The sequence below is a fragment of the Paraburkholderia sp. ZP32-5 genome, from assembly GCF_021390495.1.
Lineage (GTDB): Bacteria > Pseudomonadota > Gammaproteobacteria > Burkholderiales > Burkholderiaceae > Paraburkholderia.
Window position 1 is genome coordinate 3,047,878 of the sequence record NZ_JAJEJP010000002.1, and the last position, 57,671, is coordinate 3,105,548.

Annotated in this window: 47 protein-coding genes and 1 pseudogene (2 of these 48 only partly in view); 14 read left to right on the forward strand and 34 right to left on the reverse strand. The window is 63.3% G+C overall.

What is annotated here, in order from left to right:
• The 10 genes from L0U82_RS32325 to L0U82_RS32370 form a co-directional block, all read right to left on the reverse strand.
• Positions 1-1,958 carry the 5' portion of a bifunctional acetate--CoA ligase family protein/GNAT family N-acetyltransferase gene (locus tag L0U82_RS32325; RefSeq protein ID WP_233837330.1) on the reverse strand. The gene continues 619 nt to the left of window position 1, outside the view, so the window shows 1,958 of its 2,577 coding nt (coding positions 1-1,958); the start codon lies at positions 1,956-1,958; the stop codon falls past the left edge of the window.
• Between the two features lie 176 nt (positions 1,959-2,134).
• Positions 2,135-4,198: a methylmalonyl-CoA mutase gene (gene scpA, locus L0U82_RS32330; protein WP_233837331.1), complete on the reverse strand. Its 2,064-nt coding sequence runs from the start codon at positions 4,196-4,198 to the stop codon at positions 2,135-2,137.
• Positions 4,191-5,075 (reverse strand): Pnap_2097 family protein, encoded by an 885-nt coding sequence (locus L0U82_RS32335; protein ID WP_233837332.1) that lies wholly within the window; start codon positions 5,073-5,075, stop codon positions 4,191-4,193. Before L0U82_RS32335 ends, scpA begins: the two co-directional genes overlap by 8 nt.
• Positions 5,059-6,342: an MSMEG_0569 family flavin-dependent oxidoreductase gene (locus tag L0U82_RS32340; protein WP_233837333.1), complete on the reverse strand. Its 1,284-nt coding sequence runs from the start codon at positions 6,340-6,342 to the stop codon at positions 5,059-5,061. Before L0U82_RS32340 ends, L0U82_RS32335 begins: the two co-directional genes overlap by 17 nt.
• A 19-nt stretch (positions 6,343-6,361) precedes the next feature.
• Positions 6,362-6,643, reverse strand: coding sequence for an MSMEG_0570 family nitrogen starvation response protein (locus tag L0U82_RS32345; protein WP_233837335.1), 282 nt, complete (start codon positions 6,641-6,643; stop codon positions 6,362-6,364).
• A 20-nt stretch (positions 6,644-6,663) separates the two neighbouring features.
• Positions 6,664-7,677, reverse strand: coding sequence for a sll0787 family AIR synthase-like protein (locus tag L0U82_RS32350; protein WP_233837336.1), 1,014 nt, complete (start codon positions 7,675-7,677; stop codon positions 6,664-6,666).
• Positions 7,674-8,210, reverse strand: a complete 537-nt coding sequence (locus tag L0U82_RS32355; RefSeq protein ID WP_233837337.1) for an MSMEG_0567/Sll0786 family nitrogen starvation N-acetyltransferase — start codon at positions 8,208-8,210, stop codon at positions 7,674-7,676. The genes L0U82_RS32350 and L0U82_RS32355 overlap by 4 nt, the downstream gene beginning before the upstream one ends.
• Entirely contained in the window at positions 8,207-9,328 is a 1,122-nt protein-coding gene (locus L0U82_RS32360) for an MSMEG_0568 family radical SAM protein (RefSeq protein WP_233837338.1), read from the reverse strand. Before L0U82_RS32360 ends, L0U82_RS32355 begins: the two co-directional genes overlap by 4 nt.
• On the reverse strand, positions 9,279-10,304 hold the full coding sequence (locus L0U82_RS32365; RefSeq protein ID WP_233837339.1) for a Nit6803 family nitrilase: 1,026 nt from the start codon (positions 10,302-10,304) through the stop codon (positions 9,279-9,281). Before L0U82_RS32365 ends, L0U82_RS32360 begins: the two co-directional genes overlap by 50 nt.
• A gap of 14 nt (positions 10,305-10,318) precedes the next feature.
• The gene (locus L0U82_RS32370; RefSeq protein ID WP_233837340.1) at positions 10,319-10,801 is read right to left on the reverse strand and encodes an MSMEG_0572/Sll0783 family nitrogen starvation response protein; all 483 of its coding nucleotides are present in this window, start codon (positions 10,799-10,801) and stop codon (positions 10,319-10,321) included.
• Between the two features lie 366 nt (positions 10,802-11,167).
• Between L0U82_RS32370 and L0U82_RS32375 the strand changes: the two genes are divergently transcribed.
• Entirely contained in the window at positions 11,168-12,559 is a 1,392-nt protein-coding gene (locus L0U82_RS32375; protein WP_233837341.1) for an aminotransferase-like domain-containing protein, read from the forward strand.
• Between the two features lie 42 nt (positions 12,560-12,601).
• Here L0U82_RS32375 and prfC read toward each other — a convergent pair.
• Together prfC and L0U82_RS32380 are read right to left on the reverse strand one after the other, a co-directional pair.
• Positions 12,602-12,776, reverse strand: a pseudogene (gene prfC, locus L0U82_RS40030) (peptide chain release factor 3); the annotation flags it as partial.
• 197 nt (positions 12,777-12,973) lie between these two features.
• Entirely contained in the window at positions 12,974-13,672 is a 699-nt protein-coding gene (locus tag L0U82_RS32380) for a fimbrial protein (protein WP_326489784.1), read from the reverse strand.
• Positions 13,673-13,856: 184 nt separating this feature from the next.
• Here L0U82_RS32380 and L0U82_RS32385 point away from each other — a divergent pair, with 184 nt between their 5' ends.
• Positions 13,857-14,189, forward strand: a complete 333-nt coding sequence (locus L0U82_RS32385; RefSeq protein WP_233837599.1) for a hypothetical protein — start codon at positions 13,857-13,859, stop codon at positions 14,187-14,189.
• Positions 14,190-14,212: 23 nt separating this feature from the next.
• On the opposite strand, the gene L0U82_RS32390 is transcribed toward L0U82_RS32385, so the two are convergent.
• The 8 genes from L0U82_RS32390 to L0U82_RS32425 all read right to left on the reverse strand — a co-directional run bounded on the left by L0U82_RS32390 (position 14,213) and on the right by L0U82_RS32425 (position 24,865).
• Positions 14,213-16,927 (reverse strand): fimbria/pilus outer membrane usher protein, encoded by a 2,715-nt coding sequence (locus tag L0U82_RS32390; protein ID WP_233837342.1) that lies wholly within the window; start codon positions 16,925-16,927, stop codon positions 14,213-14,215.
• 131 nt (positions 16,928-17,058) lie between these two features.
• On the reverse strand, positions 17,059-17,802 hold the full coding sequence (locus tag L0U82_RS32395) for a fimbrial chaperone (RefSeq protein WP_233837343.1): 744 nt from the start codon (positions 17,800-17,802) through the stop codon (positions 17,059-17,061).
• Between the two features lie 81 nt (positions 17,803-17,883).
• Positions 17,884-18,435, reverse strand: coding sequence for a fimbrial protein (locus tag L0U82_RS32400; protein WP_233837345.1), 552 nt, complete (start codon positions 18,433-18,435; stop codon positions 17,884-17,886).
• Between the two features lie 521 nt (positions 18,436-18,956).
• Positions 18,957-19,976, reverse strand: a complete 1,020-nt coding sequence (locus L0U82_RS32405; protein ID WP_233837346.1) for a fimbrial protein — start codon at positions 19,974-19,976, stop codon at positions 18,957-18,959.
• Positions 19,977-20,412: 436 nt separating this feature from the next.
• Positions 20,413-22,014 (reverse strand): peptide chain release factor 3, encoded by a 1,602-nt coding sequence (locus tag L0U82_RS32410; RefSeq protein WP_233837347.1) that lies wholly within the window; start codon positions 22,012-22,014, stop codon positions 20,413-20,415.
• Positions 22,015-22,827: 813 nt separating this feature from the next.
• The gene (locus tag L0U82_RS32415) at positions 22,828-23,127 is read right to left on the reverse strand and encodes an H-NS histone family protein (protein ID WP_233837348.1); all 300 of its coding nucleotides are present in this window, start codon (positions 23,125-23,127) and stop codon (positions 22,828-22,830) included.
• A gap of 168 nt (positions 23,128-23,295) precedes the next feature.
• Complete coding sequence (locus L0U82_RS32420) at positions 23,296-24,495, reverse strand: serine hydrolase domain-containing protein (RefSeq protein ID WP_233837349.1); 1,200 nt, start codon at positions 24,493-24,495, stop codon at positions 23,296-23,298.
• A 166-nt stretch (positions 24,496-24,661) separates the two neighbouring features.
• Complete coding sequence (locus tag L0U82_RS32425) at positions 24,662-24,865, reverse strand: hypothetical protein (protein ID WP_233837350.1); 204 nt, start codon at positions 24,863-24,865, stop codon at positions 24,662-24,664.
• Between the two features lie 18 nt (positions 24,866-24,883).
• Between L0U82_RS32425 and L0U82_RS32430 the strand changes: the two genes are divergently transcribed.
• The gene (locus tag L0U82_RS32430) at positions 24,884-25,042 is read left to right on the forward strand and encodes a hypothetical protein (RefSeq protein ID WP_233837351.1); all 159 of its coding nucleotides are present in this window, start codon (positions 24,884-24,886) and stop codon (positions 25,040-25,042) included.
• A 385-nt stretch (positions 25,043-25,427) separates the two neighbouring features.
• Here L0U82_RS32430 and L0U82_RS32435 read toward each other — a convergent pair whose 3' ends face one another.
• Positions 25,428-25,694 (reverse strand): hypothetical protein, encoded by a 267-nt coding sequence (locus L0U82_RS32435; protein WP_233837352.1) that lies wholly within the window; start codon positions 25,692-25,694, stop codon positions 25,428-25,430.
• A 121-nt stretch (positions 25,695-25,815) separates the two neighbouring features.
• Positions 25,816-27,312 (reverse strand): sigma-54 interaction domain-containing protein, encoded by a 1,497-nt coding sequence (locus L0U82_RS32440; protein ID WP_233837353.1) that lies wholly within the window; start codon positions 27,310-27,312, stop codon positions 25,816-25,818.
• A gap of 332 nt (positions 27,313-27,644) precedes the next feature.
• On the opposite strand from L0U82_RS32440, the gene L0U82_RS32445 reads away from it, so the two are divergent.
• The 4 genes from L0U82_RS32445 to L0U82_RS32460 all read left to right on the forward strand — a co-directional run bounded on the left by L0U82_RS32445 (position 27,645) and on the right by L0U82_RS32460 (position 33,133).
• Positions 27,645-29,045 (forward strand): GntP family permease, encoded by a 1,401-nt coding sequence (locus L0U82_RS32445; protein ID WP_233837354.1) that lies wholly within the window; start codon positions 27,645-27,647, stop codon positions 29,043-29,045.
• 614 nt (positions 29,046-29,659) lie between these two features.
• Positions 29,660-29,911, forward strand: coding sequence for a hypothetical protein (locus L0U82_RS32450; RefSeq protein WP_233837355.1), 252 nt, complete (start codon positions 29,660-29,662; stop codon positions 29,909-29,911).
• Positions 29,912-30,291: 380 nt separating this feature from the next.
• On the forward strand, positions 30,292-31,284 hold the full coding sequence (locus tag L0U82_RS32455; protein ID WP_233837356.1) for a DedA family protein/thiosulfate sulfurtransferase GlpE: 993 nt from the start codon (positions 30,292-30,294) through the stop codon (positions 31,282-31,284).
• A 118-nt stretch (positions 31,285-31,402) separates the two neighbouring features.
• The gene (locus L0U82_RS32460; protein WP_233837357.1) at positions 31,403-33,133 is read left to right on the forward strand and encodes an FAD-dependent oxidoreductase; all 1,731 of its coding nucleotides are present in this window, start codon (positions 31,403-31,405) and stop codon (positions 33,131-33,133) included.
• Between the two features lie 132 nt (positions 33,134-33,265).
• Here L0U82_RS32460 and L0U82_RS32465 read toward each other — a convergent pair whose 3' ends face one another.
• From L0U82_RS32465 to L0U82_RS32475, 3 genes are all read right to left on the reverse strand, one after another.
• Positions 33,266-33,523, reverse strand: coding sequence for a hypothetical protein (locus L0U82_RS32465; protein WP_233837358.1), 258 nt, complete (start codon positions 33,521-33,523; stop codon positions 33,266-33,268).
• Positions 33,524-33,630: 107 nt separating this feature from the next.
• Positions 33,631-35,814 carry a hypothetical protein gene (locus tag L0U82_RS32470; RefSeq protein ID WP_233837359.1) on the reverse strand — a complete coding sequence of 728 codons (2,184 nt, stop codon included), beginning with the start codon at positions 35,812-35,814 and terminating at the stop codon, positions 33,631-33,633.
• A 372-nt stretch (positions 35,815-36,186) separates the two neighbouring features.
• Positions 36,187-37,089 carry a DMT family transporter gene (locus tag L0U82_RS32475; protein ID WP_233837360.1) on the reverse strand — a complete coding sequence of 301 codons (903 nt, stop codon included), beginning with the start codon at positions 37,087-37,089 and terminating at the stop codon, positions 36,187-36,189.
• Positions 37,090-37,286: 197 nt separating this feature from the next.
• On the opposite strand from L0U82_RS32475, the gene L0U82_RS32480 reads away from it, so the two are divergent.
• Positions 37,287-38,204, forward strand: coding sequence for an AraC family transcriptional regulator (locus tag L0U82_RS32480; protein ID WP_326489769.1), 918 nt, complete (start codon positions 37,287-37,289; stop codon positions 38,202-38,204).
• 49 nt (positions 38,205-38,253) lie between these two features.
• Here the strand turns inward: L0U82_RS32480 and L0U82_RS32485 are convergent, their stop codons facing one another.
• From L0U82_RS32485 to L0U82_RS32495, 3 genes are all read right to left on the reverse strand, one after another.
• Positions 38,254-41,307 carry an FAD-binding and (Fe-S)-binding domain-containing protein gene (locus L0U82_RS32485; protein ID WP_233837361.1) on the reverse strand — a complete coding sequence of 1,018 codons (3,054 nt, stop codon included), beginning with the start codon at positions 41,305-41,307 and terminating at the stop codon, positions 38,254-38,256.
• Positions 41,308-41,320: 13 nt separating this feature from the next.
• Positions 41,321-42,607, reverse strand: a complete 1,287-nt coding sequence (locus L0U82_RS32490; protein ID WP_233837362.1) for an MFS transporter — start codon at positions 42,605-42,607, stop codon at positions 41,321-41,323.
• Between the two features lie 206 nt (positions 42,608-42,813).
• A complete protein-coding gene (locus L0U82_RS32495; RefSeq protein ID WP_233837363.1) occupies positions 42,814-44,034 on the reverse strand; it encodes a pyridoxal-phosphate-dependent aminotransferase family protein in 1,221 nt (406 codons plus the stop codon).
• Between the two features lie 173 nt (positions 44,035-44,207).
• Between L0U82_RS32495 and L0U82_RS32500 the strand changes: the two genes are divergently transcribed.
• A complete protein-coding gene (locus L0U82_RS32500; RefSeq protein WP_233837364.1) occupies positions 44,208-44,945 on the forward strand; it encodes a GntR family transcriptional regulator in 738 nt (245 codons plus the stop codon).
• Between the two features lie 405 nt (positions 44,946-45,350).
• Here the strand turns inward: L0U82_RS32500 and L0U82_RS32505 are convergent, their stop codons facing one another.
• The 5 genes from L0U82_RS32505 to L0U82_RS32525 all read right to left on the reverse strand — a co-directional run bounded on the left by L0U82_RS32505 (position 45,351) and on the right by L0U82_RS32525 (position 50,831).
• On the reverse strand, positions 45,351-46,676 hold the full coding sequence (locus L0U82_RS32505) for an MFS transporter (RefSeq protein ID WP_233837365.1): 1,326 nt from the start codon (positions 46,674-46,676) through the stop codon (positions 45,351-45,353).
• Positions 46,677-46,757: 81 nt separating this feature from the next.
• A complete protein-coding gene (locus L0U82_RS32510) occupies positions 46,758-47,723 on the reverse strand; it encodes a hydroxymethylglutaryl-CoA lyase (RefSeq protein ID WP_233837366.1) in 966 nt (321 codons plus the stop codon).
• Positions 47,720-48,913, reverse strand: coding sequence for a CaiB/BaiF CoA transferase family protein (locus L0U82_RS32515; protein ID WP_233837367.1), 1,194 nt, complete (start codon positions 48,911-48,913; stop codon positions 47,720-47,722). Before L0U82_RS32515 ends, L0U82_RS32510 begins: the two co-directional genes overlap by 4 nt.
• Before the next feature lie 205 nt (positions 48,914-49,118).
• On the reverse strand, positions 49,119-50,084 hold the full coding sequence (locus L0U82_RS32520) for a LysR family transcriptional regulator (RefSeq protein ID WP_233837368.1): 966 nt from the start codon (positions 50,082-50,084) through the stop codon (positions 49,119-49,121).
• Between the two features lie 108 nt (positions 50,085-50,192).
• Positions 50,193-50,831: an HD domain-containing protein gene (locus tag L0U82_RS32525; protein WP_233837370.1), complete on the reverse strand. Its 639-nt coding sequence runs from the start codon at positions 50,829-50,831 to the stop codon at positions 50,193-50,195.
• 263 nt (positions 50,832-51,094) lie between these two features.
• Between L0U82_RS32525 and L0U82_RS32530 the strand changes: the two genes are divergently transcribed.
• From L0U82_RS32530 to L0U82_RS32550, 5 genes are all read left to right on the forward strand, one after another.
• On the forward strand, positions 51,095-52,057 hold the full coding sequence (locus L0U82_RS32530; RefSeq protein ID WP_233837372.1) for a GlxA family transcriptional regulator: 963 nt from the start codon (positions 51,095-51,097) through the stop codon (positions 52,055-52,057).
• 107 nt (positions 52,058-52,164) lie between these two features.
• A complete protein-coding gene (locus L0U82_RS32535; RefSeq protein WP_233837374.1) occupies positions 52,165-52,923 on the forward strand; it encodes an SDR family oxidoreductase in 759 nt (252 codons plus the stop codon).
• A 1,040-nt stretch (positions 52,924-53,963) separates the two neighbouring features.
• Positions 53,964-54,347: a BON domain-containing protein gene (locus L0U82_RS32540; protein ID WP_233837376.1), complete on the forward strand. Its 384-nt coding sequence runs from the start codon at positions 53,964-53,966 to the stop codon at positions 54,345-54,347.
• 779 nt (positions 54,348-55,126) lie between these two features.
• Positions 55,127-55,267 (forward strand): hypothetical protein, encoded by a 141-nt coding sequence (locus L0U82_RS32545; protein WP_233837377.1) that lies wholly within the window; start codon positions 55,127-55,129, stop codon positions 55,265-55,267.
• Positions 55,268-55,321: 54 nt separating this feature from the next.
• Complete coding sequence (locus L0U82_RS32550) at positions 55,322-56,968, forward strand: NRAMP family divalent metal transporter (protein WP_233837378.1); 1,647 nt, start codon at positions 55,322-55,324, stop codon at positions 56,966-56,968.
• 162 nt (positions 56,969-57,130) lie between these two features.
• On the opposite strand, the gene L0U82_RS32555 is transcribed toward L0U82_RS32550, so the two are convergent.
• Positions 57,131-57,671 carry the 3' portion of an HAD family hydrolase gene (locus L0U82_RS32555; RefSeq protein ID WP_233837379.1) on the reverse strand. 128 nt of this gene lie beyond the right edge of the window, so 541 of the gene's 669 nt are visible here — the last part of the coding sequence; its start codon lies beyond the right edge, outside the window; its stop codon occupies positions 57,131-57,133.

Genomic DNA, 57,671 nt, shown 5'->3' on the forward strand with positions numbered 1-57,671 from the left:
AGCACCGGGTCGACCACCATCACGTGATCTACATAGACCCTGAGCGTCAACGCGAGCCCGACGATTTCGCGTACGTCGCAAACCGCTTGCGACAACGCCGTCAACGCAGCGAGGGTCGGCTCCGGCGCAACGAGCCGCGCATACTGCGAACGCGTGACGATATCGCGCGCGAGCATCGGATTGAGCGGCGGCAGGCCGTAGACGCTCAACGCCGCGGACACGCCGTCGACCGGTGGCACCGTGAAGCGGAACACTGGGCCGAAGTTGTCATCGTCGTGCAGTTCGATGGCAAGGTCGACGATGGGTTTTGCGGTTGGCGCGCTGGCGGTGGGCGCGTTTGTCAGCTCATTTGTCAGCTCATTTGTCAGCTCATTTGCCAGCGCATTGGCTGCCGCATCTCCCGATGCACGATCTGCCATGCCATTCGCCGCTGCGCTCACCGCCCCGCTCTCGCTGCCGGCCACGCGATGCGCTGTCTCTTCCCCGTCGACTTCTTCCGCGCTTAATCCGAAGCGCGCCAGAAACCGCGCCGCCGCCGCGCCAATCAATGTGTGTTCGCCAACCGCCAGCGCTTCGCGAACCTGAGCTTGAGCCGCATCGATCGATTCAGGAACCTGCGCGGGCAAGCCCTCCGGTGTTTGCATCAGCAGCTCACGGCCCAACCGGTAATCGACCAGACGCGCGAACGCCCGCGCGAGCCGCTGCGGCGTCGTGTGCACCGGAATGCCTTGCGCGTGCAGCGCGTCGCGCATCGCCGCATCGACGCCGCCGAAGAAGCACGCGAGCAAGCCGCGATACGCGAAGCGCTGATGCGCGATCAGCGCCCGCGCAACCTCATCGACCGGCGCGCCATGCGTCGACGCGTGGACCACAAAGGCCGTGCCCGTCTCGCGATGCCCGGCGAGCAGTTCCAGCGCGGTGCCGAAATCCTCGGCGCGCGCGGTATCGCCGAGCAGCAAAGGATTGCCGCAAGTCGCATACGGCAGCGCCTGTTGCAGCGCCTCGGACGCCTCGGCGGGCCACGGCGCGAGCACGCCGCCGGCAGCGGCAAACGCGTCGCGCGCGAGCGTCGCGAGGCCGCGGTCGCTGGTGATCAGCGTCGCCGTGCCGCCGGCCGCCACACGCCCGACGCCGAGCGTTTCGATTTCATCGAGCAGATCGTCGAGCGCATCGACGCGCACCAGGCCGGCGCGCCGGAACGCGGCGGTATAGAGCCCATCGGCGGGATCGTCGCGGCCGGAGCGCAGCGCCAGCACCGGCTTGTTGCGCGCCGCCGCGCGCGCGGCCGACATGAACTTGCGCGCGGCCCGCACGCTATCCAGTTCGAGCAGGATCGCGCGCGTGCCCGGATCGCTCGCGAGGTAATCGAGCACGTCGCCGGCATCGACGTCGGCCTCATCGCCGAGCGCCACCGCATGCGAAAAGCCGAGCCCGCGCGCCCGCGCCCAGCCGAGCACCGCATTGGTCAGCGCATTCGACTGCGACACCCACGCGACGCCGCCCGCCTTGACCGTGCACGACGGCGCGCCGAGATGCGCGCCGAGCGCCGGCGACACCACACCCATGCTGCCCGGCCCGACGATGCGCAGCAGGTGCGGGCGCGCCGCCGATAGCGCGTGCCGCAGCGCCAACCGGTCGTCGTCATCGCGCACCTCGCCGACGATGATCGCCGCGCGCGTACCCATGCCGCCGAGCCTATGGATCAACGCGGGCCACGTCGCGGGCGGCGTGCAGATCACGGCGACGGTAGGCGCTTGCGGCAGATCGCCGGCGTCATGGATCACCGCGTGGCCGCCGAGCGTGTCGTATTTCGGATTGACCGGCCACAGCGGGCCAGCGAAGCCGCCGTCGAGCACGCGCGCCCAGACCATCGCACCGGTGCTGCCCGGACGTTCGGACGCGCCGATCACAGCGACGGATTTGGGTCGGAACAGGGCGTCGAGATTGCGGACGGTCACGGGCGCTCCTTGCGGCGGGCGAGGCGGGGGCCTCGTAGCGAGGCGCGTGGTTCAGTCAGCATAGGCGAAGTCCGGGACCGGCGCGGCACCTTATTGCGATGCGTGTCCCCATACGGCCGGCGCCGGCTACTGACGAATCTTTGTAATTGGCGTGCCCCCGCCGGGGCGCGCTGATCTCACCCGGTCAATGCCTTTGCTTTGTCCAGCACCCGCAGCAGTTCAAGCACGATCCTGTCGACAGGTGTGTCCGCGACAAAGATGGCCGCCACGCCGCACGCCCTCAGCGCGGCATGGTGCGCGAACGGCACGATGCCACCGAGCACGACCGGCGTTTCGCTGCCTCGCTCGCGTAGCGCATCGATCAGCGATGAAACCAAGCTCAGATGCGCGCCCGCGAGCGATGACACGCCGACGAGATCCGGCTCATCCGCCGCGATCCAGGCCGCGGCTTCGCGAGCTGTCGCGAACAGCGGTCCGAGCGTGACCTCGAATCCCGCATCGCCGAGCGCGGCCGCGATCACCCGCGCGCCGCGATCGTGGCCGTCCTGCCCGAGTTTCACGAGCGCCATCCGCGGCTTGCGCCCGCGCGCCGCGCTCCAGCCCGACACCGCGGTCCGCACGGCCTGCCACGCCGCATCGCCGTCACGGGCCTCGGCGTAGACCTGCGCCTCAACTCGCAAGGGCTGCCGCCAGCGCGGCCACACGGATTCGAGCGCCGCCGTGCATTCGCCGACGGTGGCACGCGCGCTTATCGCGTCGATCGTCGCCGCCAGCAGATTGCCGCTGCCGGCGCGTGCGCAATCCGACAGCGCGGCGAGCGCGGTACGCACACGCTCGCTGTCGCGTGCCGCCTTCAGACGACGCAGACGATCCGCCTGTTGTGCGCGCACCAGTCCGCCATCGATGTCGAGCCACTCGCTTTGCTCCGGCTGCGATTCGTGCCAGCGGTTTGCCCCCACCACCAGCCGCTCTCCCGCATCGGTCCGCGCCTGCATCTGCGCGGCGCCACGATGCACGCGCGCGTCGATCCAGCCGCTTTCAAGCGCCGCGATGACACCGCCTTGAGCGTCGATGTCGGCGAGCGTCGCTTCGACCGCCGCGACCGTTTGCGCGGTGAGCGCCTCGATCAGATACGAGCCGCCCCACGGATCGACGACGTCGCACAATCCCATCTCGTGCTGCAGGATCAACTGCGTGTCGCGCGCGAGCGTCGCGGCAGCCTCGCCGGGCAGCGACAGCGCCTCATCCCACGCGTTCGTATGCAGCGACTGCGTGCCGCCGAACACGGCGGCCATCGCCTCCACCGTCGTGCGCACCACGTTGTTGTGCACGCGTCGCGCGCTCAGCGTCGATCCCGCTGTCTGGCAATGCATGCGCAGTTGCAGCGCGCGCGGCGAGCACGCGCCCAGCGATTGCGCAAGCCGCGCCCACAGCACACGCGCGGCGCGCAGCTTCGCGATCTCGCCGAAGAAGTCACGGCCCACCGCGAAGAAGAAACTCAATTGCGCGCACACACGCTCGACGTCGGCGCCGTCGTCGACGAGACGGCTCACGTATTCGCGCGCATTCGCCAGCGTCAGCGCGAGTTCGAGCACACCGTCCGCTCCGGCCTCCTGCAAGTGATAACCGGACACCGACATCGCATTGAAATGCGGCATGTGTTCGAGCACGTAACGCACGACGTCGGTCGCGATGCGCAGCGACGGCTCCGGCGCGAAGATGTACGTATTGCGCGCCATGAACTCCTTCAGGATGTCGTTCTGGATCGTGCCGCGCAGTTGCGCCGCTTCGACACCGGCTTCCTGTGCCGCGACGATGTACGACGCGAGCACCGGCAGCACCGCGCCGCTCATCGTCATCGAAACGGAGACTTCGTCGAGCGCGATGCCATCGAACAGGCGCTTCATATCCTCGACGGAATCGATCGCGACACCCGCCATCCCGACATCGGCTGCCACGTCCGCGCAGTCGGAATCGTAGCCACGATGCGTCGGCAAATCGAAGGCCACGGACAGGCCTTTCGCGCCCTGCTCCAGCGCCTGCCGATACGCGCGATTCGACGCGGCCGCGTCGGCGCTGCCCGAGTATTGCCGGATGGTCCAAGGCCGCTGCGTGTACATCGTCGCGTGGATGCCGCGCTGATACGGAAACTCGCCGGGGCGCGCGTCGAGCCATGGCACATCCGCGAGATCGTTCTGCGTGTAAAGCGCGTTGCGCGGCAACGCGACTGCGTCATTCATGGGTCCACCGTTTATGAGTGACGATTTCGGCGATGCACGCGCCATCGGCCACGCGCGCGACCGTGCACCAGTGCGACAGGCCGTCGTGGTCCGCGCGGCGCGCGCCGAACGTGAGGGTCAGTTTGTCGCCGACGTTGGCGTTGCCGAAAAACGCCATCTCGCGCTCGACGAGCGCTGGCGGCGCGCTGTGCTGTGCCGAGCGCCAATGCCATTCGGCCCGCTCGACCATCGACTGGAAGCTCGCGAAATAGAGCAGATGCGCGCCGTTGAAATCGAGCGACGGGCAAGGCAGATAGTCGACCACATGCCGCGCCGCGTGCACCGCGCGATCGAGCGGGCCGTGGCGCGTCCATTCGCCGGAGCGAAAGCGCTTCGCCTGCGCGACCAGCTCGCTGGCCGCGTCGGGCGTCGCGCTCACGGGTGTGCCGGCGAACATCGCGCGGCACACGGAGCGATTGTCGCCGGCCTGCTCGCGCCGCACGAACGTCGATACCATCTCGACACGCGCAATCGCGCTTTCGGTCGTGAACACGCGGAACTGTCCGAAATGGCGCGCACCCGCAATGCGCCTGACGTCCGTCTCGATCGCGAAGCGCTGGTTCTCGCTAACGTCTTCGAGGCGCGCCTCGCGCACGCGGATCGCCATGAACGCCGCGTAGGACTTGCGGCCTTCATCGTCGTAGAAGTCGGGCAGCGCGCAGTCCGACTGCGCCGCCAGCGCGCTCCAGTGCAACTGCCCGCAGGTGCGCAGCAGCCATTGTTCCGACAGCCCCGCGAACGCGAGTTCCGGCATGCCCGCCACGTAATGCGTGCGCGTCGGCTGCGGCGCGCGCGGAGATGATCGCGCGCCCGCGGCGGACTCACGCCGCGCGCGCATCGGGCCTCGCCTGCGCGACGATGCGGCCCGCCAGGTACTCGGCGTCGCGAGCGACGCCCGAGAAGCGGCCCGAGCCCCACGTGTTCAGCCACGGCAGCCCGACGAAATAAAGGCCGTCGTACGACGTGACGCCGCGCGCGTGTCCCGGATAGCCACGGCCGTTGAAGACCGGCAGATCGATCCAGCTGAAGTCGGGTCGAAAACCGATGCACCACACAATGCTGCCGATTCCGCTCGACGCGAGGTCGAGTTCGCCACGCTCCGCCTGTGGCTCCCATACCGGCCGATACGATTCCCCGGCAGGCGCCTCGATGCCCTGCTGCGCGATAAATCTGTCGATCGACGCGTTGATGCGGTTATAGGTGGCATCGGCGTCATCGAGGTTCGCGCGCAGATTCGGCTCGAAGCGCAGCGCGCCATCGACGTAATCGTCGAGCGCGCCATAAAGCTCCATGCCTTCGAGCGCGAACTTGCGCAAGTCGATGTCACGCCCGCCATCGCGGCCCGTCACATAGTGATTGGTGTTGTCGCGCACACCTTCGCGCAGCGGATGCTCATCGACCGGGATGTCGTAGTACTTCATCTCCGCGAGCCAGTCGACCACATCGCGGCCGCGATAGAACCGCGCGCAACGTGGCGCCTCGCCCACCGCCAGCACGACCCGGCGCCCGGCCAGATGCAGATCCTCGGCGATCTGCGCGCCCGATTGCCCCGAGCCGACGACGAGCACCGCGCCCGCCGGCAATGCGGCGGCATTGCGGTATTCCGACGACTGGATCTGCACGATCGAAGACGGCAGACGCTCGGCCATGCGCGGCATGATCGGCGTGTGATAGCCACCTGACGCCACCACGACCTGATCGGCGCTCAGCGTGCCCGCGCTCGTCTGCACGAGAAAGCCGCCGTTTGCGCGCTTGGTCACGCGCGTGACGGCCACGCCCTCGCGCACCGGCGCATCGACATGCCGCACGAAACCATCGAGATAGGCAATGATTTCGTCCTTCTTCATGAAACCGTGCGGATCGTCGCCACGATACGGATAGCCGGGCAGCGCGCATTGCCAGTTCGGCGTGACGAGACAGAACGCGTCCCAGCGCTGTTCGCGCCACGTATGCGTGACGGTGCGCTTTTCGAGCACGACGTGGTCGATGCCGTACTGCTTCAGGTAGTAGCTCATCGACAGGCCAGCCTGACCGCCGCCTACGATGATCGCGCTGAAATGTTCGTCGGCGACCGGCGCGTCAGCGGCAAGCGTCTGTTTGGACATGGAAATCTCCTTGTGAAGGTCAATCTACGCTGACGACGGTGACCCGCGCCGCCGGATTCGAGCGATAGGCTTCGGCGGTGTGCTCGAGCACCGCCCACTGGTCGAGCGCCGACGAGCACGCGTAGCCGAATTTCGCGCGCACGCGTTCGGATGCGGCGTCGAGCGCGTCGTGCGCGTGGGAAAGAAAGGTGTCGAGCGAGTAGTCGCCGGGGCGCAGATAGTCGCGCACGATCGTCGATGGCGAATAGCAGCGCTCTTCGCGACCATCGGGCCAGCGCACGACGAAATGAGTGACGGGCATGAGCGTGTTCCTTAAAACATTCAGGTAACCGGCGCGTCGAACGCGCGCGTTGCGCGGCGGTCGGACGGCACGATGAACGGCTGTTCGTCGAGCCGCCACACACTGCGTGTGTCGCCGTTCAAACGTAAATCGACCGACTGGTTGCCGGTGATTTCGCCGATATCGGCACAGGCGATGCCGCGTGCTTCGAAGCGCGCGGCCACCGCTTCGGCGTGATGCGGCGGTACGCTCAGCAGATAGCCGAAGCTCGGAAAAACATCGAGCCAGCGTTCGAGCGGCACGCCGTCCGGTTTCGGTACGCGTTCGAGATCGATGCGCACGCCGACGCGCGAGCACTCCGCGAGCATCATCGCGGTGCCGACGATGCCGGCCATGCTGATGTCCTTCGCCGCCGCGCACAGACCGTCTTCGGCAATCTGCGGCAGCAGCGCCATGTCGCCGCGCAGGCGTTCGGCGGGCGCTTCGGTCGCGGCATTCCAGTACGGATACGGCTCGACGAACGCACCGCGCAGATCGACGGCCATCAACAAACGTTCGCCTTCGCGCGCGGTGAAGCTCGACAGCAGCCGCTTCGCGCGCCCGAGTATCGCGACCGCAAGCTGCGTGCGTTCGCTGCGCGCGTTGCTATGGCCGCCGACAATCGGCACGCCGAGCTGACGCGCGGCAGCCGCCATCCCTTCGAGCACCGGCTTCGCGGGCTCGACGCCGCGGCTCCAGATCACGTCGACCACGGCGAGCGGCCGGCCGCCCATCGCGCACACGTCGCTGACGTTCACGTACACCGCGCAGTAGCCGGCAAACCACGGCATCGCGTCGATCAGGTCGCTGACCATGCCTTCCGCGGCGAACAGCAGCCAGCCGTCGCCATCGGGAATCGCGGCGCAGTCGTCGCCGGCCGCCATCACCGCGCTGGCGTCATCGGGCGTGCCAACCGCGTGCCCCGCGCCGAGTACTTCGAGCATCGGCGCAATATCGGTCTTGTGCGCGACACCCCGGCTCGCGCGCACCTTGTCGACGATCTGATCGAGGTTCATGCCGCGCTCCGCTGATCGACGACGAAGCCCTCGTAGGGCGTCGCGCACGGTGGATAGTGCGCGAGGTCGGCCTGCATCACGTGATGCGCGCGGCCGAACAACAACTCTTCCGCCAGCGTGCGCCAGTGCAGCCGACGGAACAGCGGCGCGTTTTGCGCCTGCACGTGCGCGAGAAAAGTCGTGCAGCCGAGCGCATGCGCGCTGCTCACGGCCAGGCGGATAAGGTTTGCGCCGATGCGTCCGTGACGGCGGAATTCCGCGCTCACGGCAAGACGCGAGCCGAACCAGGTGTCGTCTGCTTGCGGATCGCGATGAATCCGCACGGTGCCGACCACGATCGGCCCGGCGCCTGGCGCGCTCCACACCGCCACGAGCGCCTGCGCGTGGTCGTCGATCGCGTCGCGGTCGTCGTCCGCGAACAGACGCTGTTCCGCGCAGAACACCTCGCGACGGATCGCAAAGGCCGCATCGCGTTCCCACGCCTCGCGTGCCCAGCGCACCACGAGTTCGCCACGGCTATCGAGTGCGTTCATGCGGCCGCCTTTTCGAACGATGACAACGACGAGCACGCACCGCACTTGCCGCAGCCGGCCTTGATATCGTCGGCGCGCAAACCTGCTTCGCGCACCATCGCGCCGAGCGGCGCGAGAATCGAGCGCATGAATTCCGGCGTCGGCGGCGCATGGTCTTCGAGCGGCGTGCCCGAAATCGGCACGAACGGCACGACGAACGGATAAACGCCGATCTCGACGAGCTGCCGCGCGGTATCGAGAATGCGCTGCTGCGAATCGCCAAGGCCCGCGAGAATGTAGGTACTCACCTGACCTCGTCCGAACACGCGCACCGCGGCCTCGAACGCCGTCATATAGCGGCTGACCGGCACCGTTGCCTTGCCCGGCATGATGCGCGCGCGCTCGGCGTCGCCGAGCACTTCGAGATGCATGCCGAGCGTGTCGATGCCCGCTTCTCGCATGCGTGCGAACCACGCGTCGTCGTCGGGCGGCTCGCATTGCGCCTGAATCGGCAGATCGACGGCGCGCCGGATTGCACGCGCGCTGTCGCACAGAATCGCCGCGCCGCGGTCGGGCGTCGGCGGTGTGCCGGTCGTGAGCACCATGTGCTTGACCTTATCGAGCAGCACGGCCGCGCGCGCGACTTCCGCGAGCTGCTCCGGGGTCTTGTGCGCAACCGTGCGGCCCGCCGCGAGCGATTGCCCGATCGCGCAGAACTTGCAAGCCTTCTTGCGGCTCTCGTAACGGATGCACGTTTGCAGCACCGTGGTCGCGAGTACATCGGTGCCATGCAAGGTGGCGATATGCGAGTACGGCACGCCGTCGAGCGTTTGCAGCTTGTAGAAACGCGGCGCTTGCGCGAACGCGATCTGTGCGATGGGAATCTTGCCGCGCGTGAGCACGCTGACGCCGTTCGCATCGGGCGCACCGGCGACGAATGCCGACTGGCGTGCGCCATGCGTATGCACCGGCACCATCAGCGTGACGCCGTCGACCACCACGGCCTTGTGATCGGACGGTCCCGCGCCGCCACGACGCGACAAACCCGCGGCGTCGGGTTCGCCGAGCCGCAGACCGCTCGACTGAAGTTCAGTCAGCAGCTGCAGTTTCGATTCCGGCAAATTGACGCTTGCATTCATCGTGAGCACTCCATGAAGGGGCAGCAGGCGCTGCGTCGAAAGAAAACACCGGCGACGCGGGCCGTTCGTTGATCGCGAGACTGAGCAGTTCGGGCCGCGCGTAGTGGCCGACCGAATCCATCATCCGCTTGCGTTTGGTGATCAGCGCCATGTCGAGATCGGCGATCACCATGCCCTCGCCTTCGCGCAGCGGCGGCGCGAGATGCTGGCCTTCGGGCGAAATGATCGCGGCGTTGCAGCCGCCGCGCAGTGCCTTCTGCAGCTTCGGGTCGCTCGTGACGGATTCGATCTGCGCGTCGCTGAGCCAACCCGTCGCGTTGACGACGAAGCAGCCCGATTCGAGCGCGTGATGGCGGATCGTCACTTCGATCTGCTCGCTGAAAATGGGACCGACCAGCGAGCCCGGAAACTGGCTGCAGTGGATCTCTTCGTGCTGCGTCATCAGTGCGTAGCGCGCGAGCGGGTTGTAGTGCTCCCAGCACGCGAGTGCCCCCACGCGGCCCACGGCGGTCTGCGCGACTTTAAGACCAGCGGCGTCGCCTTGGCCCCAGATCATCCGTTCGTGGAAAGTCGGCGTGATCTTGCGGCGCTTCACCTTCAACTGACCGTCGGCATCGAAGATCAACTGGGTGTTGTAGAGACTGCCGTGATCGCGCTCGTTCACGCCGAGCACGATCACCATTGCATGCTCGCGTGCAAGCGCGGCCACCGCGTCGGTCACCGGGCCCGGTATCGTCACCGCCTCTTCGTAGAGCCGCAGATGCTCGGCACCCGACTGCACCGGCGGCAACACGAACGAGAAGTACGGGTAATACGGCAGGAAGGTTTCGGGAAACACCGCGAGCTGCACGCCCTGGCGAGCAGCGTCGACGATCGCTTCGCACACGCGCGCGAGGGTGCCGGCGCCCGACGTGAGATCCGGCGCGATCTGCACGGCGGCGGCGCGAACGATACGCTTCGAGGATGAGGTCGACATGGCGATGCTCGCGCTCAAACAGTCCAGGTGTCGATGACGAGCGCGTTCGACTTGCGATGCAGCAGCTTCAGGTCGAGCACGTCGAGCGGATTGATCGCGCGTACGCCTTCGATCAGCGCGGCCTCGGTTTGACCGTAGAGCGCCTGCAGCGCGAAGCGGCACGCGTAGACCTTGCCGCCTTCTGTCATGAACTTCATCAACTGATTATTGAAGTTCAGATGGCCGGGGAACGCTTCGGCGCCGAGCGTCGGATAGCCGCGCTGCACGCCGAGCATCACGCCGGGGCCGTAGAGCAGGATCGTCGTTTCGAAGCCCTTGCGTTGCAGTCGCGTGGCTTGCAGCATGTTGACGAAGCCGATGGAGCCTTCGAATGCGACGGTATGAAACGTGACGAGCGCTTTCTCGCCGGGTTCCGCCTTGACGTCCTCGAATACCTTCTCTTCGTAATCGACGAGGAAGTCGCCGGTCTTGTGGGCAAGCGTGGTGATGGCGGGCATTGCATGACTCCGTTCAATGGTTGAGGGCTTCTGCCGGCGGGTAGCCGACGCCTGTTCTTTTGCAACGGGTATGCCATCAAGTGACGCGCGACATGCGATCAATTGCCAATCAATACCGCGTGTCGGCAATGATCCAGGGCAATTTTTTTCGTCGAATGCGCGCTAGCGATGAGCCTGCGTGGCATCGCGGAAATAGCGCGAATGCGCGTTCGCCCAGCCGTGGGGCAAGCAATTATTGATTCGGTGCGTGTGTGCATCAAACCGGATCATTCGATGCAATCGCATGCAATCAATTGTTTATTTTCCGGCGTGCGTTCTCACTAGAATCAAGTCGTTCATTCTTTACGCGATTGATCGCGCCCGCTCATGTCAAACGTCACCGCGCACTGGCTCAAACGGCTCGCCGAAAGCGAAAAGCCCGTTTATCAGACGATTCCCGACCTGATCGAAGAAGACGTGGCGAGCGGCCGGCTGCGTCCGCGCGACCGCTTGCCCGCGCTACGCGATCTGTCCGATGCGCTCGGGGTCAACTACACGACGCTGGCGCGAGGTTATGCCGAAGCGCGCAAGCGCGGCCTCATCGATTCACGCGCGGGCAGCGGCTCGTACGTGCGCGGCCGGCCGCCCGCGGTGCCGCTGCGCGCGGGCACCGCGCTTGAGATGACCATGAACATGCCGCCCGAGCCGCCGCAGATGACGGCGCTGCTCGCGGAGTCGGCGGCGCGGATCGTCGGCGGCGCGGATCCGTGGTCGGTGCTGCGCTATCAGGATTTCGGCGGCTCGCAGTTCGAACGTGCGATGGCGAGCCAGTGGCTGCGCCACACCGTGCCGTCGCACCGCGCCGACGCGCTGCTGGTTTGCCCCGGCATTCATAGCGCGCTCGTTGCGCTGCTGTTGCGGCTCGTGAAGCCGGGCGAGGCGATTTGTACGGATTGCCTCGCATACCCTGGCCTGAAGGTCATCGCGAATCAGTTGGGTATGCCGCTCGCGCCGTTGCCGCGCAATGACGAAGGCATCGATGCGGCGGCGTTCGAGGCGCTGTGCAAGACGCGCAAGCCAGGCGTGCTCTACTGCAATCCGACGCTGCAGAATCCGACCACGCGCACGCTGTCGCGCAACCGTCGCGAACATATCGCCGATATCGCGTTGCGTTATGACGTGCCGATCATTGAAGACGACGCTTACGGCATGCTTTGCGAGACACCGCCCGTCGCGCTCGCGACGCTGGCGCCCGAACTGACTTACTACGTTACCGGCATGTCGAAATGCTTCGGCGCGGGTTTGCGCGTGGCGTTCGTCGTTGCGCCGAACGCGCGCCATGCGGAGCGGCTGTCGGGCGCGTTACGCGCGACCACGGTGATGGCGAGCCCGTATATGTCGCATCTCGCGGCGCGCTGGATTGAAGACGGTATCGCGCAGCAGATGCTCACCGCGATACGCAGCGAATGCGTCGTGCGTCAGCAGATTGCCGCGCGGGTGTTCGCCTCGCGTGATATCGAAGCGTCGAAAGACTGCTTTCACCTGTGGTTGACGGTGCCTGCGGAAACCGGCTGGAGTACGTCGGAGCTTGCTTCGCATCTGCGCATGAAACAGATCGGTGTGGTCTCCGGCGCGGCGTTCAGTACCGACGGCAATCCACCGAACGCGGTGCGTATCTGCCTTGGTGGTCCTGGGGATGCGAGCGCGATCGAGGAGTCGCTGCATCTGGTCGCGGATATGCTCGATCATCCGGATCATCTGCATTCGCCGATGCTGTGAGGTGCGTGTGGTTTGGGGTGGGGTTGATGTCGACTGGCTGGACGGCGCGGGCGGGTGCTTGCGCGGCTGGTTGAATACGGTCTTCGTGTTACGCGTTTTGCGCGAGTTGTTCGATATCGGATACGTGCGAGGTTAGGTATGTCGGCGCGTCGGATGCGTCGAGTGCTATCCGCGCCGAGTATGAATCGGTGAAATGGCTCAGTTCGGCCGCGTCGTCGACTGGCCAACTGGCAGCGTCGGAAAACAGGTTAGGAGCGAGTGATGCACGTCATGAGGTGACAGCAGGGGAAGCCCGGCAGGCGGCGGGCGTCATCTACCCGCAAGAGAAGCCGGAGCGCAGAGCGCTTGCCCGCCATCATGCCGCGCTGATTTCACACAACGCGACGAAGGGCGGACAACGCCGCCCCGCACGGACTACTGATACGACATCGTGAAGGTGGCGACTCCGTTGACGGTGCCCGGCTGGACCTTCGCGCCCGTCTGCACATATCTCACGGTAAGCGGAATATTCATCGTCCCAACATTAGCCGGACCGACCAGCCATTGATTGGTATTTCCGACGTTCGATGAATCCGGGCCATACAGGATCGGATTCCCCGACGGATCCAGTATCTGCAGCGCGACGCCGCTTGCAGTCGAGCCAGATGCTAGCGAAAGCGTGTTTCCCGAATTAGTTGGATTAGTGCTGTCGGTCAGCGTGACAAAGATTCGACCTGCATCGGCGGCACAATTGAGACTTAGTGACACAGAGCCGCTCCCTGCAGCAGACCCGACGCCTCTCAATGTACTTACCGGAACCGGGCTTAGTGTGACTGCAGAAGAAGGAGTTGTCACTGAGCACGCAGGCGCTGCGATCGTCGTTTGGTTGCTGGGGACGGTTACGTTAGAAGTTATGCCACCGCCTGAAAGCGCGAATAAAGACCCAACTCTGCCGGTTACACCAGCCCCACTGCCACTCGGGTTTAATGTCAGTTTGCCAGGCACGATCGGTATCCCCGTCGCGACAAGATTTACGGTGACAAACATTTGAGAAACAAATCTGGCAGAGATTAGCGTTCCACTGATAGACGCACCGGGGACAGATGCCAAGGGAATACTCGTGTCTAGTGGCATAGAATCGGTGAAGCCGCCGCCAGAGAGGTACGCAACATAACCGACTCCCGTTACAGAAGTGGGATTAATCCGGTTAGCTAGAAGGGGAGCGGCGGGCGATGTAGTCCAGCGCCAAAGCGGCTCCGATATAGAAGTACAGCTTGCGTAAGTCTTTCCGACTGTTGCTCCGTTCAGTGGAACCGTTATGGAAGCCAGCACTGTATTCGCAGGTACATTACGAGGAGTGGTGATTGTATCCGGGAAATTCACCACGGTATCTGGCAGCTGCGGCCCGACTATCGTGCAACCAGAAGAAGCTTGGGCTTGCGCTGGAGAATCCGTCAATAAAAATACGGAGATAATGAAAACCATTTTCAGCGCAAGCGATCGCGTCAGTCGAACCGCTCGGTTCATTAACCTTGGAGCGTTACTCATACCTATTATTTGTAAATTCATGATGTTCATTCCTTGCACGGTACGCTGCTATTTTTCCCGAAGGCCGCTGCCAGTTGCGCAGGCTATCAATTTTCCAAACTGATCCCCTCGTAGTAGCGCTTTAATCTAGCCCTTCAGTAAGGGAACGTTGACGTCAAAGCCGGATAAATTTTCGGCCTGACGTTGCTCTTCCACGCTGACGCATTGCTCTTCCACCGACAGATACGCCGCCCCCGCCTTACCCGTCGACTTCGGCAATACATAATCAATCTTGCATTGCTCCGACGCCGCCGCGCCCCACTTCACGAACAGCGAGCCCGTATCCTCAAGCCCGCGCGCAAAAATACGGCTGTCCTGCGCAACGACACCAACGGTGTGTCCATTGCCGTCGACCACATCCGCACCGAACGGCAACGCCTTATCGCCTGCTTGAGGCGCGCGGATCAATGCAGCGCGCCCGGTCACCGTCTTGTACTTGAGCATCACCACCGAGCCGAGGCGCCGCACGGCTTGTTCCGACGTTGACTGGAATTCGACATCGGTCGAAACGCCCTTCGGGTCGATGTCGACGGTGTTCATGCCATACGGCGTCAGGTACGGCACGACCGCATAGCCGCGGCTATTAACCTTCACGCCCGCCGCGCTCGTCACGCTTGCGCCTTCGGCGCCCGGCGCTTCGACCACGCCGAAGGTATCGCCGACCGTCTGCGACAACGTCACGCCGCCCGGGTGCACGACCACCGACCCGCTGATACCTGCCGACACCTGGCTCGTACCCGAGCCGGTGCTGGCCGACGCGTTCAACTGCGCATACGGCGCGCGGTACGCGCCGCTGACACCCGCATTGGACGAAGTGCCGCCATTGCCGAAGCCCTGAGTACCGTACGCGTTGTACGAGAACTGATTGGTGTCGCCCAACGAACCGCTCATGTTCGCCTGCATGCTCGTATTGCCGCCCGAACTCGACAGGCTCGTCGACAACAGCGGCGAATGCGTGCTACGGCCCAGCGGAATCGTCGTGCTGGCCATGTACTGGTTGGACATCGAGCCGTCCGCGTTGCGCGTGCGTCCCACACTCAGACTGTAGGTGCCGTACTTGAAACTGTTGGTGTAACCCGCTTGATAGAACGTGTCGCTGCCGCCGTGGTTCCAATACTGCTGCGCGGACGCGCTCAGAAACACGCTGCCGTAATCCTTCAGACTTTGATTGACCGTTAGCTGGAAACGGTTCTTCTGCCGATAAACCGAATTGATGTCGCCGCCGCGATCGGCCAGATCGCGCACCGCTGCCGCGTCCGACAGACTCATGAAGCCCGCGGTCGAATAGCGATATGCCGCCACCGCGATATTCGTATTCGTCGGATCGAAGAACTTGTTGTAGCCGATGCGCATGCTGGTGCCGCGCATCGAACTCTGATTCGGAATTTGCGTCTGCGCACCCGTTACGTCGGCGGAAATCGCGCCGAACTGCGTGTTGAGCGCGAGGCCAAGGTTCGCCGACAGATAGCCGTTACCCGCAATGCCGCCGCCGTACATCGTCAGCATGTTGGTCAAGCCGTGCTGCAACGTGAACTGCGCGAAATTTGGCTTGCTGCCGAACGTGCCGTTGCGCAACTGACCCGCCGTCACGGAGAAGCGCGTGGTGCCCGGCCGCAACGACTGCGCGACCGACGCATAAGGCACGGTGAAGCTTCTGGTGCGCCCGTCTGCTTCGGTGACGGTCACATCGAGGTTGCCGCCGTAACCAGTCGCGTACAGGTCCCTGATCTCGAACGGCCCAGGCGAAACGCTGGTTTCGTAGATGATCTGATTGTTCTGTCTGACGGTCACGCGCGCGTTCGACTCGGCCGTGCCGCGCACAACCGGCGCGTAACCGCGCAGCGAGTCGGGCAACATGCGATCGTCGGTGGCGACCTGCACGCCGCGAAACTGCACGCTGTCGAACACGTCGCCGGTGGTGTAGCCGTCGCCCACCGTCAATTGCGACTTCAGTGCCGGAAGGTCGTATTGCAGGTACGTGGCGATGTTGTCGAACTGCGTGCCTCGACCGGTCCCCTGCGTAACGGACGACTGATGACGGAAATGCCATCTGCCGATGTTCAGGCCAGCATTCAGACCCAGATAGTTCTGCGTCGAATCCATACCGGAGCCGAACGTGTGATACGTGTTCGCGTTGTAGCTGACGAAGCCGGCGTTCACGCCGTCCTGCCACATTTCCGGCGGCACATAGCCACGTGCGGCGTTACGCATGTACTTCTGCGGCACGCTCAGCATCAGCTTCTGTTCCGAAAAATCGAAGTCGATCGACGCATCCGGCACCATCGCCGCAATGTCGACGCATTCGTCGGCATTGGCCACCATCGATTCACCCGCCTGCTTGCCATCCTTTGCATGTGCAGCGGATTTTGCATCGGCAGAGTCCGCCTTGACGGCGCTATCCACGCTCACCTTGGCGAAATCGACGCCGAGCTTTTCCAGCATCTGCCGGCTCAGACACGCATGCGCACCTTGCCCCTCGCCCCCGGCCACGAAACGCACGTCCTCGCGCGCGACACGAATATCGTTCACGTAGATATCGACCGGATAAATCCCCGGGGCCATCGGATTGCCTTGCGAGAATCGCGAGATGTCCACGGTTTGCGTCGGGTCGGTGCGCAGGAACGTCGAGTCGAACTGGACGGCCGCGACGGTGGTCGTTTCCGCAGCCTTCACGTTCGCGGATTGAACGCCGCCCACGACCGCAAATACCAGCACGGCAATTGCGGCAAAGGGACTTAGGCCGAAAGAATCCGATACTTCACGGGCACGACGTTTAGACGAGGGGCGAGGTGAATGCTTCATTGGTCTTTTCGAGTTCTGATGTTTTTAGTAGGCGTGCGTTGTCCCCGTGCGTCGCCTGTGCGACGCACGCCATTCGCAGGTAGAGTTCAGTTCGGGATGGGAGCTTGCCGCTCCCGTGGCAACGCTACGGCTTACTGACCAAGCGTGGCGTCGCCTTCGATGGCGCCGCCGTAGTCGTTGATGGCGTTGTAGTGAACCTTCGCGCCAGCGGATACTGCGTTCATTCTGTCGATGGGTAGCACTTCCGTGGCAAACGGCGCCACCATGCCGCCACGCTCGTTCTTGTAGGTGTGGCCGCCGCTTTCGACATCGACTCCACTGAACGACACGTGATAAGGCGTCGGATTCGAGACGCTCACTGCCTGGCCCTTGCCGTCCGGTGCCGCCGCGATTTTCCACGTGAGTTGCGCCGGTGCATCTTCAGGCTTGCCGGCCAGTTTGGCCGGACGTACAAACATCTTGATACGCGTGCGATAAGCGAGTTGCAGCACGTTGGCGTCGGCGCTCGCTTCCGCCTTCGGCGGAATGTCCAGCACATTGAGCCAGTACACCGACTCGCGATCCTGCGGCAGTGCTTCGCCGCTATACATCACGCGCAGCATCTGCCCTTTTTTCGGGTCCATACGGAAGATTGGCGGCGTAATTACGAACGGCGCCTTGATCTCGCCTGGCTTCGCCTCGGCGTTGCCTTCGTCCATCCACACCTGGACCAGCGACGGCGTGTTGCTGTCGTTATCCAGTTTGACCGTGACTTCACGCTGCTCGAGCGGATACACCACACGCGTACCGCCGATCGTCACGCTTGCGTGTGCGCTTCCAACGAGCAACGCACACGCAAGACCGATCGTCATAGTCGTTTTTCTGAGCAGGTTCATCACCGTTACCTTTAATGTTTTGGATTTGGAATAAGTGCCGTCAAAAAGGCGCTCGCTCACGTGAGCGCCTTTGCTCAATGCTTACTGATACTGCATCGAGAATTGCACCGACGTGTTCACGGTGCCAGCCGTTGCCGCGTCCTTTGCGAAGTAACGCGCGAAGTACTTCAGGTCGGCCGCGCCCGCAGTGATCGAGCCGCCGTTGGTTTCCAACTGGTTGTTCGAGTTGGTCGTGATGTTGATCGGCTGCATGTTGCCGTTCAGCAGTTGGACCTGCACGTTGCCTGCGGTGCCGCCGCTGTTGGTCAGGTTGCCGGTGTCCTGATCGACGTTCGGGCCGTTTTCGAACGATGCGATTGCCTTCGTGCCGGTCGTGCAACCGGTCAGCTTGAACTCGAGGTCGGCAGGTTGCGACGTGCCGGCAGTCGCGCCCATCGCAGCCAGCGAAGCCGCCGTCACGGTCGGCAGCGTGATGGTCTTGCTCGAGTCGGAGCCAGCCGTGTTGCCGTTGATCGAGCACGTGGTGTCGGTCACGGTGCCGTTAATCGTGATCAAGCCGTCTGCGGCGTGAGCGCCGAGCGATGCGAGACCCAACAGGCCGCCGATTGCAAGTACCGAGAAAGTTGCTTTCATGTTTGATATTCCAGTGGATGAATAGATATTTATGTGTACGGCCTATGCTTTTTGCCGTGATCTGCCGTACGCCCTTGCTCGCTCCAACGTTCCGCAGCAGTCTTCACTTCGAACTGTTGGCTTCTCGTTCAGGCGCATCGCCATGTTATTGATTCGAAAGCAATTCGTATGTAGGACCAGTCCGAATCAACTGGCATATACCCGTAACCAATCCCACGGAGACCGCGTGATTTTTGATGTATGGGAATATCCCGGACATCGATTCATTGAGGTTAGCCAGACACACCACGGACCTCGTTCTGCTGGAAGAAAAGCGAACTTCCAAAAGTGGCGGAGCCAGTATGGCTACTGGCTCGACGTCTCGCCGCGCGATGCAACGCTGGAACGCGTGTGGGCGTCGGCGGGATGGATGCGGAGGAAGCGTCGAAACAGGGTACGCTGATATCCGCCGGTAATGACGTGCGCGGGATGTGCGCGGTGCCGGATATCAGGCTTCTGCGTGCGAGTGCTTTTAAAACGCTTTATAGATACGTCAGCGTGAATGTCGCGGTGGCGTTGGCGGTTCCGGATATCACCTTGCTCGACGTCTGGATATATCGCGCATTCCAATTGAGGTTGTAGAGGCCCTCTGAGGCCGCTGTGCCGGCGAGGAAACTGATGTTCAGCGGCAGCGGATTGCTCTGCGCATCGAGTAGCTGCACGCCGATACCCATGGCCGTGGCACTGCCCGGCGTTAACTGGATGGTGCCCGGCTGGCTGGAATCGGCCATCACCTCCAGTGCCACATTGATCCTCGCGCCACTGCTGCAGGACAGTCCGATCGAAAAAGGAACGTTGTTGGTTGTCGAACCGATGCCGGTAAATTTGTTCAGGCTATTCCGCCCCAAAGAAACCCCGATTGTCGGCGTATTCAGACTGCAAGACTTTGCGACAATGTTGACGCTCGTGAAATCGATGGTCGCCAGCGGGCCCATCTCTTTCCTCGAATTCGATCCTCTGTAGATAAAGGACAGCGGCGGCAATGTCAAAATGCCGGAAGCAATTGGGCCGGTTCTTACAAGCGTCCATGTGTCTGTCAGTGTGCTTGTCCCTCTGAAGGCAATTCCACGATTCCAGTCTTGATTATTCAACGGCCTGCTTGAAACCGTCGAATCCGTTCCTGTGTTCGAATTGTGATTGACCCATTGCATGCCGATTCCATCATAATTGGTGGCTCTGGTATTCGTGACGGGAGCCGAGCCGAAGTCGGGATTGGACGGGCTGAGATAGACGTACCACGAGGCATCCCTATCACCTGAATCTGATGCATCACAGGTAACGACAAAATTGGTTTGCACTGTCGCCAGTACAGTTCCGCCAGGAGAGTCCCGCTGCGTCGCAACGGTCTGCGGAAAACTCGCGGTCACATTGGTGGTGGTGCACCTCGCCCAAGCGCCGGCGAGCGGGGACATACAGACGAGTAGCGCCGTCAATCGTACCCGCGCTTTCATGCCAAATACTCGAAGCATGGAATCAATCCCTTTTGAAAAAAGATCAGTCAATCCATCTATGCGTGATATCGTAATTTTAAAAAAATTGAGAGGTCTATAGGACCAGTCTCGATTTCAAGAATTAATTGAGGCCAATGGCAAATTAATCCTTCAAAATGCGATATTTGAGGATCGCTATTGATTAGCCGAAATTGTGCAGCGAATAGGCACAGTTATTATTTTTATATGACTGCCAGAGCAGCATCCGTAATCAGATACAGGACACGATTTGAGGGAAATGTGACGACACCGGAAGCGCATCGGAAGCGCAAGCAGCACGACTTGCCGCCAGGCCAGAGCAGTAGCTAAGAGAGAAGAACGCGCGACACGCGCTCGCAAGAACCGGCCAACAGATAACGGCAATCAAAAAACAACGGCCGTTATAACGCGATTTAGCCTTCTTCATCGCTTCACAACGACCGCTACAGTCTTTCCATTCAACCGCGCTTTACATCGACTTCCTGAACGGCGCCCCCGAGTGCTCGCGCAACTCGTTGAACACGATCTTCGGCCACGCCTTCTGCGCGACTTCGATCTCGGACACGTGCGAAGCCAGATACGTCGGCGCATCGGATGCATCGAGCGCGATCCGCGCCGAGTACGAGTCGGTGAAGCGGCGCAGTTCGCCCGCGTCATCGCAGGTCACCCAGCGCGACAGCCGGTAACGCGCCGGCGCCATCCGCACATCGACCTTGTACTCGGTCGACAGACGATGCGACACCACTTCGAACTGCAGTTGCCCAACCGCGCCGAGAATCATCAGGCCACCGGCTTCCGGACGGAACACCTGGATCGCACCTTCCTCGCCCAGCTGCTTCAGCGCTTCGCCAAGCTGCTTCGCGCGCATCGGATCGACCACTTCGACCGTCTGGAAAATTTCCGGCGCGAAGAACGGCAGGCCGACGAATTGCAGTTGCTCGCCTTCGGTCAGCGTATCGCCGAGACTCAGCGTGCCGTGATTCGGGATCCCGATGATGTCGCCCGGATACGCCTCGCTCACCGTTTCACGACGTTGCGACAGGAACGTCACCACGTTGTTCGCGCGGAACGTCTTGTTCGAGCGCGTGACCTTCACGGCCATGCCACGCTCGAAACGCCCCGAACACACGCGGATGAACGCGACGCGGTCGCGGTGCGCGAGGTCCATGTTTGCCTGCACCTTGAACACGACGCCGGTGAACTTCGGCTCGTCCGGCTGCACCGGACGCTGCACCGTCATGCGCATCGACGGCGGCGGCGCCAGATCGACCAGCGCGTCGAGAATTTCCTTCACGCCGAAGTTGTTGATCGCCGAGCCGAACAGCACCGGCGATTGCTGACCGGCAAGAAACTGCTCGCGATCGAACTCTGGCGTCGCGCCGCTGATCAGGTCGATCTCTTCCTTCGCGCGTACCCACGCATGGCCGAAGCGGCGCTCGCCTTCCTCGTTGCCGAGCGCCTGCAGCGTTTCCACCGCGCCGCCGGCCGTATCCTGGCCGGCGCGGAACACGCGCACCTGATCGCGCTGAACGTCATAGACGCCCTGGAAATCCTTGCCCATGCCGATCGGCCACGTGAACGGCACCGCCGATACGCCGAGGTGCTGTTCGATTTCGTCGAGCAGTTCCAGCGGTTCGCGCACTTCGCGGTCGAGCTTGTTGATGAACGTGACGATCGGCGTCTTGCGGCTGCGGCACACTTCGAGCAGCTTCAGCGTCTGTGCTTCGACACCGTTCGCGCCGTCGATCACCATCACGGCCGCGTCGACCGCGGTCAGCACGCGGTAAGTATCTTCGGAGAAGTCCTCGTGACCCGGCGTGTCGAGCAGGTTGATCACGCAATCGCCGTACTCGAACTGCATCACCGAGCTCGCGACCGAAATGCCGCGCTGCTTTTCGATCTCCATCCAGTCGGACGTCGCATAGCGGTTGCTCTTGCGGCCCTTCACGGTACCGGCGATCTGGATCGCGCCCGAGAACAGCAGCAGTTTTTCGGTGAGCGTGGTTTTACCCGCGTCCGGGTGGGAAATGACCGCGAACGTGCGGCGGCGTTTGAGTTCGGAGACTGACATCGGGTCTGGCGGTCACGGAAAGGGGTTCAGGCGGTTCCCGGCGGCCGGTATGCCGCGCGTGGCGCGGCGGCGTCGAGCTGCGGGAGTCGGGCTCAGATCCGCATCGACCGGCTTGCTCGCCGCGTCGACAACGGGCTGCGAACGAGGTCGCGATCCGGGCTTCGACAAGCGGAAATCGCCAGCGCAGAACAGCGCAAGGAGCGAATGATACACGTCCGGCGCGTTTGCCGGCCGGTGACGCGTGTTTTGCCGGTCGATACCGTGTGGCCCGCGTCGGTCCGGAGAATGATCCGAACTCAGGCCGTGGTGGGCCTGTGTATCGATCAGATCGCTAAAGGTGAGAGTTTTCGGGACCTCGCGGCGACCGTGATCGGACTGCCGCAAAAAAGATGAGGATCGCGAAGATCGGGCGCGCACCTGCTGTTGGGGACTGAACGCGAGAAGAACGGCCGCGCCCAAGCTGAGCGGCACGTCACGCGCCAAAAACCTGGCTTACCGAAGCAAGCGCACGAACTCGGGACACGCAGCGCAACCTGCTACTCGCAAGCCGAGCGCGTGGCGGGCGCGGCTTAAAGGTGAGAGTTTTCGGGACCTGCACAACGGTGCGAAACCAACCAGATCCCGCATCACTTCAAACCATATCGCCGCGTGGCGATAGATCCAGCGAGCGAGCACGACGCAAGTTTGCGACCCGTGCAACGAATCCCGGCTGCTGCTATTGAGAGCCCAATCAAACCTTGGCCGCACCTTGTCGGCAGCGGCGCCGGCCCGTGTTGGCCCGGCAATCAGCCGTTCAAACCAGCCCCGCGCGCATCAACCGTCGATCAGAAAACGCTCACGATTCTTACCAGCGAGCCACGCAGGCGAGCGTCCGCGGCCGCTCCACGTTTCGCCGGTCTTCGGATTGCGGTACTTGGCAACCGATGCCGACGCCGTCTTGTGCTTCGGCTTGCGCGGGCTGCTCGTGAAACCGAGCTCTTCGGCGGTCAGGTCGTATTCGTCGATTTTCTGTTTGATGTCGGCGATGGCCTGTGCGATTTCCTTCTCGCGGGCCGCTGCGACTTCCTTATGAAGTTTTTCGAGTTGCGCGGTCAATTGCTTGTAAGAGGCCATGCCTGTGCTCCCCCATCGATTGGATGAACTGTCACGAACTGCGTTGTGCGGACAGTACCAGACGAATAATTCACAGCATAGTAAGTCGCACAGCCATATGCACATCATGGTTATCGTGCAGACCGCGCTCAACACGCAATAGATACGACGCTTATGCGAACAGCGCGCTCAGTCGTCGATCGCGTCGTAGACGCGGCGTTCGAAGTCGATGGCCATCGGAAAGGGGTCGATCGAGCGGCGCTGGATCAGCATCAGGCCGATCAGATCCTCGACGGGATCGGCAAACCAGCTCGTGCCGTACGCGCCCGGCCAGCCGAACGCGCCGCGCGAACGGTAGCCTTGCGGCAGCTGCCGCGCGGGATCATCGACGATCGACAGGCCGAGGCCGAAACCCTGCCCGGCCCAGATCATTCGTCCGAAAGCCGGAACGCGGCGCTGATCGTGCGTCAGGAAATTGCTGCGCATCAGATCGACCGAGCGATGCGACAGCAGCCGCGTTTCGCCGACACGTCCACGGCCGAGCAGCAGTTGCGCGAATTGCAGATAGTCCCAGGCAGTCGATACGAGCCCGCCGCCGCCGCTCTGGAACCGTTGCGGATTTGCCCAGCGGCTCGCGTCCGGATGATCCTCGACCACGCGCCTCCACGTGCCGGGGTCGATGTTGTACGCGGTGGCCAGGCGCCGCAATTGCGCATCCGGCACCCAGAACGCGGTATCGCGCATGCCGAGCGGTTCGAAAATGCGCGTGCGGAAAAAATCGCCGAGCGGCATGCCGCTCACGCGTTCGATCAGCACGCCGAGCACATCGGTAGCAACGCTATAGTGCCAACGCGAGCCGGGTTCGAACATCAGCGGCAACGCCGCGATGCGCGCGAGCCACGCGCTGCTGCCGCCATGCGCGTCGAGGCCGTTGAACGCCGCCGCGTAGGCGTCGGCGAGCGGCCCGGTCGCCGTGAACGAATACGCGAAGCCCGCGCGATGGGTAAGTAGATCGAGCACCGTGATCGGCGCGCGCACTGGATCGGTATCGTCGAGCGGGCCGGCCGGATCGCGCAGCACGCGCGGCGACGCGAGTTCGGGCAGCCATAGCGAGATCGGCGTGTCGAGCGCGAGACGATCTTCCTCGATCAGCATCATGATCGCGGCGCTCGTCACCGGCTTCGTCATCGACGCGATACGGAACAGCGTGTCGCGTTCCATCGGCGATTGCCCGGCGTCGTCGCGCAGACCGAGCGGCTCGAAGTAGCCGATTTCGCCGCGCCGCCACACGAGCGACACCACTCCCGCCACTTCGCCGCGCGCCACGTAGCCCTGCATCGCATTGGTCAACGCTGCCAGCCGGCTCGCGGCAAGTCCCGCTATCTGCATGTTCGTCCTGTGTCAGCAAAAGGAAAATTCGCGCGCCGCTTCGACCGCTTAAGCCGCTTCGGCATTCGCGTCGCCCGAGGATCGAATACGGATACCCGCGACGAAACCCATCCGCTCGAAGCGTACACGAGGTACTTCCTATATTGCTGACATTCGGTTTCAAGATTCAGGCTTTGCGCCCTTTCTCCAACTCGCAAAGCGCGGCATTCAGCCGTCGGACACGAGTCGCCTGCGCCGGCACGATAACCGCGCCCGAAACCAGTTCGATGCGGCTGCGCCAATAAGACAGTGGAATACGGTCTCCCGCTGAAATGTGCGAAATAACCTGCTCCAGATGTTGAATATCTTTTTCCAGCTGCTGATGATTCATTGCTTTCCCCGGATTCTATTGATTAATGTCGAAGCAAAAATCGAAAGCGTGCAGGCGCGGCCGCTGGCAAAAGCCAGCGTCACGCACACCGGGGGCGGAAAAACCTTCCTGAATATCTGCTGCATCAGAAATAACCGGCAAAACCTGCCTGCCGGGGCTAAATCGCCAACGGTTTAAAAAGACTACTGCGACCAAACTTGGCGTTCCGTTAGCTTCCGCACTGACCCGGTTCGACATCGAAAACGGTTAGCGATTATCGAACCATGAGCACGACGACAAATAATTACGAACGTGCGACTCAAAGCCTTCAAAACGCCGTCTCTAAACTCATATGCATGGTAACGGGTTATCGCCCGTCTATTAGGCACAGAGTTTTATGACGGCTATGTGCTTGTCGCAATGACACGAGCGTGCGAATCGGACGGATTTTCTGGTTTCGGCAAACGGCGGGCGATGCGGAAAGAATCAAAGCCCGCGCCAGCGATTCGCGGAGAAAAAGGAGAAAAATGCCGTTTATTTCATCGGCCCCGCTTAGGCCCCGCCGAGCGCGGAGGCTAAGCGCTTACTTCGCGGCCGCGCGGCACGCATAGATCAGGTTGAGCGTGCCGTTTTCAGTCGTCTGCCGCACGACGTCGTAAGCGCCGTTGCAGCCGGCGGCGGCTTGCTGCGAGCACGAGTCGGAGCCGGCCGGGCATTGCACCAGCGTGGTCGCGCGCCCATCCGGCAGAAACAACGGCGGGCTGCTGCTGCAACCGCTGAGCACCGCGACCGTGCCCGCAGCCAGCATGAAACCCGAGCGGCGCGCGAAGAAGGAAAGACTGCGTTTCATTGGAAGCCCCGATCACGTCTTGTTGTTCGATCTCGCGATTGTGCCACGCGGCAATTGCACTGCGTCACTCGGGGCGAAGCGCCGGGCCTACGCCACTTGCCGGCTGGCTCGACGCTCCGTTTCAGACCGCGATACCGTGCGCGGCGATTTTCTTGTAGAGCGTCGCCCGTCCCATACCGATCTGTTTCGCGGTGTCGATCACGCGCCCGCCGTTCGCGCGCAACGCGTCGCTCAGGAAGCGCCTTTCGAACGCAGCCATCGCGTCGCTCCATGAACCAGGCCCGGCGGTGGCGTCCGTGGTAACCGCGCCGGACGCAGGCGCGGATGGCTCTGCCTGCTCCAGCATCGGCGCGCCGCCAGCTGTTCCGCGCATCCCGCCGGCACCCTGGCCCGAGCCGATGAACGGCGCGAGCGCCCGGGCGTCGATCCGCTCGCTGTCGGATAGCATCACGGCCCGCTCCAGCGTGTTGCGCAACTCACGCACGTTGCCCGGCCAGCCGTATCGGCACAGCAGCCTCAACGCATCGTCTTGCAACTCGAAATGGCTACCGTGTGCCTGCGTCGCGAGATCTTCGAGCATCGCGTATGCGAGTGCCTCGATATCGGACGAACGTTCGCGCAGTGCCGGCGCATGAATCGTCAGCACATTGAGCCGATAGAACAGGTCCGCGCGAAAGCGGCCGGTCGCGACAAGCTCAGGCAAATCGGCCGAGGTCGCGGCGATGATCCGCACGTCCGCGCGCACGATCCGGTTCGAGCCCAGCGGTTCGAACTCCTTGTCCTGCAGCACGCGCAACAGTTTGCCCTGCAACGGCAGCGGCATATCGCCGATTTCGTCGAGAAACAGCGTGCCGCCGTTCGCCAGTTCGAACTTGCCGATCCGGCCTTTGCGATCGGCGCCGGTATAGGCGCCGGGCGCGGCGCCGAAGAATTCGACTTCGAGCAGGGTGTCCGGAATCGCCGCGACGTTGACGGTCACGAGCGGCCGGTTCGCGCGCGCCGAGCCGCCGTGGATCGCATGCGCAAGCAGTTCCTTGCCGGTGCCGGTTTCGCCGAGCAGCAGCACCGGCGACTCGAGTTGTGCCGCGCGGCGCGCCTGGCGCTTCACTTCGAGGCTGGCCGCGCTGGTGCCGACAAAGCTGCCGAACGTATAGCGGGCGCGCCGCGCCTGTGCGAGCGACTGGCGCGTGGCGATCAGTTCCTGCTGGAGCCGCGAGTAGTGGGAAAACAGCGGCGTGAGCGCCTTCAGTTCGTCGAACAGCGCAAAGCCGACCGCGCCGACGGTTGCGCCCGCGTCATCCTTCAACGGCAGGCGCGTGACGACGAGCGGTTCGCGATCCGTTTCCATGATGTCGAGCAGGATCGGCTTGCCGGTGTTCACGACCTCGCGCATCAGGCTGTTCGGGATCACCGCTTCGCAGTCGCGGCCGATCGCCTGCTGCGGATCCGGGAATCCAAAGCGCGCCGCATAGCGCTTGTTGATCCAGACGACGCGCGCGTCGGCATCGACGATGAAGGTGCCTTCGCTGAAATTCTCAAAGGTGCGAAACAGTGAATCCATCGCACGTCGCAGTACGTCGCCATAGGCGGCGGGCAGGCCCGCCCAGTCGGTCATCATGCTGTCGCTGTCTCCGGGGTATGGTTTTGATTGGGTTAGTCTCTCTTTATGGACGCAATTATCTCCAAATGGAGACAAGCCACAAGCTTTATCCATCAATGAGTTAGCGGCTTCGGCCTACCTTCGGCCGAATAAAATCCCGATCTGGAGACGTTTGAGTACAATCGGCCGAGTCGTCTTTCGGCGCCGATGCGCGTTGCGGGCTTGCCCGGCGGGCTTCGTGACCGACATCGCCGGTATGGCATGGAACCTGCGTTCCGTGCGCGCCGCGCGCCGTCATCGCATCGTCGGGACCGCGTACATGTAGCGAACAACCAAGCTCTGGAGACTCAATGTCCTTTGTCATCGTCCTCGCCGCGCTGGCGTTTCTGATGTTCGCCGCGTATCGCGGCTACAGCGTCATCCTGTTCGCGCCGATCGCGGCGCTCGCCGCCGTCCTGCTGACCGAACCCGCCGCCGTCGCGCCGGTTTTCACCAGCATCTTCATGGACAAGATGGTCGGCTTCGTCAAACTCTATTTCCCGGTGTTCCTGCTCGGCGCGGTATTCGGCAAGGTCATCGAACTGTCGGGCTTTTCGGAATCGATCGTGGCCGCGGCGATCCGCTATATCGGCCGCTCGCGCGCGAATGCGGTGATCGTTGCCGTGTGCGCGCTGCTCACCTACGGCGGCGTGTCGCTGTTCGTCGTCGTGTTCGCGGTCTACCCGTTCGCGGCCGAACTGTATCGGCAGAGCAATATTCCGAAGCGGCTGATGCCCGGCGCGATCGCGCTCGGCGCCTTCTCATTCACGATGGATTCGCTGCCGGGCACGCCGCAGATCCAGAACATCATTCCGACCACGTTCTTCAAGACGACCTCGTGGGCCGCACCGACACTCGGTGTGATCGGCTCGCTGTTCATCATCGTGGTCGGCCTCACGTATCTGGAATGGCGCCGCCGCGCCGCAATGGCAACCGGCGAGGGCTACGGCACCGATCTCGTCAACGAGCCGGAACGCGTCGAAGCGAAGCAGTTGCCGCATCCGCTGCTGGCGGTTGCGCCGCTCATCGTCGTTGGCGTCGCGAACTTCCTGCTGACGCAATGGATTCCCACCTGGTACGGCCCGACCTACACGATCACGCCGGATATCCTGCCGGGCCTGCATGCGCCGGTCGAAACGACCGTCAAGGCGGTGGTCGCGATCTGGGCGGTGCAAGGCGCACTGCTGCTCGGCATCGTCATGGTGATCGTGACCGCGTTCGGCCGTGTCAGCCAGCGCTTCGCGGTGGGCACCAAGGCGGCGGTGGCGGGCGCGCTGCTGGCGTCGCTGAACACCGCGTCGGAATATGGCTTTGGCGGCGTGATCGCGGCGCTGCCGGGCTTTCTGGTGGTCGGCAATGCGCTGAAAAGCATTCCGAATCCGCTCGTCAACGCCGCCGTGTCGGTCAGCACGCTTGCAGGTATTACCGGTTCGGCGTCGGGCGGCATGAGCATCGCGCTTGCGGCGATGTCGGATCTGTTCATCAAGGCCGCGGAAGCCGCGCATATTCCGCTGGAAGTGCTGCATCGCGTGGTCGCGATGGCAAGCGGCGGCATGGATACGCTGCCGCACAACGGCGCGGTCATCACGTTGCTGGCGGTGACGGGGCTCACGCATCGGCAGTCGTATCGCGACATCTTCGCGGTCACGGTGATCAAGACGATGGCGGTGTTTTTCGTGATCGCCGTGTATTACGCGACGGGCCTGGTATAAGCGTGGCGCGCGCGCCACGCGGTTTCAGCTGACCGCATCCGCGTGAGCCCCGCCTGACGCCATGCGCAGGCGGCCGAAGCGCTTTGTTCTGACAGATCGGCATTACTCCCACCTCGACAACGCGCGATCGAAGCAAGACGATGGAAACCGTCAGCGCCCAACGTTGCAAGGGCAGGCTGACCCGAGTAACAACGGCGTTTAACGGCCCGTCCCGATCCGGACGGGCCATTTTTTGCGTGCGTACGGTGATTGTGGCGATCCAGTCTGGTGAGGAAGTTCGGGAGCCGACCTGCAACGGCACACGCGGATCCACCGGATGACGGCGAACCATGATGGGCCGCAGAAGCCCATGTTTCTTACCTCGCCCGTGCGTCACCGGCGTGACAACCGGAAACGGGGGGCGGCCCGCGAGGGGCACGAAAAATGCATTCGTGGTCGCAGGGAGTCGCGTTAAACTGATCGTCGCGCTGCGGAGCCGGCGATAGCCACCGCACCACGGTGGAGCAAAGCGCGGCGGCATGGAATCAAACGCAGCATGGCATCACGGCGCGGCAGACGGCGCGCCTTGCTGCCCGTACAATGGTTCGATCAACAACGGAAGAAGGACAACCTCGATGCGCATTACCGGGTCCTCCGGGTCAATGGCCCTGCTCACCGAATCCGACGAAGCAACCGGGCGCGAACTGCGCTCGCTGCGGCTCGAATCGTCAGAAGACGGCAAAGCCATCCTGCTGATCGAAGTCGATGAGCGCAAACCGGGCATACACCGCGAAGTGCGCTACGAAATCACGCCGGCCGAGCTGATCGCCGCTATCCGCGCGCACGGCGCCGAGTTGCCCGGCGAGCAGCACAACCATCGTTCCTGACATCCGCAGCGCGTCGGCATAAGTGCCGCACGCGCTGCTCCGTCTCTCCCGTGAGCCAGGCCGCGCATCGAAGCAGATGCCGGGCATTGTTTCGCGCCAGTTTCGCTCGCGCGTCGGTTGACGCTCCTTTTTTCCGCGTACGCCGCCAATTCGGGCGTTTCTACCGCATTTAGCGCGCGCCGCCGCATTCATTGCCGAACGGGCGTTCACCGAACTGGACGTGCCGCGCTCGCGGTTTCCCCGTGCCTGTCGCGCGAATCGCTGAGGGCGGCAACAGTGTTTTCAAGCCGTTTGCACGTCTCGAAAATACGTCCATAATCCTTGCATTCCCTTTGCGATCCTCACCGCGCTGCGCCCGCAAGGGCCGCGGATGTAAAACGATGCTACATGACCTCGTCGAGCAATATGGGCCAGCGCTCGTCTTCGTCAACGTACTGGCCGCCGCCCTCGGCCTGCCGGTGCCGGCGATGCCGTCGCTCGTGCTGTTCGGCGCGATGGCCGCAATGCACCCCGGCTCAGTCGGCACGCAGTTGATGCCGGTGCTCGTGCTGGCAATCTTCGCCACGCTGCTGGGCGACAGCGCGTGGTATCTCGCCGGCCGCATCTACGGCGGCAATACGCTGAAGACGATCTGCCGGTTATCGCTGTCGCGTGACACCTGCGTGAAGAAAACCGAACGCTTTTTCGGCCGCTGGGGCGTGCGCGTGCTGGCCATCGCGAAGTTCGTGCCGGGCCTGTCGATCGTGTCGATTCCGATGGCGGGCGCGATGGGCACGCGCTACCGCACCTTCCTCACCTACGATGGCGTCGGCGCCGCGCTGTGGTCGGGCACCGGGCTCATCATCGGCGCGCTGTTCTCGCGGCAGATCGACATGCTGTTCGCGGTCGCCGGGCGGCTCGGTCGTACGGCCGCGCTCGTCGTCGTCGCGCTGCTGCTGTTGTACGCGGCGTACCGGTGGATCCGGCGCCGTCAGTTGATCGCGAAGCTCGCGTCCGCGCGCATCGAGGTCGACGAACTCGCGAAGCTGTTCACGGCCGGCAAACCGCCGGTCGTGTTCGATATCCGTTCGGACGAAAAGCGCAAGCTCGATCCGTTCGTCATCCCAGGCGCGCAGTTCGCCGACGAACGGCAACTCGGCGACATCGTCTCCACCTATTCGCACGATCAGAAACTCGTCATCTATTGTTCCTGCCCGAACGAGATTTCCGCGGCATGGATGGCGAAGCAGCTGAACGAGGCCGGTTTCTCCGACGTGCTGCCGCTGCGCGGCGGCATGGAAGCGTGGCGCGATTCGGGCAAACCGGTCGACACGCTGCCCGATGCGCCGCCGCCGGAAGTCGCGGTCGACGACGTCGCGCCCAAAGCCGTCTAGCGCCGCGCCGGCGCCTTGATTGGGCGCCCGCCCCATCCGAAGCGCGCAGCGTTGGCCGCCCCAGCGCGCGGCCTCGTCTCCCGTTTAATCTGGCAATGAACATCGAAGGAGCGGTTCAATGCTTTCGACTCCGGAAGTTTCGACTCAAGAGGTAGAAGGGCAGCAAGGCGTGGTTGCCGACGCGCCGTATTCGTCGCTGTCGATGCGTAGACATCAGATGTACCCCGCGCTCACCTGCGCGGAGATCGACCGGATTCGCCGCTTCGGCGAGATCGGCCGCTGGAAGTCCGGCGAACTGATGTTCGAGACCGGCCGCCCCGGCCCCGGCATGTTCGTGCTGCTCGAAGGACACGTGAAGATCTATCAGCGCGACGGTATCGGCCGCGAGATCGTGATCGGCGAACAAGGCGCGGGGCAATTTCTGGCCGAGGTCGGGCAACTGTCGGGCAAGCCGGCGCTCGTGAACGGGCTTGCACTCAGTTTGGTCGAGGCGCTGCTGATTCCGCCCGAGCGTCTGCGCGCGCTGCTCGTCGCCGAAGCGGAACTGGGCGAGCGCATCATGCGCGCGCTGATCCTGCGGCGCGTGGCGTTGATCGAAAAAGGCTCCGGCGGCCCGATCCTGGTCGGCAGCAGCAACGACGCGCGGCTCGTGATGCTGCAAGGCTTCCTGTCGCGCAACGGCCATCCGCATTCGGTGATCGACGAGCGCGACGAAGACGCGCTGCGATTGATCGAACAGTTCGCCGCGCAACGCGAAGATCTGCCGCTCGTGATCTGCCCGGACGGCTCGGTGCTGCGTCATCCGAGCATGCCGGAACTGGCGACCTGTCTCGGCCTGCTGCCCGATCTCGACGACAGCTACGTGTACGACGTCGCGATCGTCGGCGCGGGACCGGCGGGTCTTGCCACTGCCGTGTACGCGGCCTCCGAGGGGCTCTCGGTGATCGTGCTCGACAGCCGTGCGCCGGGCGGCCAGGCCGGCGCGAGTTCGCGGATCGAAAACTACCTTGGCTTTCCGACCGGCATCTCCGGCCAGGCACTGGCCGGCCGCGCGTTCGTGCAGGCACAGAAGTTCGGCGCGCGCGTCGCGATTCCGGTCAACGTGGACGCGCTGCACTGCGGACAAACACCATATCGGCTCCAAACCAAATGCGGCGGCCATATCAGCGCGCGCACGATCGTCATCGCGAGCGGCGCCGTATACCGGCGGCCCGCGCTCGAAGGGCTCGACCGCTTCGACGGACGCGGCGTCTACTACTGGGCGTCACCCGTCGAGGCGAAGCTGTGCAAGCGCCAGGAAATCGTTCTGGTGGGCGGCGGCAATTCGGCTGGTCAGGCGATCGTCTATCTGGCGACGCATGCGGCCAAGGTCCACGTGCTGATCCGTCGCAGCGGTTTCGAAGCGACGATGTCGCGCTATCTGATCGACCGCATCCGCTCGCTGCCAAATGTGTTCGTGCATCCGAATTCGGAAATCGGCCGGCTCGATGCCGATGAGCACGGGCTCGCGTCGGTCGCGCTGAAAAAGCCGCTGCCCGATGGCGTCGATCACTTCGACACGCGGCATCTGTTCCTCTTCACTGGCGCCGATCCGAACACCGACTGGCTGCGCACCTGCGGCGTGGAACTCGATCCGAAAGGCTTCGTGCTGACCGGCGTCGGCGCGAATGGCTCGGCCACGGCCTGCGATCTCGCGACCACCGTCGAAGGCGTCTATGCGATCGGCGATGCGCGCGCGGGCTCGACCAAGCGCGTGGCCGCGGCGGTCGGCGAAGGCGCGGCGGTCGTCGCGCAGATTCACCAGTTGCTGGCGGCATCGGCCGGGGAAGCCGTGGCCCTGGGCGCATGAGCAAAAAGCGAGCATGAAAAAACCCCAAAAGTTGGCGTGCAACTTTTGGGGTTTCGCTTTATTCGCAATGCGCGCTTTTCAACATCGACACCGACCCTGCCCGCACTGCTAAAGCGTGGAAACGCGCACGTGCTAGCGGTCCAGTTTCGCGCGCAACTCGCGCGCCGCCTCCAGCAATCCTTCGTAACCCGAACGCGCATGCTCCGGCAGATCCGGATCGCCAACCAATGCGCCAAGCGTTTCGATCAAGCTATACACAATGCCTTTGGCAGCGCCCGTTGCAATGCTGCCCGACGACACCTGCTGATTGACGTGACTGAGCGCGGCATCCAGGTGTTCCATGTCGGGACGATCGTCAGAGGGCGGCTTGGGAGAATCGTCTTGCGTCATGATGAAACATCGCTCCTGTAAGTGCATCGGTAAAACAAACCTGTCACGTTGTTATATACCGATCGTGCGTTGCCGTCTATTCGTGTTCGGCGCGGGTGCGATCCACATCAAGGCGTCCAGCGATACATCAAAATCTTTGCGCGCGCATCGTCTTCGAGCAGCACCACGTACTCGCCGTTATCGCGCTGCACCGCGCTGATGCCGAGATACACGTCGACCCAGCCGCTCGTGTTGCCGACGCTCGCGCCCGGCGTCATATAGCCGACCGCCGCGCCGCTGCGCGCGTCGTACACATCGACTCTCGCGGTGTACAGCTCCGCGATGAAAATGTAATTGCCCGCCACCGCGACGCCGACCGTGGTTGTCTGCGGATTGCTCTGCGTGTTCCATGGCAGCGAAATCGCATACGCCTGCGTGGGCGTGCCGGAACTCCAGTTGTCGTAGCGCGCGAGCACGGGACCCGCTTCTTTCCAGTGCGTCGGGTCCCACGGAATTGCGCTGGTGAAACCGGACAGGTACATCGTATCGGTCGACGCGAAATAGACGAGCCGCGCGAGTCGCGTGAACGGTGCGGGCATCGCGAACATCTTCGCGCTTGCGTAGGTATAGATCGGATTGCCCGCCGTATCGAAGCCCTGCAACGGCATCTCGCGGATACCGCTCAACGGCGTGGCGAGCCACACGTTGCCCGGTTCGTCGACCCACCAGAAGCCGTTGCCGACCGTGCTGCCGGTCGAAGGATTGCCGGTGATCTCGCTCGCATCGACGACGCCATTGCCATTGCCATCGCGCCACAGCCATTCGCCGAAGCTGGGCTGCCCGGCCGGCCATGTCCCCGGCAGCGGATTCTGCGCAAACAGACCCGAAGGAATCGCGATCTCGCCATGCGCGGCATCGAAGCGATAGACGTTCAGGTAGTGCGCGCCAGGATCGAGCGTATAGAGAAAAAGCTGGCCGCCGAACCGGCGCACCATCGGCTCGCCACGCACGCCGCGCGGCTGGTGAAACGTGGGATCGTCGGGATAATCGAAGCGGTCGAGCGTGAAGCCCGCATACGTCCATTCGTGGCCGACCGGCTGGCTGTAGTCGAGCGTGAAGCGCTTCGAGCCGGTGTAGACCGACGCGGGCGTGGCCGGATCGAAGGCGGCGCTATCGACGAACGTCAGCCCGTACAGCCGCCAGTTCAACACGCGCGAGCCATACACGTAGCTCTCCAGCACCGCGCCCTGGCCGACCGATGCCGAGCCCGGCGCGCGCGGTCCCTCGCCGTTTTGCGCGACGTACAGGTTGCCGGCCGGATCGACGCCGATGCCGGTGATGCCGTTGAAGCGCACGTCGCCCGGTACGCCGCGCACCGCGTGGAATATGCCGTTGCGCGTACCGATCGCGGTGCCCGCCTGCCGCTGCCCGTCCGCGCCCTTGTTGAAGACCAGAATCTGCTGCGACGGGCCGTTGTCGGCGACGAGCAGTTGCCCCGCGGGCGTCACCGTCAGGTCGGCGGGCACCGTGCCCGCCGGCAGCGGCAACGGGCCGCCAAGCGCGCTGCCATCGGCGGCATAGTGCAGGATGCTCAGGTTGCCCGACAGCACGCCGGTGATGATCCACAGCGTCGCATCGGTATCGATCGCGATGCGTCCCGGCGAATTCACGCTCCACGAGCGCAGCGGCTGCATCGACTGCGCGTCGTACACGACGATGCGATTGCCATAGGTGTCGGCCACATAGAGTTCGCTATCCGTTGCAGCGAGACCGCGAATGCTCGCGTCGATGCCGGTCGTCACCGTTTCGACCGGCACGAAGCTGTTCTTCGTCGCGTTCGCGCTATTGGCGATGCCGCCGCTGAACGGCGCACCGACCGCCAGATTCGCGAGCGTGCGGCGAGTGATGCCGTACCAGGTCAGATTGGCCGGCGGATAATCCGCGCCGACCAGCGCATTGCTCTCGTTGCCGATCGACATCGCCGCATACAGGTACGTGTGATTCACCGCGACGGCATCGCCACCGGCCGCGCCCCAGCCGTGCGTCGAGCCGGCCACCGCGAGTTTGTCGCCGGCGCGATAGGCGGCGATTTCGCTACCGCTTTCGTCCCATGGCGCATTGGTATAAACGGTACCGTCGGCGCCGACGCTAATGGCCTGGATATCCTGCTGCATCCATTTGCCGTCGCCAAAACCGAAGCTATTGCCGATCCACGACGTCGTGTAATTGAGTTGCGATTGCGCGTAGGTATTCGGCGAAATCAGGCCGTGGATTAAAACCACGGCAATGCCAAGGCGGGAGATGAGCTTCACGGCGGTATTTCCTTGCGAGGCGCGAAGCACGCGTGGCCGGCTTGAGCCGCGTACATTCGCCTGGGCACGCACGTGAATTGATGCGAATTCGCGCGCCCGTACATCAGTCGTAGCGCTTTATCCTCGCACAGAAAGTCCTGAATTAAATGCTAAAAAAATCTTATTTAACAGGGACCCATTCAAATAATTCTTATCGCATAAGATCAGCGATATTCGATATCGCCACGCAATTGGAGCCGGTAAAAACCGACTCCTGAAAAGTCTCACCTGATTACGGATTCAGTCGCTTTTTCTGCTCCCGGAAATACTCACCTCAGCGCGTTTCGGACAGCAGGCACGCCCGACATCGTGAAGCCGCTCGTCACGAGCTTGTTACGATCGCGTCGCCGTGCGCCGCAAGAAGATCCGCCGCGTCAGATCGAAGGCGACCAGATTGCCGGCCACCACCAGCAGCAGGCCGACTACGGCAAGCGCGGACCAGCGATAGCCCTCGAAGATCGTCGATGCCGCCAGCGCGACGATCGGGAACAGCACCGTGCAGTAAGCGGCCCGCTCCGGACCCATGCGCCCGACCAGCATCAGGTACGCGGTAAAGCCGATCACCGAGCCGAACACCGCGAGATACGCGAGCGCGCCGAGATAGCGCGCAGTGAACTCAACCGTGAACGAATAGCCGGCGATCACGCTGCCGAGCGTGAGGACGCCCGCGCCGATCAGCATCGCCCAGCTATTGGTCGCGAACGGATGCAAGCCCATCGACTGCATCCGGCTCGACAGCAGATTGCCGGCCGAAAAACACATCGTGCCGAGAAACGCGATGCCGAGGCCGAGCCACGCGGTGTGATCGCCGAGATGGCCGGCCATCTGCTGAACGAACAGACAGACGATGCCGACGAGCCCGAGCAACGCGCCCGCAATCGCGCTCGGTTGCAGCGGCCGGCCCATGAACAGCCGGCCGTTGATCGAGTTCAGCAGCGGCGCGGTGGAAAACACCACGGCGACGAGGCCGCTCGGCACGATCTGTTCGGCGTAGTAGAAGCACAGAAAATTGAGGCAGAACAGCGTGAGGCCCTGAGCGGCGAGAAAGCGCCACGCTGCGCGCGGCGGCCACATCGGGCGGCGCATGATGCGCAGCAGCGCGAACAGCAGCAACGCGGCGATCCAGAAACGCCACGCAATCGAAACCGGCGGCGGCACCGCGCCGAGTTGCCATTTGATCGCGATCCACGTGGTGCCCCAGATCAGCACAGTGGACGCATAAAGCAGAAGATTCATGGTCGAGCCCTGAAACCGTGACCGCCGCGGTCACACATCACAACGGCGGGCAGCAATGATGAAAAGCCCACTATGCGACCGCGCGGTCGCGCGCGATTGTCCAGGCTTGCGCACTTTTTCGCGCCGGCGCGACGTGACGCGAGGCCCGCCGTATACTGGCCGCTCAACTATTCCATCGGAAACGTCCGCTCGCCGCCGTGAACGCCAGTCCGTCCATCCCCGTGATATCCGCTGCCGAGGCTCCATTTGGCCTGCAGTCGGTGTGTCACACGCTCGCTAGCGCCAATGCGAATCTGGACCGCTTCGCATGGCTCGGCGACGGGCTCGCGATCGCCGTGTGGACGCGCGACACGACGGAAGCCGAGACCGTCTACGAGCGGCCCGGCCATCACACGCTGTCGTGCTATCTCGATGGCGGCTATCGCACCGAGCGTCAGAAAATGCCGGGCCACTACGGCGCGCCGTCGCGGCTGTGCGCGTTGCCCGGCGATCACGAATCGCGCTGGTGGGTGCGCGGTCATATGCACTTCATGCATCTGTATTTCCTGCCCGAACACTTCACGCGTCGCGCGGTGCAGGAACTCGATCGCGAGCCGCGCGAACTGACGCTCGCCGATCGCACCTATTTCGAGGATCCGCGCATCGCGAGTCTGTGCCAGTCGCTCGTCAACGAAGACTGGCAGAGCCCCGACGGCGTGCTGCGCACCAACGAGACCGCGCACGAAGCGCTGAGCCTGCTGTTGCGCGGGCAAGGCGTGCGGCGCCCGAACGTGTCGCTCAGGGGCGGCTTATCCGCCGCGACGCGCCGCCGCTTGCGCGACTATATCGACAGCCATCTCGCCCAACCGCTGACGCTCGGCGAACTGTCCGGCGTCGCGGCGCTGTCGGAGTTTCATCTTGCGCGGATGTTTCGCGAGTCGTTCGGCTTGCCACCCGCCGCGTGGATCGCGAGGCAGCGGATCGATCGCGCGCGGATGCTGCTGCGCACGACCACGTTGCCGCTCGCGCGCATCGCCGAGCAATGCGGCTATGCGAACGCCAGCCACTTCAGCCATCGCTTTCGCGAAGCCATGGGCGTAACGCCGGGTGCGTATCGGCAGGTTGTTGGCATCTGAGCCGCGCGGTTGTGTTTTTGTTCGCGTCGGCGGCTCGGTTATCGGCCCGTCATTGCAGCGCCATCGCCAGCACGCGAGCCACGTGGATCGCCTCGACGCCTGCGCCATCGTGAATCTGATGCCGGCAACTGGTGCCGTCGGCGACCATCACCGTATCGGCGTCGATCTTGCGCACCGCGGGTAGCAGCGACAGCTCCGCCATCGCCCGCGACGTCTCGTAGTGCTCGGCTTCGTAGCCGAAGCTGCCGGCCATCCCGCAGCACGACGATTCCACCGTCGATACCTGCAGTTGCGGAATCCACTTGAGCACGGTCTGCACCGGCGTGAATGCGTCGAACGCCTTCTGATGACAGTGGCCATGTACCAGCGCCTGCTGCATCGGCAGCGGCTTCAGCGCAAGCTGCAAGCGTCCAGCCTGTTCCTCGCGCACCAGGAATTCCTCGAACAAAAACGCGTGCTGCGACAGCCGCCGCGCTTCGTCGCCGAAACCATATTGCAGGAACTCGTCGCGCAACGACAGCAGACAGGACGGCTCGAGTCCCACCACCGGCACGCCGCGTTCGACGAACGGTTTGAACAGATCGAGCATGCGCCGCGCTTCCTGCTTCGCTTCATCGACGAGACCGGCGGCGAGAAACGTGCGCCCGCAACAGACCGGCCGCTCGTGCTTGCGCGCGTTGAAGTGCACGGTGTAGCCGGCCGCTTCGAGCACCTGTTGCGCGGCGCGCGCGTTGTCGGGTTCGAGGTGGTTGTTGAAGGTATCGACGAAAAGCAGCACTTCTTTCAGCGTGGTTTGCGTAGTTTGCGTGGTTTGATCCGTAGACGTGGGCCTGGCTACGGATACCGCATCAGCGAGGAACGACTTCTTGAAGCGCGGCAAGCTCCGTTGCGCGGCAAACCCCACCGAGCGCTTGAACCACGCTGACAACACAGGCACGTTGTCCACTAGCGCCATCAATGCCGGCACACGGCTCGCCGCACCCGCGTAGCGCGGCATGAACGCAACGAGCCTGTCGCGCAGACTCAAGCCATGCCGTTTGACACGCGCCGCCCGCGCCTCGATCTTGAACTTCGCCATATCGACGCCGGTCGGGCAATCGCGCTTGCAGCCCTTGCACGATACGCACAGGTCGAGCGTCTCCTTCACGTCGTCGCTCGCGAGGCCGGCTTCGCCGAGTTGCCCCGAAATCGCGAGCCGCAACGTATTCGCACGCCCGCGCGTCAGATGCTGTTCGTCCTTCGTCACGCGATAGCTCGGGCACATCGTGCCCGCGTCGAACTTGCGGCAGTGACCGTTGTTGTTGCACATCTCGACCGCTCTCGCGAGACCGCCACTCAGATCGCCGCCGCTGCCGGGCGCGCTTTCTTCGCCGCTCAGCGGATCGCGTGCGACATTCCACGCGGACCAGTCGAGCACCGTGTCGATCCGCTGCTCGCGATAGCCCGGCGCGAAGCGGAAATTGCGTGCGTCGTCCATCTTCGGCGGACGCACGATCTTGTCGGGATTGAAGCGGTTGTCCGGATCGAACAGCGTCTTGATTTCGCTGAACGCTTCGTTAAGGCGGGGTCCGTATTGCCACGCGACCCATTCGCCGCGGCACAAACCGTCGCCATGTTCGCCCGAATACGCGCCCTTGTATTCACGCACGAGCGCGGCCGCTTCCTCGGCGATCGCGCGCATCTTCGTCGCGCCATCGCGGCGCATGTCGAGAATCGGCCGCACGTGCAATGTGCCGACGCTCGCGTGCGCGTACCACGTGCCCTCGGTGCCGTGTCGATGAAACACGTCGGTCAGGCGGCTCGTGTAGTCGGCCAGATGTTCGAGCGGCACCGCACAATCCTCGATGAACGACACCGGCTTGCCGTCGCCCTTCATGCTCATCATGATGTTGAGCCCGGCCTTGCGTACTTCCCACAGCGCTTTCTGCGCGTTCGCGTCGGGCATCTCGACGACCGCATCGGGCAATCCGAGTTCGCCCATCAATTCGGTCAGTTGCTTGAGCGACGCGAGCTGCGCATCACGATCCTCGCCCGCGAACTCGACGAGCAGAATCGCCTGCGGTTCGCCGACCAGCGCCTTCCCGATCACCGGACGAAACGCGGGATTGCTCAACGCGAGATCGATCATCGTGCGATCGACCAGTTCGACCGCGACCGGCTTCAGCTTGACGATGTGCTGCGTGAGTTCCATCGACTGCCGGAAGGTCGGAAAGTTGACCACGCCGAGCGCCTTGTGCGCGGGCAGAGGCGCGAGCTTCAGCGTGACCTGGCGGCTGAACGCAAGCGTGCCCTCGGAGCCGACCAGCAGATGCGCGAGGTTCGCGCTGCCGTCGTCGGTATAGGCGCGCGGATTCTGGCAGTCGAACAGATCGATGTTGTAGCCCGCGACTCGACGCAGCACCTTCGGCACGCGTGCGACGATTTCATCGCGTTCACGCTGTGCAATGCGCGTGACGCCCGCGATGATCTGCTGCAAACGCTCGCCCTGACCTTGCAGCGGCTCGCGCAACGAGCCGAAATGCGCCTCGCTGCCGTCGGCGAGAAGCGCATCGATCGCGTCGACGTTGTGCACCATGTTGCCGTATTCGATCGAGCGCGAGCCGCACGAATTGTTGCCGGCCATCCCGCCGATCGTGCACTGCGCGGACGTCGATACGTCCACCGGAAACCACAGCCCATGCGGTTTCAACCACGCGTTCAGATGATCGAGCACGACGCCGGGCTCGACTGTGACCGTGCGCGCGTCGGCATCGAACGCAACGATGTTGTTGAGCCACTTGCTCGTATCGATCACGAGCGCTTCGCCGACCGTCTGCCCGCACTGACTCGTGCCGGCGCCACGCGCGAGCAGCGGCACCTTCTCGCTGCGCGCGATGTCGAGCGCGATACGCAGATCGTCCTGATCGCGCGGCACCACCACACCGACCGGCATGATCTGGTAGATCGACGCATCGGTTGCATAGCGGCCGCGACTTGCGATATCGAACAGCACATCGCCGCGCAACGCTTTGCGCAGATGCTGCGCGAGCGGACTCATCGCGCGCGCGGCCGACGGCACCAGGTGGATCGGCTTGACGAGCAAGCCCGAGGTCGGGTTCGTCATCGCGTTAGCCTTTCTATACGCCCATGCTCGTCGATACCTGCGGCTTGTCCGTCGCGACGAGTTCGAAGCGGCTTTCCGGCTGCATGCGGAACGCAAGCACCACGCCAATGCCCATCAACAGCATACTGCCGACGAACGGCAGATCCCAGTTGCCGAAGTAGTCGATCAGAAAGCCGCCTACCACCGGCGAGATGATCGCGGCCAGCGCCGAGCCAGTGTTCATCATGCCGCTCGCGGTGCCGGAAAATTCCGGCGCGATGTCCATCGGGATCGCCCACATCGGACCGATCGTCATTTCAGCGAAGAAGAAACCGGACGCGAGACACGCAATCGATAAGCCGAGGTCGTGCGTGAACATCAACGGAATCAGCGACAGCAGGCAGAACAGCATGCAGACCGACACCATCCAGCTGCGTGCGCGCTTCAGGCTGCCGGTGCGCTTGAAGATCGCATCGGTCACGATGCCGCCGAGCGTGTCGCCGATCACGCCGGCGAAGAACACGACCGATGCGAAGATCGCCGACTTCTGCAGTTGCAGATGATGGTTGCGCAGGAAGTACAGCGGAATCCAGCTCAGAAACAGCCACAGCGTCCAGCCGTAGCAGAAGTAGACGATCGTGACCGGCGCCATGCGGCGAAACAGCTTGCCCCATGGCAGGCCGCTGAGTTTCGGCTTCGACGCGGGCAGCACCGCGAGTTCTTCGGACGTGATGCGCGGATGGTCCTTCGGATGCTCGGTGAACGTGAACGCCCACACGACGACCCACAACAGACTCAGCGCGCCGCAGATATAGAACGATTCGCGCCAGCCCCACGTCGCCATCACGAGCACGATCAGCGCCGGTGCAACCGCATTGCCGATTCTCGATGCCGCGTGCGTGATGCCTTGCGCGAAGCCGCGCTTGTCCTTGGCGACCCAGCGCGACATCGCGGAGGTCGCGGCGGGGAACGTTGCACCCTCACCGAAACCGAGCACGAGGCGCGCGGCCAGCAACGAAGCGAGACCGCCGGCGAGACCCGTGAACACGGTGGCCAGCCCCCAGATCGCGCCGCACACCAGCAGCGTCCGTTTCGCGCCGAAACGGTCGCTGACCCAGCCACCGATCACCTGAAACAACAGATACGGATACGCGAAGGCCGAAAACACGAGGCCGACCTGCGTATGCGTGAGATTGAATTCCTTGCCGAAACCCGCGGCCGCAGTGCTGACGTTCACGCGGTCGAGGTAGGTGATGAAGTACATCACGCATAGCATCACTAGAACGATACGGGACGCACTGGTCAAACGAAACCGCTTCATCGTCGCTCTCCGTGGCATGTGTCGACGGCGCGCCTGAAGTGACGCACCAGATCGTCGCCCGTTGGCGGCAAGGGCCGCCGTGGACGCACTGCTTGTTGTTCAGACCGCGTTCTGCGCGCTGTTTGCCGAGGGCAGCGCTCCCTGTTTATTACCGTTGTGCCGTTGCCGATTTCAGTGCATGGTGCGGGCCGCGGCTTGCGCGACACTCAGGCTGCCGCCTTCAACCCCGATGTTTTCAGCGGCTCGCTCAAGCACGCCATCGCGGCCGGCATGCCGCTTTCCTTCAGCGGTACGCCCGCGAGCCGCAATCCCATTTCGCAGCCGGCGAGCGTCGCGAGCAAAGTCAGGTCGTTGCAATCGCCGAGATGGCCGATGCGGAACATGCGGCCCTTCACCTTGCCGAGGCCGGTGCCGAGCGACATGTCGAAGCGTTCGTAGATCAGCTTGCGCACCGCGTCGGCATCCGCCCCATCGGGCGTCATCACGCCGGTCAGCACCGGGCTGTAAACCGCCGGATCCGCGCACTGGATCTCGAGCCCCCATGCGCGCACCGCGCGGCGGGTTGCGTCGGCGAGCCGTTGATGACGCGCGAACACGTTGTCGAGCCCTTCGCCGAGAATCATGTCGATCGCTTCGCTGAGGCCATACAGCAGGTTCGTGTTCGGCGTGTACGGCCAGTAGCCGGTCTTGTTCATCTCGACGATTTCGGGCCAGTCCCAGAAGCTGCGCGGCAATTTCGCATGCTGGTTGGCGGCCATCGCTTTCGGCGAGATCGCATTGAAGCTGATGCCCGGCGGCAGCATCAGACCTTTCTGCGAGCCCGATACGGTCACGTCGACGCCCCATTCGTCGTGACGGTAGTCCGCGCACGCAAGCCCCGAAATCGTGTCGACGAGCAGCAGCGCCGGATGACCGGCGGCGTCGATCGCGCGGCGCACTGCGGCGATATCCGACGTGACGCCGGTGGAGGTTTCGTTGTGCACGACGCAGACCGCCTTGATCGCGTGTTGCGCATCGGCCCGCAAACGCTCTTCGATCATTTGCGGCTGCACGCCGTGCCGCCAGCCTTCAACACCGGGCAAGCCGATAAATTCGGGTTTGAGCCCAAGCTTGTCGGCCATCTTTTTCCACAGCGTCGCGAAGTGGCCGGTTTCGAACATCAGCACGGCGTCGCCCGGGCTCAGCGTGTTCGTCAGCGCGGCTTCCCACGCGCCAGTGCCGGACGCCGGATAGATCACCACCGGCTGCTGCGTCTTGAAGATCTTCTTGATGCCGTCGAGCACCTTGAGGCCCAGTTCGCCGAACTCGGGGCCGCGGTGGTCGATGGTCGGATAGCTCATCGCCCGGAGGATGCGATCGGGCACCGGACTCGGCCCCGGAATCTGCAGGAAGTGACGGCCAGCGGGATGGAAATCTAGCTTGAGCATCGGGCTCCTCCAATTGAATTTTGCATTCAAAAAACTATATCAAAGGAACTTCGCTGCTCCCAAGGTGAAATTGGACTATCGGGCACCGGTGTTTACCCGTGTTTATTGGCTTGTTACCGAATCGGCATCGTTCCGATAAAATCCCACATCATGGTGAAGCCGAGGGCTTTTGTATGCAAAATCCGGATTTCAACGCCGGGATGACTGCCGCGCCGCTGATGCCGAAGGTCGAGCGTCAGCGCCTGCACGACACGGTGGTGGAGCACATCCGCCGCTTTATCGTCGAAGGGGTGCTGGAGCCTGGCAAGAAACTCAACGAGCGCGAGTTGTGCGAAACGCTCGGCATTTCGCGTACGCCGTTGCGCGAGGCGCTGAAGGTACTGGCCGCCGAAGGCTTGATCGAGATCTGGCCGAATCGCGGCGCGTCGGTATCGAAGATGTCGGAAGCGGAAATGCGCGAGACCTTCGAACTGATGAGCGGGCTCGAAGCGTTTTCCGGCGAACTCGCGGCCGAACGGATCACCGCCGCCGAACTCGCCGATATCAAGGCGCTCCATTACGCGATGCTCGCGTGCCGCGCGCAAAACGATCTGCCTGGTTACTACAGCCGCAACCAGGCGATCCACGACAAGATCAATGAAGCCGCGAGAAATTCAGCGCTGCGGCAGACGTATATATCGGTGAACCGGCGCTTGCAAGCACTGCGGTTTCGTTCGAACTATCAGACGCCGAAGTGGGACCGCGCGATTCACGATCACGATGAAATGCTGAAGGCGCTCGAAGCGCGCGATGGCAAGAGGCTCAGCGTGATTCTCAGGCAGCATCTACTGGATAAGCGGGATGCGGTATTGCAGGTGCAATCGCAGGAACAGGTAGCGGTGGGAACGGAGGGTTCGGAGTTGAAGGCTTGAGATTCGGCGCGGCGTATCCAACACACCGCTGAAGTTGAAGGCCTACCCGAAAAACTTGTCCACCTAAATTGTTCGCAAGGCTGTGGACAACATTCTTATAGCCAAACTAAGTACTTGATGCGCAGGCTTTAATGTCGCGCGGCGCAAGCGTAGGCAGCCTGCGTGGAGACGACCAAAGGTAGGGCTAACCACGACGCCGCACGTGGCGCGGCGCATCCGGCATCCAGTTGTCCACATAATCTGGGAACAAGCTTGTGGACAACCTGCGCATAGGCCCGCCAAGTGATTGATGCGGCGGGCCTATCTTTCGCGGGTGCAGTAGCGGGCAGCGCTGCGGCACAGGGCGCTCCCACCTCTGCCACCACCGCCGGAAACGCACCCGCCACTCACGCCGTCGTTGCTACGCTACGCGGTTTCTTTGTTGCGCAGCGTCTCCGGGAAACCGAACAGCACGATCAGCGCGCACACCACACTCATCGCGCCGATCACATATAACGCCGGTGTCGTGCTGCCGGTCACATCCATCACGCGGCCCACCATGATCGGGCTCACGATGCCGCCAAGCTGCCCGAGCGTATTGATCACCGCGATGCCGCCCGCGGCGCCGGCACCCGACAGCAGCTTCGGCGGCAGTGCCCAGAACGCCGGGATCGATGCCACCACACCCGCGCCCATCACGGCCAGCGCAACGACCAGCATCGTGGTCTGCTTGTCGAAGAAGCCCGCGGCGAAGAAGCCGATAGCCGACATCAGCAGCAGGCCGAACACGTACTTGCGACGCTCGCCGCTCGCATCCGACAGACGCCCGACGACCACCATGCAGATCGCGCCGCACACATAAGGCACCGCCGTCAACAAGCCGACCACCGTCGGGTTCTTGGTGCCGGCGACGTGAATCAGATGCGGTGCCCAGAAGTTCAAGCCATACGACGCGACCTGAATCAGGAAGTACACGAGACACAGCGTCAGAAAGCCCGGCGTCTTCAGCGCGCCCGTCAGCGAATGACCGCTGGCCGGTTGACGGCTCTGCTGTGCGATCTGCGACGCGAGCACCGTCTTTTCCGTCGCCGACAGCCAGCCCGCGTCTTCGATACGATCCTTCAGCAGCTTCAGCACCAGCAAGCCGAGCACGATGCAAGGCAGGCCGCCGAGCAGGAACAGCCAGTGCCAGCCCGGCATGCCGAGCGCGCCGTCCAGATGGCCGATCACGAGTCCGGCGAGCGGTGCGCCGACCAGCCCCGAAAACGCCGACGCGAGGAACAGCATCGACGTGATACGTCCGCGGTAAGCGGTCGGAAACCACAGCGTCAGGTAGTACAGCACGCCGGGCGCGAAGCCCGCTTCCATCGCGCCGATCAGGAAACGCAGCCCGTAGAACTGCCATTCGTTGGTGACGAACACCATCGCCGCGGTTGCAAGGCCCCATGAAATCATGATCCGCGCGATCCAGCGACGCGAGCCGACCTTGTACAGCAGCATGTTGCTCGGCACCTCGAACAGCACATAGCCGATCACGAACAGACTCGCGCCGAGGCCGTACGCGGTATCGGACAGGCCGAGACTGCTCTGTAACTGGAACTTCGCGAAGCTGATGTTGATGCGGTCGAAGAACGCGAACAGATAGCAGATCATGATGAGCGGCATTAGCCGCCACGCGACTTTACGGATGATGGCCGCGATACCGTCCGTGTCTTGCTCGCGGCTGCCCGCCACTACGCCCAGGTCACTCATGCTTGTCTCCAATGCCGGATTCGGCGGGGCCGTCCGGTCGCTTGATCGGTTGTTGGTGAATTGCTTGTTCAGTCTGGCTAATCAGATTTGCCGGACGTATTCAGGTACGGGATGCAGGTCGCGGTTGCGGCCTGCTTTTGCGAGTTGCCCCGGCACATCGTGGCCGAGCAATGCCGGCAAACCGCGCGACAGCACGAGCAGCTTTTCGAGGTCGATGCCGGTGGGGATGCCCATTTCGTCGCACATGTTGACGAGGTCTTCGGTGCAGATGTTGCCGGACGCACCCGGTGCGAACGGGCAGCCGCCGAGACCGCCGAGCGCCGCGTCGAAGCGGCGCGCGCCGACTTCATAGGCCGCCAGCACGTTGGCGAGGCCGAGGCCGCGCGTGTTGTGAAAGTGCAGCGTCAGCGCGGTAGCCGGCACCCGTTCGAGCACGCGCGCGACGAGCCGCGCAACCTGGCGCGGATTCGCCATGCCGGTCGTGTCGGCGAGCGTAATGCCTTCGACGCCCATCTCGCGGTACGTATCGACGATGCTGAGCACGCGGTCTTCATCGATGCGGCCTTCGAACGGGCAGCCGAACGCGGTCGCGACCGTCGCATTGAGCAGCACGAGCGAGCCCTGCACGTGACGCACGATGTCGCCGAACGCGGCGAGCGACGACTCGCAGCTCATGCGCATGTTCGCGCGGTTGTGCGTCTGGCTCGCGGACATCACGAGGTTCAGTTCATTGGCGCCGGCCGACAGCGCGCGCTCGGCGCCCTTCAGATTCGGGATCAGCGCAACGTAGATCACGCCGGGATGGCGCTCGATCTGCTGGAACACGGCCTCGCCGTCGCGCAATGCCGGAATCGCTTTCGGCGACACGAACGAGCCGCCTTCGATGCGCGTGAATCCGCACGTGGACAGCCCGTTGATCAGCGCGATCTTGTCCGGCGTATCGACCCAGGTCGGCTCGATCTGCAGGCCGTCGCGCGGCGCGACTTCCTGCACGATCAGTTTGTCGAACGACGTGCTATCGGCGGAGAAGTAAGTAGTCGCGCTCATTGCACGGCTCCTTCCTGACGCAGCCGCTCGATGTCGTCGTCGGCAAAGCCGAGTTCGCCGAGCACGCTGCCGGTGTGTTCGCCAAGCGCCGGTCCTTGCCAGCGCACTTCGCCCGGCGTGTCCGACAGCTTTGGCACGATGCCCGGCATCTTCACCTGCGCGCCGCCCGGCAATTGCGCCTGCAACAACATGTCGCGCGCCTGGTAGTGCGGATCGGCGACGATGTCGGCCACCGAATAGATGCGTCCCGACGGCACTTCGGCGCGTTCGAGCGCGGCCAGCACATCTTCGGTCGAGTGATGCGAGGTCCACGCGGTAATCGCCTGATCGAGCATCGCGACCTGCTTCACGCGGCCGTCGTTATAGGCGAGCGCGGGATCGTCGGCGAGATCGGGGCGGCCGATCAGATTCATCAGGCGCTTGAAGATCGGATCGCTATTGCCCGCGATCACGACGTAGCTGCCGTCCTCGGTGCGGTACGTGTTCGACGGCGCGATGCCCGGCAGCGCGCCGCCGCTGCGCTCGCGCACATGGCCGAGCAGGTCGTATTCGGGCACCAGGCTTTCCATCAGATTGAACACGCTTTCGACCAGCGATACGTCGACCACCTGGCCTTCGCCCTGCCCGGTCTTCACGCGCAGCAGCGACATCAACGCGCCGATCACGCCGTGCAGCGATGCGAGCGAATCGCCGAGGCTCACACCGACACGCGCGGGCGCGCCGTCCACTTCACCGGTCGTATAGCGGATGCCGCCCATCGCCTCGCCGATCGCGCCGAAGCCCGGCCGGTCGCGATACGGGCCGGACTGGCCGTAACCGGAGATGCGCACCATCGTCAGTTTGGGGTTGATCGCGTGCAGCACGTCCCAGCCGAGACCGAGCTTTTCGAGCGCGCCGGGGCGCAGATTTTCGATCACGACATCGGCATCGGCGGCGAGCCGTTTGACGATCTCGACGCCTTCCTCGGACTTCAGATTGACGCAGACAGACTTCTTGTTGCGCGACTGCAGATACCACCACAGCGAGGTGCCTTCATGCAGCTTGCGCCATTTGCGAAGGGGGTCGCCGGTACCAGGGGCTTCGATCTTGACGACGTCGGCGCCGAATTCGGCCATGAGGCGCGCGGCGAACGGCGCGGCGATGAGGGTTCCGATCTCGACGACGCGGATGCCCTGGAGAGGTCCAGCCATGTTGCTGTCTCCGATGTGGTTTCGTGTTGGAGCACAGCTTAGGAGTGGCGCGGCGGCGACGTCCAACCGCAATTCGCCAACGACCGTTCGCGGATGACGAACGGTCGGCGGTTACGGGCGTGGGGCGGGCTTGCTGAACGGATGGAGCGGCATGCCGCGGAACACGGATGCGCTGGGCTGGGCTGGGCCGCGGCGGGGGCGTTACTCAGGTGGCGGCGGTGGGGGCACTCGCGCCGATGCCGGCGTCCCCTGCCGCCTCCAGCGCCTCCACCGTGCGCAGATGCTCGAACAGCAGCCGGCTCACCGGCGAAAGCGCCTCGACGTCACGTACGACCAGCACGAGGCTGCGCTCGGCCCAGTCGTCTTCGAGCGGTGTGCCGACAAGGCCAAGCGGATGCCCCATCAGCTGATACACCTTGCGCGGCAGCACGCCGACGCCCATGCCGGCCTGCACCATCCGGCAGACCGCGTCGAAGCCCGGCACATGGATGCGCAGCCGCAGCGGCTTGCCGGCCTGGCGCGCGGCGAGATGGGTGCGCGCGTTGATCGAGCTGGCCGAGTGCAAGCCGACGTGGTCGCCATCGAGCGTTTCGGCGAACGCGATGCTGGTGCGCGCCGCGAGCGGATGGTCGTCGCGCATCACGATCACCAGCGAATCGCGCCGGTAGTGCTCGACGTGCAGATCGCGCGTGTCGGCTTCGGCCGAACAGATGCCGAGGTCGGCCAGACTTTCGTCGACGCCCTTAACGACGCCGCCGCTCGGCCGCTCCTCCAGATCGATCTTCACGCGCTCATGCTGTGCCTGAAACCCGCGCAGATCCTCCGGCAGGAATTCGACGATCGCCGACAGGTTCGCCATCATCCGCACATAGCCGAGCACGCCGCTCGCATGGCCGGCCAGCTCGATACCGATGTTCTCGATGTCGCGCATCACGCGGCGCGCGTGATGCAGCAGCGTTTCGCCGGCCGGCGTCAGCGTCATGCCGCGCGCGTTGCGCTGGAACAGCGTCGCGCCGACCGCCTGCTCGAGTTCGAGCAGCCGTTTGCTCGCGGCCGACACGGCAATCGCCTCGCGCTCGGCGGCACGCGTCAGCGTGCCTTCCTCGAACACGGCGAGAAATAGCTGGAGCGTGGTGAGGTCGAGCTTGCGGAGAAGGTTTTTGATGACCATGGCGCGGCGCGGGTTGTCTGCGATGCGCATATTGTGACGCGAGATGCGCAAACCGGGTGGCGCGCGCGGCCTACCCCCCGTTTCTCCGCGCGCGCGCTGCCCGTTCCATCAATCCTTCCAGGACGACTCCAGGATGATCGTGCAGAAGTTCTCGCGATGGTAATGCGGGTCCTTCAGCGCGAGCACGTCGGCCTTCACGTTGCCGAACGTCGTGTGCGGCTTGTGGATCGTGCCGCAGGTGAACGCATCGATGATGTTTTCCTTGAAGTGCGCGCCGCGCGGATGCGCGTGCACGACCGCCTCGCGTTGCTGCTCGCTGAATTCGTCGTACGCGAGGCCCAGCACGTCCATCTCCACGCCCGCGGTGACAAGCGCGATCACCGGCTTCATATGCTGCGGCACGCCGGGCGTCGTATGCAACGCGATCGAGGTCCACACCTGGTCGATATCGTCTTGACCGATGCCGTGACGCTTCAGAAAGTCGCGCGCGGCGTTCGCGCCGTCCACTTCGAAGCGCTCGTGTTCGCTGCTATACGGAGCGACGAGCCCCATGTCGTGAAACATCGCGCCGATGTACAGCAGCTCGGGATCGTACTTCAACTGTTTGCGCTGACCGGCCAGCGAGCCGAACAGGAACACGCGCCGCGAATGGTGATACAGCAGATCGGTTTCGGTATCGCGTACGAGCTGGGTCGCTTCGCGCGCCATCATGCTGTCGGGAATCTTGATGCCTGCGATCGTAGTCATGTCATGTACTCCTTGAACGGTGCAATGAACGGGACGCGCGGTGCAGCTTCAATGCGCGTTTTGATATGCTGGACGCGGTCCACGCGGTCATGCCCTTGCTTCCGGCCGGCCTTTTCTGTCGCGCGTCCTGTGAGTTCAGTATTGGCCAGCGTGCCGCCGCGTACAATCGCGGCGAACCGCTGGACACTGCCAAACGCACTGCGCTGACTGCCGCGGCGTGCCAGGTCCGTTCCCAGGGTCTGTTTACATATGGAAGTGTTTCGATGCCCACCGTTGCGATTGCCATCTTCCCCGGTGTACAGGCGCTCGACGTCGCGGGCCCCGTCGACGTGTTTGCCGAGGCGAACCGCTTTATCGCACCCGGTCATCAATATGAAGTGAAGCTCGTCGCCGCGCAGGCCGAGCCGCTGCGCGCGTCGAACGGCATGACGCTGATTGCCGACGCAACGTTCGAGCAGGCGCGCGAGCCGTTCGACCTCGCGCTCGTCGCGGGCGGCCCCGCGCTGCCGGACAACGAAGTGCCCGACGCGAAGCTGCTCGAATGGCTCACGAACGTCGCGACGCGCTGCGGCCGTTACGGCTCGATCTGCACCGGCGCATTCGCGCTCGGCCACGCGGGCCTGCTCGACGCGCACCACGTGACCACGCATTGGCAGCATGCGGCGCAACTTGCCGCGCAGTTTCCGCTCGCCCATGTCGACTTCGACCGTATCTATCTGCGCGACGGGCCGCTCGTCACGTCGGCGGGCGTGACGGCCGGCATCGATCTGTCGCTCGCGCTGGTCGCCGAGGATCACGGTCCGCACACCGCGCTCGCGGTCGCCAAACGGCTCGTCGTATTCGCGCAGCGGCAAGGCGGCCAGTCGCAATTCAGCCCGTATCTGACCGCGCCCGCCGACAACACGTCGCCCGCCGCGAAAGTCCAGGCACATGTGTTGGCAAGCATTCGCGACAGCTTCACGGTGAAGCAGCTCGCCGACGTCGCGGGCATGAGCGCGCGCAACTTCGCGCGCGTGTTCGTGCAGGAAACCGGTGTGACGCCACATGAATTCGTCGAACGCGCGCGTGTGGATGCGGCGCGCAAGCTGCTCGAAAGCAGCGGCTCGGCGCTCAAGGCGATTGCCTACGATTGCGGCTTCGGCACCGCGGACCGCATGCGCATTGTGTTTGCGAAGCGGCTCGGCGTCACGCCGATGCAGTATCGCGAACGTTTTCGCTCGGCCTGAATGCGGCGGAAACGGTTTGCCGCCTGTTCTATAGAGCCATCACGCGCGTATTGAATAGCACGTGAGAAAATGCCGAATTCTTCAAGCCAACGATCACAAGGAACGACATGACCTCCTCTTCTCCGATCCGCGCGATCGTCACCGGCCACACGCGTGGCCTGGGCGCGGCGCTCGCCGAACAACTGCTCGCGCGCAATGTCACGGTGCTGGGTCTGTCGCGCTCGCGGCATGCGGCGCTGAAGGCGCGCTTTCCCACGCAGCTCGAGGAAATCGAGTTGCAACTGGCCGATCCCGCGCACGTCGCGCAATGGATTGCCACCGACGCGCTGCGCAACTTCGTCAGCGGCGCGCAAACGGTGCTGCTGATCAACAACGCGGGCACGGTGCAGCCGATTGGTCCCATCGAAGGACAGGATGCGACGGCTATCGCGGACGCGGTGAGTCTGAACGTCTCGACGCCGCTGATGCTCGCGGGCGCATTCGCCGCTGCCGCGGTCGACGCAACCGACCGACGTATCGTCCATATCTCCAGCGGCGCGGCCCGCAATGCGATTCCCGGCTGGAGCATCTACGGCGCGACGAAGGCCGCGCTCGATCATCACGCGCGCGCAGTTGCACTCGACGCGAATCGTGCGCTGCGCATCTGCAGTCTCGCGCCGGGCGTCATCGATACCGACATGCAGGCCCAGATTCGCGGCAGCGGTGAAGAGCAGTTCCCGATGCGTGCGCGGTTCGAAGATCTGAAACGCAACGGCCAGTTGTCGACGCCCGAGCAATGCGCGACCCAGCTGATCGATTACGCGCTCAGCGATGCGTTCGGCGACACGCCAGCGGCGGACATCCGCGAGATCGTGAAATCGGCCTGAGTCTGCGATCTACGATCTGCGATCCGGATACTCCCGAAAATTCTCACCTTTGGTACGGAGCGATGGCGAGTCGGCATATGAAGCCGGTGCTGTTGCTCCCGAAAATTCTCACCTTTGAGCGTTGCGGCGCGGAGAACCGCGTGTTTGGGCGGGTTGTTTGAACCTCGCTCGCGTTTTTACTGCCTTTGCTCGCGTTGCTGCTGTTGCTCCCGAAAATCCTCACCTTTGAATAAATAAGAGTCCTGCGGCGGCCCGGCACTGGTCGCGCAAAATGGCATATCGCCTGGACATTCAATGAGTTACATCACGCAATTGGCGTGACGTGTGTGCTTATTCATGGCCGAGTTGTTGGCACGGCGCTTAGGGTGATACGGTCCGCTCTAGTCCCGAAAATCCTCACCTTTAGGCAAACAAGGCGGGATAACCACTGGCATACGCGCATCGCCATGATCAGTTCGGCGGACAGTTAGTTTCGTATATCGCATGTTCGAGTCGCTCCGCGGAGTTGCCTGCACGCTGGTCCCGAAAACCCTCACCTTTCGCGCGGCAAGTCACCGGCCAACACGCCGCGAGACAGAATACATCGTTAAATAAGGCATTTAATGCGGCCTTCGTCACGATGCGAAGCGCAGAAAAAGATTCGATGCGAGCGTTTATCGAGTGCGAGCGCGACGAAATCTCCACTCAGAATCGCGATTTCACGGATCGCCCTCTCGACTCCCGGATTTCCTCACCTATCGGTTTGAAGTGCACAGACAGGTGCGCACATTCTCACCTCGCCAACTCCCGAATTTCCTCACCTTTAGATTTTTCCGCATTCGCCGGAGCACGCTTCATCGCGCGAATCGATCGACTGACAAGGCAACCGGCGCCGCTTTGTGACATCGCGGTGAACGCGCCGTTCATGCAGTCGTCGCAGCATATAATCAGTGCCGACGGTCGATCACTTGTCGCGAGGCGGCATCGCTTTTCACCGCCTCTCCCCGCTGGCATTACGCATCTCGAACGGCAGTTCCTGACAAACCGGCAAAGGAGGAAGAATGAAAGCAAATGGCGCGAGCAGAATCATCGGCGCGATCTTCGCGGTGGCTATCGCGAGTTGCGCGACCTATGCGAACGCACAGGCGGGCGGTAACACGCCGCCCGACATGTCCACGCAAAATCAGTCGGTCGCGGCGCGTCCGAATCAGAACCGCTCGGATAGCCAGATCGTCCGTGACGTTCGCCGAGCGTTCACGCGCACGACGAATCTCAATTCCACCGGTATTCATGTGACCGCGCGCCACGGCGTCGTCACGTTGACGGGCTGGGTGCCGCAGCGCTCGCAAATCCAGCGGGCCGGCAACGCGGCCCGATCGGTTCGCGGCGTCAGGTCGGTGTCGAACAGACTGACCGTGCGCACGAGACACTCCAGCGGTCATTGAGTCATGTTCGGCGGCATCGGTTACCGGTCGGATCAATCGATGCCGCTTCTGTCACCCTGGTGACGTTTACCCCTTCCGCTTTGGCCGATACGGCCGCTCATATCATTCAGCGCACGCAGCATGCTCCGCGCTGAAATTCGCGCAGTTTCATCAGCCCAATCTATCGAACCGCGTTGCGTTGTTCATCGCACACGCTTTTGCGCCGTGCTTGAGAAACAGGTTGACCTTCGCCAAACGCGCCCCCTAGAATTCAAAAATCTTCATTGATGGGGCTTAAGCCTTGGACACCTGCAGTAGCCGACTTTCGAACAGATTCGCTGCCTGACCGGCAGGACGTCCGCGCTCCCTTCCAAAGCCGCCGTCTTGCCAGCAGGCAGACGGTGCGCGCCGCAGTATCTCTCCGTGCACCTTATTAGAGTCTTATCAGCGTTCTCTGGATCGCCGCGTCTGATCGCGTCCAGCCGCCGATAAGGCGCCCCATTGCGAGCGTAATGCCCGCAGTCGCGTTCGCGCGCTTTTCGTCAGTTCAACGGAACGCGCGGGTACGCGTGGACGAGCACGCGTGTATCGAGCCGTATCACACGCGGTCTTACGTTATACCAACAACAAACCGACAAGGAGCCGTCATGCCAGACAGTGAGAGTTACCCCATACACCGCTTACCCGTTCTTTTAACTGACGAAAGCGAGTAGACCTCCACCGCCGCGCGCCGATGCGTCCGGCCTCCGTGTCTGCTGGCTTTCCACTAGCGCGTCGGATCCGACGCACGGAGACAACTCATGCAATTCGGCCTCCTCCTTTCGAAGTTCCCACGCGTGCAGGAAGCGCGCGCCCACTACGACGCAATGCTCGTGCTGCACGAGCGCGAAACGCACCCGTTCGTCGCCTTCTGGCGTCGTCTCACTGCTCGCGCGTCGTAGCGTTTGCAAGCCGCCGTACGTTTCTATCGATAAACACAACCAGGAGAGAACAGCATGTCTACTCCGACGAATATTTCCTCCGCCCGCAGCGCGGTGCTCGATGCGGCGCATGTCGGCGACATCAGGGGCGCGCTCGGCACGATCGCCCATCACGACATCGCGCCACGCACAACGTGGTGGGCTCGCTTGCGCACGCTGCTCGCGATTCTCGGCCCCGGCCTCATCGTGATGGTCGGCGACAACGACGCGGGCGCTTTTGGCATCTACACCCAGGCGGGACAGAACTACGGCACCACGCTGCTGTGGACGATGTTGTTGCTGGTGCCCGTGCTCTTCGTCAATCAGGAGATGGTGTTGCGACTCGGCGCGGTGACGGGCGTCGGTCACGCGCGCCTGATCTTCGAGCGCTTCGGCAAATTCTGGGGGGCGTTCAGCGTCGTCGATCTGTTGATCCTCAACGCGCTGACCATCGTGACCGAGTTCATCGGCATCACGTTCGTACTCGACTTCTTCGGCGTGTCGAAGATCGCGGGCGTGTGCATCGCCGCGGCACTGACAATGGCCGCCGTCAGCACCGGTGACTTCCGGCGTTTCGAGCGCTTCGCGGTCGTACTGTGTCTGCTGAGCCTGCTGCTCGTGCCGGTGCTCGTGTCGATTCATCCGCCGGCCAGTCAGATCGCGCGCGACTTCTTTGTTCCGAACTGGCCCGCGCATTCGAAACTCTCCGATGTGATGCTGCTCGTGATCGGTATCGTCGGCACGACCGTCGCGCCGTGGCAGCTGTTTTTCCAGCAGAGCTATGTGGTGGACAAGCGCATCACGCCACGCTTCATGAACTACGAAAAGGCGGACCTGTGGATCGGCATCGTGTTCGTGCTGATCGGCGCGGTCGCGATGATGTCGTTTAGCGCCGCGCTGTTCGAAGGGCGGCCCGAGTTCGGCAACTTCACGGATGCGGGTGGCGTGATCGCCAGTCTCGAACGATACGCGGGACGCACCTCGGCGGTGCTGTTCGCGATTGCGCTGCTAGACGCATGCATCATTGGCGCGGCGGCGGTGTCGCTGTCGACTGCGTACGCAATCGGCGACGTGTTCAAGATCCGCCATTCGCTGCATCGTAGTGTGTCGGATGCGAAGGGCTTCTATCTGGTGTACTTCGCGATCGTGGCGACGGCCGCGGCGCTCGTGCTGATTCCCGGCAGCCCGCTCGGTCTTCTGACCGAAGCCGTGCAAACGCTCGCCGGCGTACTGCTGCCGAGCGCGACCGTGTTCCTGCTGCTGCTTTGCAACGACCGCGCGGTGCTCGGTCCGTGGGCCAATTCAAAGAAGCTCAATCTGTTTACCGGCGCGGTGGTCTGGGCGCTCGTGATGCTGTCGATCGTTTTGACCGCATCGGTGATCTATCCGGACATCGCCGGCACGACGATTATCGAAGTGCTCGCAGGCGGCACGCTGCTCGCTGTCGTGGGTTACGCGGCGACGATCGGGATGCGCAAGCTGCGCGGCGAGCCGGCGGCCGAACCGATGCCGGCTTATTCGAAAGAGAGCCGCAATACATGGCGTATGCCGCCGCTCGACGAATTGCCGCCGCCGAAGCTGACGCTCGCCAAACGCGTATGGATGGGTGCGTTGCGTGGCTATCTGCTGATCGCGATTGGTCTCGTGATCGTGAAGGTCGTACAGATGGCGTTTCTGAAGTAGCGCGAACGGTGAGATGTTCCAGGAGGTGATGCGTCGATCACGTGAATGGTGAGGATTTTCGGGAGCCGCGGTGTGCGTGACGCGGTGTGCGTGATCTACGCAGCGTTTACTGGCAGTATCGAACGCGGAAAGATCATGACGTACCCGCTCCCCGCTCGCCGATCACGCAAACGCTGCTAGCCGTTCAGCAAGTTCCCCAAAGCCATCAATTACCAGGTCCGGCGACAATTGCAAACAATGCGCCGGATCGCCATAACCGTACGCGGCCCAACACGCGTAAGCGCCGATATTGCGCGCAAGGCCCAGGTCGGCGGATGTATCGCCGACCACGAGCGTCTCTTTCGGTAGCACACCGGGAAACGCCGGCGCGATCAGCTTCGTATAACACGCCGGGTCAGGCTTCTTCGGAATGCCAGCAGGATCGCACACGAGCAGATCGATGAAACGGCCGATGCCATAGTGATCGATGGCCTTCACAACCGCGCCTTCCGATTTGTTGCTGACGATCGCCATCGCCACGCCATTGCTCCGCAACGCAGCCAGTGTCCGCTCGACATCGGGAAAGAGAAACGAATGATCGAGACCGTGTTCCAGGTAGAACGCGCGGTATGTCGCCGCCCATTGCGCGGCTTCATCGCTATTCAACTGGCCGTTCATTAGCATCGACATCGCTTCGCTCATCACCACGCCTGCCGCGATCGCC

What these genes read in the sequence shown, in the direction of transcription:
- scpA (WP_233837331.1), bottom strand. Translation starts at nt 4,198, where the DNA reads ATGAATGACGCAGTCGCGTTGCCGCGCAACGCGCTTTACACGCAGAAC.
- L0U82_RS32335 (WP_233837332.1), bottom strand. Translation starts at nt 5,075, where the DNA reads ATGCGCGCGCGGCGTGAGTCCGCCGCGGGCGCGCGATCATCTCCGCGC.
- L0U82_RS32340 (WP_233837333.1), bottom strand. Translation starts at nt 6,342, where the DNA reads ATGTCCAAACAGACGCTTGCCGCTGACGCGCCGGTCGCCGACGAACAT.
- L0U82_RS32345 (WP_233837335.1), bottom strand. Translation starts at nt 6,643, where the DNA reads ATGCCCGTCACTCATTTCGTCGTGCGCTGGCCCGATGGTCGCGAAGAG.
- L0U82_RS32350 (WP_233837336.1), bottom strand. Translation starts at nt 7,677, where the DNA reads ATGAACCTCGATCAGATCGTCGACAAGGTGCGCGCGAGCCGGGGTGTC.
- L0U82_RS32355 (WP_233837337.1), bottom strand. Translation starts at nt 8,210, where the DNA reads ATGAACGCACTCGATAGCCGTGGCGAACTCGTGGTGCGCTGGGCACGC.
- L0U82_RS32360 (WP_233837338.1), bottom strand. Translation starts at nt 9,328, where the DNA reads ATGAATGCAAGCGTCAATTTGCCGGAATCGAAACTGCAGCTGCTGACT.
- L0U82_RS32365 (WP_233837339.1), bottom strand. Translation starts at nt 10,304, where the DNA reads ATGTCGACCTCATCCTCGAAGCGTATCGTTCGCGCCGCCGCCGTGCAG.
- L0U82_RS32370 (WP_233837340.1), bottom strand. Translation starts at nt 10,801, where the DNA reads ATGCCCGCCATCACCACGCTTGCCCACAAGACCGGCGACTTCCTCGTC.
- L0U82_RS32375 (WP_233837341.1), top strand. Translation starts at nt 11,168, where the DNA reads ATGTCAAACGTCACCGCGCACTGGCTCAAACGGCTCGCCGAAAGCGAA.
- L0U82_RS32380 (WP_326489784.1), bottom strand. Translation starts at nt 13,672, where the DNA reads ATGCCACTAGACACGAGTATTCCCTTGGCATCTGTCCCCGGTGCGTCT.
- L0U82_RS32385 (WP_233837599.1), top strand. Translation starts at nt 13,857, where the DNA reads ATGGAAGCCAGCACTGTATTCGCAGGTACATTACGAGGAGTGGTGATT.
- L0U82_RS32390 (WP_233837342.1), bottom strand. Translation starts at nt 16,927, where the DNA reads ATGAAGCATTCACCTCGCCCCTCGTCTAAACGTCGTGCCCGTGAAGTA.
- L0U82_RS32395 (WP_233837343.1), bottom strand. Translation starts at nt 17,802, where the DNA reads ATGAACCTGCTCAGAAAAACGACTATGACGATCGGTCTTGCGTGTGCG.
- L0U82_RS32400 (WP_233837345.1), bottom strand. Translation starts at nt 18,435, where the DNA reads ATGAAAGCAACTTTCTCGGTACTTGCAATCGGCGGCCTGTTGGGTCTC.
- L0U82_RS32410 (WP_233837347.1), bottom strand. Translation starts at nt 22,014, where the DNA reads ATGTCAGTCTCCGAACTCAAACGCCGCCGCACGTTCGCGGTCATTTCC.
- L0U82_RS32415 (WP_233837348.1), bottom strand. Translation starts at nt 23,127, where the DNA reads ATGGCCTCTTACAAGCAATTGACCGCGCAACTCGAAAAACTTCATAAG.
- L0U82_RS32420 (WP_233837349.1), bottom strand. Translation starts at nt 24,495, where the DNA reads ATGCAGATAGCGGGACTTGCCGCGAGCCGGCTGGCAGCGTTGACCAAT.
- L0U82_RS32425 (WP_233837350.1), bottom strand. Translation starts at nt 24,865, where the DNA reads ATGAATCATCAGCAGCTGGAAAAAGATATTCAACATCTGGAGCAGGTT.
- L0U82_RS32435 (WP_233837352.1), bottom strand. Translation starts at nt 25,694, where the DNA reads ATGAAACGCAGTCTTTCCTTCTTCGCGCGCCGCTCGGGTTTCATGCTG.
- L0U82_RS32440 (WP_233837353.1), bottom strand. Translation starts at nt 27,312, where the DNA reads ATGATGACCGACTGGGCGGGCCTGCCCGCCGCCTATGGCGACGTACTG.
- L0U82_RS32445 (WP_233837354.1), top strand. Translation starts at nt 27,645, where the DNA reads ATGTCCTTTGTCATCGTCCTCGCCGCGCTGGCGTTTCTGATGTTCGCC.
- L0U82_RS32450 (WP_233837355.1), top strand. Translation starts at nt 29,660, where the DNA reads ATGCGCATTACCGGGTCCTCCGGGTCAATGGCCCTGCTCACCGAATCC.
- L0U82_RS32455 (WP_233837356.1), top strand. Translation starts at nt 30,292, where the DNA reads ATGCTACATGACCTCGTCGAGCAATATGGGCCAGCGCTCGTCTTCGTC.
- L0U82_RS32460 (WP_233837357.1), top strand. Translation starts at nt 31,403, where the DNA reads ATGCTTTCGACTCCGGAAGTTTCGACTCAAGAGGTAGAAGGGCAGCAA.
- L0U82_RS32465 (WP_233837358.1), bottom strand. Translation starts at nt 33,523, where the DNA reads ATGACGCAAGACGATTCTCCCAAGCCGCCCTCTGACGATCGTCCCGAC.
- L0U82_RS32475 (WP_233837360.1), bottom strand. Translation starts at nt 37,089, where the DNA reads ATGAATCTTCTGCTTTATGCGTCCACTGTGCTGATCTGGGGCACCACG.
- L0U82_RS32485 (WP_233837361.1), bottom strand. Translation starts at nt 41,307, where the DNA reads ATGACGAACCCGACCTCGGGCTTGCTCGTCAAGCCGATCCACCTGGTG.
- L0U82_RS32490 (WP_233837362.1), bottom strand. Translation starts at nt 42,607, where the DNA reads ATGAAGCGGTTTCGTTTGACCAGTGCGTCCCGTATCGTTCTAGTGATG.
- L0U82_RS32495 (WP_233837363.1), bottom strand. Translation starts at nt 44,034, where the DNA reads ATGCTCAAGCTAGATTTCCATCCCGCTGGCCGTCACTTCCTGCAGATT.
- L0U82_RS32500 (WP_233837364.1), top strand. Translation starts at nt 44,208, where the DNA reads ATGCAAAATCCGGATTTCAACGCCGGGATGACTGCCGCGCCGCTGATG.
- L0U82_RS32505 (WP_233837365.1), bottom strand. Translation starts at nt 46,676, where the DNA reads ATGAGTGACCTGGGCGTAGTGGCGGGCAGCCGCGAGCAAGACACGGAC.
- L0U82_RS32510 (WP_233837366.1), bottom strand. Translation starts at nt 47,723, where the DNA reads ATGAGCGCGACTACTTACTTCTCCGCCGATAGCACGTCGTTCGACAAA.
- L0U82_RS32515 (WP_233837367.1), bottom strand. Translation starts at nt 48,913, where the DNA reads ATGGCTGGACCTCTCCAGGGCATCCGCGTCGTCGAGATCGGAACCCTC.
- L0U82_RS32520 (WP_233837368.1), bottom strand. Translation starts at nt 50,084, where the DNA reads ATGGTCATCAAAAACCTTCTCCGCAAGCTCGACCTCACCACGCTCCAG.
- L0U82_RS32525 (WP_233837370.1), bottom strand. Translation starts at nt 50,831, where the DNA reads ATGACTACGATCGCAGGCATCAAGATTCCCGACAGCATGATGGCGCGC.
- L0U82_RS32530 (WP_233837372.1), top strand. Translation starts at nt 51,095, where the DNA reads ATGCCCACCGTTGCGATTGCCATCTTCCCCGGTGTACAGGCGCTCGAC.
- L0U82_RS32535 (WP_233837374.1), top strand. Translation starts at nt 52,165, where the DNA reads ATGACCTCCTCTTCTCCGATCCGCGCGATCGTCACCGGCCACACGCGT.
- L0U82_RS32540 (WP_233837376.1), top strand. Translation starts at nt 53,964, where the DNA reads ATGAAAGCAAATGGCGCGAGCAGAATCATCGGCGCGATCTTCGCGGTG.
- L0U82_RS32545 (WP_233837377.1), top strand. Translation starts at nt 55,127, where the DNA reads ATGCAATTCGGCCTCCTCCTTTCGAAGTTCCCACGCGTGCAGGAAGCG.
- L0U82_RS32550 (WP_233837378.1), top strand. Translation starts at nt 55,322, where the DNA reads ATGTCTACTCCGACGAATATTTCCTCCGCCCGCAGCGCGGTGCTCGAT.